The sequence below is a fragment of the Streptomyces sp. SID5464 genome, from assembly GCF_009862985.1.
Classification (GTDB): domain Bacteria; phylum Actinomycetota; class Actinomycetes; order Streptomycetales; family Streptomycetaceae; genus Streptomyces; species Streptomyces chartreusis_D.
On the sequence record NZ_WWIQ01000072.1, the window covers coordinates 1 to 53,326 of the forward strand.

Sequence of the window (53,326 nt, forward strand, 5' to 3'; positions counted from 1 at the left end):
TCCAGCACTGGCTGGGCACGGAGGGCATGCAGCGGCGGATCCCCGACTACCTGGCGGTGGAGGGCCTGACGACGCTGAACACGGTGTCGACGATCAGCTCGTTCCTGCTCGGCATGTCGATGCTGCCGTTCTTCTACAACGTCTGGAAGACGGCCAAGTACGGCGAGCGGGTCACGGCCGACGACCCGTGGGGCTACGGCCGCTCCCTGGAGTGGGCGACCTCCTGCCCGCCGCCCCGCCACAACTTCGTCGCCCTCCCCCGGATCCGTAGTGAGTCCCCGGCGTTCGACCTGCACCGTGCGGACGTCGCGGCGGCGGAGCGGGAGCTGATGCACCGATGAGCGCCATGGAAGGGCTGCCCGTTGACATGCGGGCGTTCCACAACGAGGTCGAGGGCCATCTGCTGGCCGCTGCCGCACGCGAGGAGGCCCGTGCGGCCGCCGCGTGCTTCGCCGCCCGGCTCGACCGGCTGCCGGAAGCCCAACGGGAGGAGGTGGAGCGGCTGTTCGCCGCGGAGCACCTCGCTCTCGCCCGGGCCTCGTGGCAGCGAACAGCGCGGCGCGGGCAGGAACTGCGGGGCGAGTACGAGGCGGTGTACCGCAGGCTCCGCGCACGGCTGCCGGCCGGTCTGCTGCTGGGATGCGCACTGCTGGTGGCAGCGGATCTCGTGGTGCTGGTGTCGATCCAGGGCTGTCAGGCCTCGTTGCCGGCGGGATTCCTCAGGACCTCGATCAGGCTGGCGTAACTGTCCTGTCCGTGTCCGGCGGCGCCGGCCTTCTGCATGGCGGCCTTCAGGAGCTCGGGCAGCGCGTTGTCGATGCCCCGGGCCGCCGCCGCGTGGATGAGGTGGTCGATGGCCGCGATCTGCACGTCGACGGTGGCGTCGTCGCCCGGGTAACGGCCGGCGTCCACCTGCGGCGCGTACGTGGTGAGGAAGCCCGCCACCGTGTTCAGCCAGCGGATCGCGACCGGGGTGAAGGCGGTGGCGGACATCCCCTCGGCGCCGACCAGCGCGGTGCCGTGCAGCCAGCCGGTCATGGTGGCCCACATCAGGCCGAGCAGCGCGGCGTCGTAGAGGGAGGCGAGGCCGAGGTCGGTGCCCAGGTGGAGGGGGTCGCCGAGGGTCGCCAGGGTGGAGCGATGGGTTTCGAAGACCTCCCGGGAGCCGCTGTAGAGGAACATCACGGCGGGGTCGCCGACGCCGGGCGGGGTGGTCATGATGGCGCCGTCGAGGTACCCGGCTCCGTGCGAGTGGGCCCACTTGACGGCCTCCTGGGCCTGCTCAGGGGATCCGGAGGTGAGGTTGACGAGGGTTCTGCCCGCCAGCTCGGCCGCCGCCGGGTCGAGGACGGTGTACAGCGCCTCGTAGTCCAGCACGCAGGCGATGGTCAGGGGCGAGGCGGCGATCGCCTCCTGGGGGGTGCCGGCCAGGTGGGCGCCGCGCTCGACGAGGGGGCGGGCCTTGTCCGGGGAACGGTTCCACACGGTGGTCGGGTGGCCCCGGTCCAGCAGCGCGGCGGCCAGTGCCGATCCCATCGAGCCCAGTCCGACGACGGTGACCGGCCGGCGGTGTCCTGCGTTCATGCCCAACTCCTCGTGGTGGTCCAGTAGATGACGTGTGATCACGTACGGCCACGTTCGCAGGGCACGAAGATCGGGAACAGTGACAGCAGTGACGGCCTTCACCAAATTCCTGCCATAGGCTGCGGAGCATGAGTGCCGGTTCTGTCGCCGTGGTCGTGACCGAGGAGATCGGGGTCCCCTCGTGGGATCTGTACGAACTGAGCATCCCGTGCACCGTGTTCGGCAAGCCGCAGCCCGATCTGGCCGATCCCTGGTACGACCTGCGACTGTGCGGGACCGGGGCCGAGCCGGCGGCGGGGGACGGTCACGGCCTGAGCCTGCGCACCCGCTACGGGCTGGACGACCTGGTCGGTGCCGACACGGTGATCGTGCCTTCGGTGCCCGACCCGTGCGTCGAGGAGGGCAGGCCGCTGCCGCGGGAGCTGATCGCCGCCCTGCGCCGGGCTCATGACGCGGGCGCCCGCATGGTCTCCCTGTGCACGGGTGCCTTCGCGCTCGCCGAGGCGGGGCTGCTCGACGGACGGCGCGCCACCGCCCACTGGATGCACACCCCACAGCTGGCCGCGCGTTACCCGAAGGTGCACGTCGACGCGTCGGTGCTGTACGTGGACGACGGTGACGTGCTCACCAGCGCCGGACTGACCGCAGGTCTCGACCTGTGTCTGCATCTGGTGCGGCGGGATCTCGGCGCGCACGTCGCCAACCAGCTGGCGCGCCGCATGGTGGTGCCCGCCCACCGGCCGGGCGGGCAGGCGCAGTTCATCGAGTTGCCCGTGCCGGCCGGCGACGACGACGGGCTGGCGCCCGTCCTGGCATGGGCGCGGGCCCACCTGGACCGGCCGCTGACCGTGGCCGACCTGGCGCGCCGGGCCGCGATGAGCCCGCGTACGTTCTACCGGCGGCTTCAGGCCGCCACCGGGACGACACCGCTCCAGTGGCTCCTCGACCAACGGCTCGGGCGCGCCCGGTCACTGCTGGAGTCGACGGACCTGCCCATCGAGAAGGTCGGGGAGCTGAGCGGCCTCGGCACGGCCAACAATCTCCGCCACCACTTCCTCAAGCACCTCGGGGTGTCGCCCGGCGACTACCGGAGGGCGTTTCCCGGAGCCCGGGCGAACGGATCGGGAGGTACGCGGGCCTGAGTCACCCCCGTGGGGTCCAGCCCGGGGGCCGCAGGATCCCCAGCAGTTGCCGGACCAGTTCCTCGACGACCTCGTCCAGCGTCGCGTCGACCCAGCCGGCGCTCCAGTCGTGCAGCAGGCCGTTGACGCTGCCGATGAAACCCGTCGCCGCGAGGCGGTAGTCGCGGGGCGCCGCCTCCCCGCGCGCGGCGGCCGCCTGGGCCTCGGCGCAGATGAGGTCGACCCAGCCGGCCCGGCGGGCGAGCCGCTGCTCCTCCAGGCGCGGGCTGACGCCGATGATCTCGACGAAGGTGATGCGGATCCGGCGCGGATCGGCGGCGACGTTCCCGGCGTAGGCGCGGAAGATGGCGGTCGCCCGCTCGACGAGCGGCAGGTCCGCCGCACCGGCCGCAGCCTCCAGCACCGCCGCCTCGGCCCAGTCGTTGACCTGGAGGTGCAGCGCCGCGAGCACGTCCTCCAGGGTGCGGAACTCCTCGTAGAACTGACGGGTGGACAGCCCGGCCGCCTCGCTGAGCGCCGCGACGGTGGTGGCGCGGAAGCCGGGGGTGTCGCCGAAGAGTTGGAGCGCGGCGTCCAGGAACCGCCGGCGCCGCTCGGCCTGCCGCTCCTCGGCGGTCTTCCCGCCGTAGCGGCCGGTCGGCGCTCTGAGTCTGCCCGGCACCGGCTCTCCCCCTGTCGCTCGAACACCCGTCTTCGCCCGCACACGATTTTGTCGTGGACGCGGTCTTGTGGAGAAGGCCACCCCTTCCTTACTTTGCAGTAAGTTGACTCTGAAAGTACGTGTGTTCAGATTCCTCACCCCACCCGCAGAGGAGGGATCAGCCATGCCCGTCTTCCGACGACGGCACCTGTGCTCCCTGACCGCCGCCCTCGCCCTGAGCGCCACCGTTCCCGCGACCGCCGCCCGCGCGGACACGCCCGACGCCTCCGCCGCACTGCGTCAGGTGCTGTTCGTGGGCAACAACTGGGAGGGCACCGCCGATGTCATCAAGTCCACCGGCGACTTCGCGAAGATAGGCCGGATCAACGTCGTTCCCGACAAGGACGAGCGGATGGCGGAGATCAACGCCGATCCGATCAGGTGGATCGCCTTCATGACGATCCGCAACACCGTCGGCGAGGGACACGACCAGTTCGTCGACGACATGTACTCCACCCCGGACGGGAAGTCGGTGGTCGTCTCCCGGCCCAGCTTCGCCGACGTCGTCTCGATCGACCTCGCCTCCGGGCGGATCAACTGGCGCTTCCCGGTGTCCGGTTTCCGCGCCGACCACATGGCCGTCTCCCCCGACGGCACACGGGTCGCCGTGTCGGCGTCCACCGGCAACACCGTGCACGTGCTGGACATCGTGACCGGCAAGCAGCTCGGCAAGGCACCCACCGGTGACAAGCCGCACGAGAACATCTTCACCAAGGACGGCAAGTACATCTACAACATGTCGATCGGCGACGTGAACACGCAGACCGACGCGCCCTGGCTGGACTGGACGAAGGGCGACCGCCGCATCACGGTCATCGACGCGACCACGTATCAGCAGGTCAAGGTCATCGACATGCGCCCGCGCCTGGACGCCGTCGGGCTGAAGGACTTCTCCGACGCGGTCCGGCCTGCGGTGTTCTCGCCGGACGAGTCGAAGCTGTACTTCCAGGTGTCGTTCTTCAACGGGTTCTTCGAGTACGACCTGGCCGGCGACAAGATCACCCGCACGAAGACCCTGCCGAAGAACCCGGCGACCAGCGACGACCGCACCACCTTCGTCAACGACTCACGCCACCACGGCCTTTCGATGAGCCCGGACGGCAGCAAGCTGTGCGTGGCGGGGACCATGGACGACTACGCCACGGTCGTCGACCGCAGCACCCTCCAGGAGGGTCCGCTCGTCACCGCCGCCAAGCCCTACTGGGCCACGGTCAGCGGTGACGGCAAGAGCTGCGTCGTCTCCGAGAGCGGCTCCGACCAGGTCACGGCCATCGACTTCGCCACCGGGAAGAAGACCGTGTCCGTGCCGGTCGGGGACCACCCGCAGCGCGTCCGGCTCGGTCATGTGCAGGCCGGCTGGACGAGCCCGTCCGCTAGTTGACCTCCTTCGCGGCCCACGTCCTCAGCTCGGAGCGGGCCGCGTTCAGCAGTTCCGCCGAGGGAGCCGCCGCCCCGTTGGTCACCAGCGCGTAGTGCAGGACGCCCGAGTCCGGCGCGGTGAGCAGCAGGCGGCGGCTTCCCGTGCCGCCGGGCTCCTGGGCCACGCCGACCGGGGTCGTCGAGGTGTACGCGGGCGGGGCGTGGACCGTGCCCAGGTCGGAGACGACCGTGGTGGAGGCGTTCGGGAAGCTCGCCGGCAGGTGCAGTTCGGTGGGCGCCGTGCTGCCGTTCGAGCGCCACAGCAGCAGCCCGTACTGTCCGGAACCCACCAGCTGCCGCACGTTCGGCAGCGAGTCCGGCACCGGGTTCCAGGTCAGGGTCGCGGAGCCGTCGCGGGAGCGGTCCTCGTAGGTGAAGCCGACGGTCGTGCCGGCCGTGGCGCTCGGGTAGAGGCGGTCCAGGAGCCGGGCGTCCTGGCGCAGCACCGGCTTGCCCGAGTCGTCGAGGCGTACGGCGGACAGGTCCTCGTCGTTCCAGGCGTCACCGGCGGTGAGCACCTTGTCGGGGTTGCCGTTCATCAGCTCGCGGTGGCGGCCGTTGTAGATGTCCCACTGCCACTGCGTCCCGGAGAGCACCGGCCCCGAGGCCGCCGGGTCGGACCACCAGTCGGACCCCTTCCGGGGTGAGTCGAGGGCCTGGTACATCGCCTTGAGGACGGTCGGCGCCTTGTCGGAGACCGTGCCCGTGAGCGGGTGCCCGAACTCGCTGATCACGGCGGCCGTCCGGGCGGCGGCGGCCCGGTCGCGGACCGTCCGGAAGTCGTTCACGTACTGGCCGTCGGCCGCCTTTCCCCACATGAAGACGCCGGAGATGGCCTTCTGGTCGTAGAAGTGGGTGTTGAACACATAGCGCGGTCCGAGCTTTCCGGCGTCGAGCAGGCCGCCCTCCTGCTTCTGGAAGTCGAGGTTGGCGTTCCAGAACAGGTTCGGTTCCACGAAGGCGGGCTTGTCCCGCCAGCCGGCCGCGTCCATGCGGGCCCGGAACTTCTCGAAGAACGGCCACAGCACGTCCTTCTCCCAGGCGCGGCTGGTCTGCCCGGAGTCGTAGACGCCCGCGTGCGGCTCGTTGTAGGGGTCGAAGCCGACGACACCCCTGAACTGGTCGGCGCTCAGGTGCTGTTCGACGTACGCCATGGTCTTCTCGGCGGTGGCGAGGAAGGCGTCCTGCACACCGTGGGCGTTGTGCCAGAAGTCGTAGGACGCCCGCTTCACGGCCTCGTTCTGGGTGATGTTCTGCCCCCAGAAGAGGCAGATCCCGCAGGACTCGTCCGGGTAGTTCCCGGCGTCCACCGCCCACTTGGGCGCGCCGTCGCCGGTGTACCAGCTGTCGGTGTCGAAGAGGTGCCGGGAGTAGAGGTCCTGGTGGAAGTCGGGGTAGACGCGGATGCCGGCGTCGAGGAACGCCTCCATCTGGTCGGTGGCGGCCGCCAGGTAGGCGGTGTCCACCTTGCCGCGCTCGGGCTCGGCGTACGCCCAGGAGAGCAGGAAGCGGACGGTGTTGCCGCCGCCGAGGGCGCGCAGGGCGGTCGCCGACTTGCGCGCGTCGGCGACGGAGGCGAAGGGCAGACCGCCGTTCTCCGCCAGCTTGGTCTCGCCGGAGACGTTGTAGCCGCGCAGTACGACCTCTCGGCCGGAGTCGTCGGTGAAGCGGCCGTTTCGCACGGTCACCGTCGGGTCGTCGAACCAGAGGGAGCCGGGAGGAGGCGCGGCGGTGGCCGGCGGGACGCCCGCCACCGACACGGAGCCGAAGAGGACGGCCAGGACAACCAGCAGACGTACTCGGATAGTCGGCATGTCCACTACAGTCCGGTGATATCAGGACACCGTCAACACCCCTGACTCTGGAGTAAGTTCCCTCTCGGACAGCTCGCACACCTCAACCGCCCACCCTTCGTGTCACGTTCAACAAGTACTCCTTCCTGTTCAGCGGGTTGTGGTCGGTGCGCGGACGCTCGGGAATCGTGCCGTGCATGACTGGCGCATAGTGGTCGAAGGCGCTCTCCAGTTCTCCCTCCCCGCGGGTCATCCCCGGAAGCAGGTGTCCGAGGGCGTGCACCCGCGCCGCCGGCACGGTGCCTTCGAGGACGCACAGGTCGCCCCGGGTCCGCGTCGTCTCCGGTACGGCCGCGAGCCCGGCCAGGGCCGGCAGCAGGGCACCGAGGGTGTCGGCCGGGGCCTCGATGCGGAAGCGGTGCATCGGCTCGTGGACCCGGGTGCCGGCCCGCCGCAGCGCCTCGACGAGCACCAGCGGTGTGACGCCGCGGAAGTCGGCCCCGGTGCTCGACATGCTCTTGTCGAAGCCCTGGTGGGCGTGGCTCTGGCGGGGTGAGTAGCCGCTGTGGGTCATGGTGACCGTGCAGTCGGTGACCTGCCAGCCGTGCAGCCCCTGGCCGAGGGTCTCGCGGACGGTGTCCTCGACGGCCTTGAAGAAGGCGTACGGCATGGAGCCGAGCTCCACCTCCAGCCGGAAGCCGACGCCCGAGCCGACCGGCGCGGGATCGACGCGCAGGCCGACCGTCGCGAGGAACGGGTTCGGGTCCTTCTTGTTGAACTCCACGGCATGCCCGGTGCCGACGAGCCGCTCGACGCACAGCGGGGTGGTCTCGCGGAAGGTGACGTGGAGACCGTACTCGTCGGCCAGGGTGGCCTGGATGACCTCCTTCTGCACCTCGCCGTAGAGGGAGACGGAGGTCTCCTGCCGGTGTTCGTCGTGACGCAGGCCGATCAGCGGGTCCTGTTCCGCGAGCTGGGTGAGCGCGAGGTGGAGCGCGCCTCTGTTCACACCGGGGCCGGGGACGACGACCGTCTCCAGGGTGGGCGGGGCGAAGAAGTGCTCGTACGCCTTGCGGGGGTCGCCGATCGCGTCGCCGATCCTGATGTCGGCGAGACCCCACAGCCGGGCGATCTGTCCGGCGTGGACCGCGTCGGCGCGGGTGTCCGTGCCACGGCCGAAGACGCTGATTCCGGTGATCCTGCCTTCGGCGCCGTCCGCTCCGCAGGGGATCCGGTCGCGGGTGCGCAGGGTGCCGGAGAACATCCGGGCGTAGGCGACCTTCTCCCCCGCCGGGCCCCGCTCGACCTTGAACACGCTGCCGGAGACCGGCCCGTCCGGGTCCCCGTCGGCGGCCGGCAGCAGTTCCTCGATGCCGGTCAGGAGCGCCTCCACGCCCGCGCCGGTGGCTGCGGAGCCGAAGAAGACCGGGTGGACCAGGGCCTCACGGGTCCGCGCGACGAGGGACCCGCGCAGGAGGGCGTCGGTGACGGTGTCCTCGACGTACGCGGACAGCAGGGCGTCGTCGTACTCGGTCAGGACGTCGAGGGCGGCGGCCGGGCCGGGCCCCGGGGTGAAGCGGGCCGCGCGCGTGCCGAGGCCGGTGACTGTTCCCATGGGCACGATCGCGGGTGTCAGGCGGGCCGAGACCGAGCGCAGCACCTCCGCCTCCCGCGCCCCACGCCGGTCGATCTTGTTGACGAAGAGCAGGGTCGGGATGCGCAGCCGCTGGAGGGTCCGCATCAGCACCCGCGTCTGGGCCTGCACCCCTTCGACGGCGGAGATCACGAGGACGGCGCCGTCCAGCACACCGAGCACACGCTCCACCTCGGCGATGAAGTCCGGGTGACCGGGTGTGTCGATGAGGTTGACCGTCACACCGTCGAGCGGGAACGAGACGACGGCGGACTTGATGGTGATGCCACGCTGCCGCTCCAGCGCGAGGGTGTCGGTACGGGTGTTGCCGTCGTCGACGCGGCCGACCTCGTCGATCACCCCGGCCGCGTGCAGCAGCCGCTCGGTCAGACTGGTCTTACCTGCGTCGACATGGGCGAGAATGCCGAGGTTGAGCAAGTGCACGAAGCGTCATGTCCTTCGGAGAGAGAGCCGTTCCTGTCTGGGGGGACATGGACGCAGTGCGCATCTGAGGCTCCTCGGGACTCGGTGACGTCGTCGACCCGTGCAGTGCAGCAGACCGGCCCGGTGGGCCACAACGGATTTTCCGCCGGCGGGGAACCCGGTGGGCTGCGTGGAAGGAGCTGGTCGTGCGTGACATCCTCCCGGTGCTCGGCCGCTGGTACGCCGCCGGGCTCCCGTTCGGCCTGGCGACGGTCGTCGAGGTCAGCCGCAGTGCGCCGCGCGACCCGGGCGCGGCGATGGCGGTGGGTCCGGACGAGGAGGTCGTGGGCAGTGTGTCCGGGGGCTGCGTCGAGGGCGCGGTTTTCGGACTGGCGCAGGAGGTCGTGGCGAGCGGCGAGGCCCGGCTGGAGACCTTCGGCTACAGCGACGAGGACGCCTTCGCCGTCGGCCTGACCTGCGGCGGCGAGATCACGCTGCTCGTGCGGCCCGTCACGCCTGAGCTGGATCCCGCCTTCGGCACGGTCGTGGACCGCGTCGCGGAAGGAAAGCCGGTGACCGTGGCGACGGTGACCGACGGCCCGGCACCGCGCGGGGCGGCGCTCGCCGTCCGGCCGGACCGGGTGTCGGGCACGCTGGGCGGGAGCGGCCTGGACGCGGCCGTCACCGCCGACGCGCGCGGCGAGCTCGCTCTCGGCGCCACCGGCCTGCGGCACTACGGGCCTCAGGGGCAGCGCCGCGAGGACTCCGTCACCGTGTTCCTCCAGTCCTTCGCACCCCCACCGCGGATGCTGGTCTTCGGCGCGATCGACTACGCGGCGGCCGTCGCCCGCATCGGGGACTTCCTCGGCTACCGGGTCACCGTCTGTGACGCCCGCCCCGTCTTCGCCACGCCCCGGCGCTTCCCCCAGGGTGTCGAGGTGGTCGCCGAGTGGCCGCACCGCTATCTGCGGGACACGGACACCGACGAGCGCACGGTCGTCTGCGTCCTCACGCACGACCCCAAGTTCGACGTGCCGCTGCTCCAGGAGGCACTGCGCCGGCCCGCCGCCTACATCGGGGCGATGGGCAGCCGCCGTACCCACGCCGACCGGGCGGAGCGGCTGGCCGAGGCCGGGCTCACCGAGCGGGAGCTGTCCCGGCTGCGCTCACCGGTCGGGCTCGACCTCGGGGCCCGTACGCCCGAGGAGGTGGCGGTGTCCGTCGCCGCGGAGATCATCGCGTTGCGCTGGGGCGGCAGCGGGGCGCCGCTCACCGCCACTCAGGGAGCGGTGCATCGCCCCGCCCCCGGTGAGTCAGGACCGCGAGCCGTCGTCGACGGGCCGTCGGCCCCAGGCCGAGATCATCGGTGAGGTCGCGAGGTCGAGGCGCCCCGCCTCGACACTGGCGAGGTGCCGCTCGATCTCCTCGTCCGTGGCGAGGCCCTCGGCGACGAGCTGGTCCCGCACCTGCCGGACCGTGGCCGCCTCCAGGACGTCGCAGGCGGGCGAGGTGATCGGGAAGTAGGCGTCGGCCTCGACCTCGGCGAGGCCGGCCTCGCGCAGCAGTCGCGGCAGCCTGCGGCCGTAGGCCAGGTCGGCACCACGCTGCCGCAGCAGCCGGCGGAAGCCGCTGCGGAGCCGGTTGGCCAGCTCCTGCTCGGGGCCGTACTCGTCGGGGCAGATCAGCGGCTGGAGCGCGGGGTCGGCGTCCTCGACCAGCAGCACGCCACCGGGGCGCAACGACTGGACCAGCGTGCGCAGCGCGGCGTCGCGCCCGGTCACGTGGACCAGGACGAGGCGGGCGTGGATCAGGTCGAAGGGCCCGGCCGGGGGTTCGTCGCGGCCGACGTCGTGGCGGAGCACCTCGACACCCTCGGTGGCGGCAGCCTCCGTCCAGGACACGTCGATGTCCGTGGCGAGCACGCGCCCGCCCGGTCCGACGCGCTCGCGGAGCCACGCGGCGACACTCGGTCCGCCGGCCCCGACCTCCCAGCAGTGCCACCCCTCGGCGACGCCGACCTGCTCGAAGTGGCGGAACGTCGAGGCGTCGAAGAGAGCGGCCAGCGCGTCGAAGCGGGTCCCGGCCTCGGCCTGCCGGTTGTCCAGGAGGTATCCCTTGTCCTGCGCCATGGGCCGATCATGTCACGGCGGTTCCCCGGGCGGCCGGGCCCGGCCGGAGTCAGCGGGGTGTGCGGGGCGGCAGCCGGTGCAGTTCCACGTCGGTGAGCCGGCCGTCGGCGACGGTGGCGGTCAGGTACGTGCAGTGGGGCTGGCGGCGGCGGTCCGTCGGCGAACCCGGGTTGAGCAGGCGCAGGCCGGTCGGGGCCGTGGTGTCCCAGGGGATGTGGCTGTGGCCGAAGACCAGCACGTCGAGGTCGGGGAAGCGGGCGGCGCAGCGCTTCTCCCGGCCCTGGGCGGGGCCGGTCTCGTGGATCACGCCGAAGCGCAGCCCGCCCAGTTCCGCGTACGCCACCTCGGGCAGCCGGGCCCGCAGGTCCGGCCCGTCGTTGTTGCCGTACACGCCGACGAGCCTGCGGCAGCGGTCCTCCAGCAGGTCGAGGGTGGCCGTGTCGACCCAGTCGCCGGCGTGGAACACGACGTCGGCGTGCGGGAGTTCGGCCAGCAGGGGGGCGGGCAGGACCTTGGCCCGCTTGGGCAGGTGAGTATCCGACATGAAAAGCAGGCGCACATCCTCACCCTAGAGGCGTTCCACCGCCCCGTCCGGGAACCCGGTCGACCTTGAAACAGACGGACTGGGCAGCTCAGTTGCTCCGGCGGCGGAGATGATCACGGCCCGGTCTCGAAAGGTGAGGCTGCGTCGCCGACCGGGTTAGCATCGGGCAACGCGCAGTACAACAGGACGTCTACGGCAAGCGACCCGAAGGGGCCCGGAAACCCGATGCCGGTCAAGGTCAGCGTCATCGTCCCCGTGTACAACCCGGGGATCTACATCGAGGACTGCATCGCCTCGCTCCAGAGGCAGTCGCTGCCTCCCGACGAGTACGAGGTGATCTTCGTCGACGACGGCTCGACCGACGAGACGCCGGCCCGGCTCGACGCGCTCGCCGCCGAGGACCCCCGGGTGAAGGTCATCCACCAGGAGAACTCCGGCTGGTCGGGCAAGCCCCGCAACGTGGGCATCGAGGCCTCCCGCGGCGAGTTCGTCATGTTCGTCGACAACGACGACTACCTGGGCGACGAGGCCCTGGAGCGGATGTACGACTACGGCGTGGCCCACGGCGCCGATGTCGTCGTGGGCAAGATGGCCGGCAAGGGCCGCGGGGTGCCGGTGGAGCTGTTCCGCCGCAACCATCCGCGCGCCACCGTCGAGAACGCACCGCTCATCGACAGCCTCACCCCGCACAAGATGTTCCGCCGTGCCTTCCTGGACCGCATCGGCCTGCGCTTCCCGGAGGGCAGACGGCGCCTGGAGGACCACGTCTTCATCGCCGAGGCGTATCTGCGCGCGGAGAACGTCTCCGTGCTCAGCGACTACGTCTGCTACTACCACCTCCGGCGGGACGACGGCTCCAACGCCGGTTTCGAGCGCTTCGATCCGGTCGGCTACTTCAAGAACCTCCGTGAGGCCCTCGACGTCGTCGAGCGGTACACCGAGCCCGGGCCGGTGCGCGACAAGCTCTTCCGGCGCTGGCTGCGCGTGGAGATGGTCGAGCGGCTGCGGGCCCGGCGGTTCCTGAAGCTGCCGGACGACTACCGCAGGGAGCTGTTCGCCGAGATCCACGAGGTCGTCGTGGAGCGGTTCGGTCCCGGCGTCGCGGCCGGGCTCCAGCCCACGCAGCAGGTCGTCGCCGCGCTGACCGCGGCCGACCGGTACGACGACGTCGTGTCCTTCGCCGAGTGGGAGGCCGGTGTCGCTCCCAAGGCGGCCCCCGGACACGTGGAGTGGCGGGACGGCTCCCTCAGCATCGGCTTCACGGCGGAGTACACCTCCGGCGGCGAGCCGATGACCTTCCCGGCCGACGCCGAGGCGACACCGCTGGACGACGCGCCCAAGGACGTCACGGAGGCGGTGGAGTGGGTGGCCTCGCAGACCGCCGCGCGCTTCGGTCAGGCCACCGCCGACCTGCTGCTGCGGGAGCGGTCCAGTGCCGCGCAGTACTTCCAGCCCGTGCGGTTCACCCGCGAGACCGTGCCCGTCGAGGACGGCGAGGGAGTCCGGTTCGTGCTGCGGGCGACCGCCACCGTCGATCCGGCCGACCTGCCGAAGGACGGCGTCTGGGACGCGCTCGTCCGGGTCAAGCTGGGCGGCTGGACCAAGGAATGCCGGCTGGGTCCGGCGCCGATGGCGAGCCGGCCCACACCGGATGCCGGGGTCGTCGGGGGGCGTCCGGCGCTGCCGTACTGGACGGAGCCGCACGGCAACCTCTCCCTGGAGCTCGGCACGCGGGGCAAGCGGCTCGGGCTGGGCCGCGTGCAGCAGTCCGCCGTCACCGTCACCGATGACCAGGTGCGTGTACGGCTTCCGCTGTACGTCCCCGGCGACACCGAGGTGCGGCTGCGGCTCGTCTCCCCCCAGCAGATGATCGAGACGCCCGGCACGCTCTCCCCCGCCACGGACGGGACGGGGGCGGTGCTGGCGGCGGCCCTGCCCGCGCAGGGCATCTCGCGCGGCGTCTGGCGGGTGGCCCTGTGCCTGGCCCCGGACACGGCCCGGCCGCCGTACACCGGGCTGCCGTTCGCGCTGCGCGCGTCGGGCGGCCGGGTGCGGGTGGCGCCCGTGCCGCAGCCCGGTGTCGCGCTGCGGGTGGCGCGGCGTGCGCGGCGGGTGCTCGGTGCCGCGCGCCGGAAGGTTTCCCGTCTCAGGATCGGAGGGCAGTGACAGCATGCGACCACTGGGGATAGAGGGCGCCTGGGTTCTGGAGCCCAAGGTCTTCCCGGACGACCGGGGCAGCTTCCACGAGTGGTACCGGGGTGCGGAGTTCCGTGAGGCCACGGGCTACGACCTGTCCCTGGCCCAGGCCAACTGCTCGGTCTCCCGGCGGGGCGTGCTGCGGGGTGTGCACTTCGCGGATGTGCCGCCCAGCCAGGCCAAGTACGTCACGTGTGTGCGCGGTGCCGTCCTGGACGTGGTGATCGACATCCGCGTGGGCTCCCCCACCTACCGCCGGTGGGAGGCCGTACGGCTCGACGAGGACACCCGGCACGCGGTGTTCCTCGCGGAGGGGCTGGGCCACGCGTTCATGGCCCTGACGGACGACGCGACGGTGGTGTACCTGTGCTCGGCCGGCTACGCCCCGGAACGCGAACACGGCATCCACCCGCTCGACCCGGCCCTGGGCATCGAGTGGCCCGACGGAATCGAGCCGCTCCTCTCCCCGAAGGACGACCAGGCCCCGACCCTGGCCGAGGCGGAACGCCAGGGCTTGTTGCCGTCGTACGAGGCCTGCCTGGCGTACTACGAGGAGCTGCGGGGCGGGCGGCGGGACGGCTGACGTCGGCTTCCGCTTCGGCACGCGGGGCGTTGCGGGCCCGGACGGGGCGCGCATCGCCCGGGGCCGGTCCAGAGGGGTCTGACGGGGTCGTGCCGGGCTCGGGACGATCGAGGTCGGGCAGGCGCGGGCCGGTGCGGCGGTGCAGCATCCGTGCGAGCACGAGGTTCCCGGCCTGGCGTGCGCGGGCCACGCGCCCCGGCCCTGCGAACGCCGCCGCACGAGGTGCGGGGCGGCCTCGCCGGCCCGCACCTCGTGCGGCGCGCAGTGCTTGAGGCCGGCGCCCGCCGTGGCACGGAGAGGCTCACTTCCTCGACACGCCGCAGGTCCGGTCCGCGCGGCGCCCACGACACGCCGTACGACCGGCTGCCCAACGCCCCGCGCGGCGCACGCGACGCACGCCGTACGGCCAGGCCGCCCGGCGCACACATCACGGGGATCGAGGCCCGTGCAACGCCCCGACACCCGCAGGCCCGTCCGCGCAGCGCAGGCGACACGCCGGAGGCTGCGAGGGCGCGGAGCCCGGCGCGGCAGCCGGTCGGCAGAGGGCTGACTCGGGAGACTCACCTCGGCGCGCAGGGCGTCAAGCAGTCGGCGCCGGCCGCCGCCGGGCAGCGGCCGGTGCCGGAGGGCTCAGCGGCTGACGCCCACCTGTTCCAGGGCCTTGCGCAGGGGCTCCCAGCCGACGGAGCGGGGCAGGCCGCGGTTGCGGGCGTGGGTGAGGGGGCGCCAGAAGCCGGCTTCCAGGAGGGTCTCGGGGCGTACCGCACCGGCCCGCTCCAGGATCGCCTCGGGGACCTTCTGGGGGTCGGGGACCTTGTACTCGGCCATGATCTCGTCGTACTTGTCGTGCAGGACCCGGTTGTTCGGGTCCGCGCCGAAGACGACGAGCTGGCCGGTGGGGGCGGTGTCCACCTGCACCGTGACCAGGTCGGGGCGGTAGCGCGCCAGCACCTCGGTGATCTTGTAGACGTCACCGGTCCAGGCGTTGGTGTGCCGGTCCCGGGCCGCCTCGTCGATGCTGCGCGGCAGCATGTCGTCGAGGACGATCACGCTGGCCCAGTCCGAGTACTTCTCGACGTTCATGAAGTCGCGCAGCGCGAACTCGAACAGGTGCATGCCGTCGATGAACGACAGGTCCAGCGTCGTGCGGCGCCAGTAGCCGATCGGGCTGCGGCCGCGGCGCAGGTTGCGCAGCGGGTGACGGCCGCCCTTGAGGTGCTGGAGCGGATTGTCACGCGCGAAGAAGTCGTCGCTGGTGGCCTTCACCAGGTGGACGTCGCACCTCAGCTCCGAGACCACCTTGAAGGCGGGGTCGATCGCGATGCTGGGGACGCGGGACAGCGTCAGGCTGCGCCCGTCGTTGACGCCGATCTCCAGGTAGTTGCGATTGGCGCTGACCTTGTGCAGTTCCCGGAGGAACTCATGGCGTTTCACGAGGGAGACCTTCCTTGCGGATGCGGGGCAGTGCTTCGTGCAGGGCGGAGCGCCAGTCGCGCGGCAGCGGCAGGCCGATCTCCTGCCACCGGCGGTGCGCGAGGGCGCTGTACGCCGGGCGGGGCGCGGGCCGGGGGAAAGCCGCGCTGGTGGTGGGGCGCACCCGGTCCGGGTCGGCGCCGACGAGGGCGAACACCTCGCGGGCCAGCTCGTACCAGGTGGCCTCGCCGGAATTGGTGGCGTGGAAGACGCCGTGCGCGTCCGGGCCGAGCCGTACGCCGAGGTCGGCGATCCGCTCGGCGACGTCCGCGCTCCACGTGGGCTGCCCGCGCTGGTCGTCGACGACGTCGAGGGTGTCGCGGCGGGCTTCCAGACCGATCATGGTCCGCACGAAGTTAGCGCCGTGGACCCCGTAGAGCCAAGCCGTGCGCACGACCGCGCTCGCCCCGGGCAGTTCCTCCAGCACGGCGCGCTCCCCGGCCAGCTTGGTGCGGCCGTAGGCGGTGCGCGGGCCCGTCGGATGATCCTCCGGATAGGGGGTCGTTCGGGCCTCGCCGGAGAAGACGTAATCCGTGGAGACGTGGATCATGCGGGCGCCGTGCGCGGCACAGGCCCGGGCCAGCAGTCGCGGTCCGTCGCCGTTGATCTCCAGGGCGCGGGCCTCGTCGCTCTCGGCGTCGTCGACGGCCGTGTAGGCGGCACAGTTCACGACCAGGTCGGGCCGGTGGTCGCGCACAGCCGTCTCGACGGTGCCGGGCCGGGTGATGTCCAGGGCCGCCCGGTCCAGGCCCACCACCTCCTCGCCGCGCCGCGTGAGCTCCTCGACCACGTCGTGGCCGAGCATTCCGCCCGCCCCGGTGATCAGCCACCTCATGCCCGCTCCTGGGCGACGCGCTGCTTCAGGGGCTCCCACCAGGCACGGTTGTCGCGGTACCAGGCGACGGTCTCGGCGAGGCCGGTGGTGAAGTCGTGGCGGGGACGGTAGCCGAGTTCGTCGCGGGCCTTGGACCAGTCGACGGAGTAGCGCAGGTCGTGGCCCTTGCGGTCCTCCACGTACTCCACCCGGTCCCAGTCCGCGCCGCAGGCGTCGAGGAGCAGCCCGGTGAGCTCCTTGTTGGTGAGCTCGGTGCCGCCGCCGATGTTGTAGACCTCGCCGGGCCGGCCCTTGGTACGGACGAGGTCGATGCCCAGGCAGTGGTCGTCCACGTGCAGCCAGTCGCGGACGTTGCGGCCCTCGCCGTACAGCGGCACCTTGTGGCCGTCGAGGAGGTTGGTGACGAACAGCGGGACGATCTTCTCGGGGAACTGGTGCGGGCCGTAGTTGTTGGAGCACCGTGTGACACGCACGTCCAGGCCGTGGGTGCGGTGGTAGGCCAGGGCGAGCAGGTCGGAGGAGGCCTTGGAGGCCGAGTACGGGGAGTTCGGTTGCAGCGGGTGGTCCTCCGGCCACGAGCCGGTGTCGATGGAGCCGTAGACCTCGTCGGTGGAGACGTGCACGAAGGGGCCCACGCCGTGGCGCAGGGCGGCGTCCAGCAGGGTCTGGGTGCCCAGCACGTTGGTGCGGACGAAGTCGGCCGCGCCGGTGATCGAGCGGTCCACGTGGGACTCGGCGGCGAAGTGCACGACCTGGTCCGCGTCGGCCATGAGCTTGTCGACCAGTTCGGCGTCGCAGATGTCGCCCTGCACGAACTCCAGCCGGGGATGGGTCAGTTCGAGGTTGTCGAGGGTGCCGGCGTAGGTGAGCTTGTCCAGCACGGTGATGCGCGGCGCGGCGGGTGCGTCCTGGGCGAGAGCTGCGCGGACGTAGCGGGAGCCGATGAACCCGGCGGCGCCGGTGACGAGGAGGTTCATGAAGTGATCTGCACCTTGCTGTGATCTCCGAGGACGAGGCGGTGGGCGCTGGGGACGCTGGGGGCCGGCGTCACCTCGACGTGCCGGCCGATCAGCGAGGACTCGATCCGGCCCACGCCCTGGATCGAGGAGTCCCGCAGCACGATGGAGAACTCGACTTCACTGTCGGTGACCCGGCAGTTCTCCGCGATGGAGGTGAAGGGACCCACGTAGGAGTTGCGGATGACCGTTCCGGAACCGATGACGGCGGGGCCGACGATGCGCGAGTCGATGATCCGCGCGCCCTCCTCCACCACCACGCGCCCGATGGTCTCCGACGCCGCGTCCACCTCGCCGTCGATCCGCCGGTCCATGCCCTCCAGAACCATGCGGTTCACCTCGAGCATGTCGCCGACGTTGCCGGTGTCCTTCCAGTAGCCCGTGATGACCGTGCAGCGCACGTCGGCGCGCGAGTCGATCAGGTGCTGGATGGCGTGGGTGATCTCCAGTTCGCCGCGCCAGGACGGTTCGATGGCGCGTACCGCGTCGTGGATCAGGGGGGTGAACAGGTAGACGCCGACCAGGGCGAGATCGCTCTTGGGCCGGTCGGGCTTCTCCTCCAGGCCGATGACCTGGCCGGAGGGGTCGAGTTCGGCGACACCGAAGGCGCGTGGGTCGGCCACGCGGGTGAGCAGGATCTGGGCGTCGGGCCGGTTGCTGCGGAACTCGTCGACGAGTCCGGTGATGCCGCCGACGATGAAGTTGTCGCCGAGGTACATCACGAAGTCGTCGTCACCGAGGTAGTCCCGGGCGATCAGCACCGCGTGGGCCAGCCCCAGGGGCCGCTCCTGGGGTATGTAGGTGACCTTGAGGCCGAACTGCGACCCGTCACCCACCGCTTCCTCGATCTCCGCGGCCGTGTCCCCGACGATCATGCCCACGTCGGTGATGCCGGCCTCGGCGATCGACTCCAACCCGTAGAAGAGCACAGCCTTGTTGGCCACTGGCACCAGTTGCTTGGCCGACGTGTGCGTGATCGGCCTCAGTCTTGTTCCTGCGCCGCCGGACAGCACGAGAGCCTTCATTCGGCTCACCTTAGTCGTGATCCGGCGGATGTGAACATCACTTCTTTTGGTTGCCGACGCGCGGAGTTACGCGCATCGTCACCGCGCGGCCTCCTGGGGAGCGGTCAGTCCTCGCCCCTGACGATGTTCCAGTCCGGCTCGGAGCGCGCGGTCCGGGTGGTGGCCCGGTCCTCCACGGCGGGGAGGCAGGTCCGCAGCGCGGCCTTTCCGCGCAGGCGGCGTGCCTTCAACCAGCCGGTCTCGGGCCGACGGACGAGGGGCTTGTCACTGGTCTCCATGGTCGTCACGACTCATCATCTTCCTTCTGCATCCGCTGCTGTTCGAGTCCCCATGAACAAACCGAACAAACCCGGGTCGTGACGTCTCGGCCGGTCTCTGAAGTCCCGCGCGCCTCGGGACTGTTGTGCGCACCGTACGACGGTCCCGCGCACCGTGCGTGCGCGGGACCGTCCGCTCGGGTGCTGTCGTCAGGTGTTGGGACGCGCGGCGCTGATGTCGCCCAGCGCCGAGTCCGGGTCGCGCTCCATGGCCATGTCGCCCAGGGAGACGATGCCCACGGGGTGGCCGTGGTCGACGACCGGGATACGGCGCACGGAGTGCTCACGCATGAGCTCCACCGCGTGACCGAGGTCCTCGTCGGGGCTGACGGTGACCAGGTCGTCACTGCACGCGTCGGCCACGCTGGTCCGCTCCGGGTCGCCGCCCCGGCTGATCGACCGGACCACCAGGTCACGGTCGGTGACCACACCGCGCAGATTGTCGCCGTCCGTCACCAGGACGACGCCGAGGTCCTCGTCGCGCATGATGCGGGCCACCTCTGCGACGGAGGTCTGCGGCTCGACCGTGGCCGGATCGCTGGTCATGATGTCGCGGACATGCTGAGCCATGACGTTCCTCTTCCTTCGGCTCGTTGCGGGTTCTCCGTCCTGCCCGCTCCGGGTACCCCACGGGAACACCTGATCACCCGGGCCGGCGGCCTGTCCCGCGGCGGCACACTGTCGACGCACGCGAGATGGTTTCCGCGAATCTCTTCCAAATGAAGGGCGCCCAGAGGATGTCCAGGAAAACGACACCAGCGAAGCAGACAGCTCAGCAACGGGAAAGCGTCGTCAGACGCATCGCGGGCGCGGCTCTCCCCCTCTACCTGACGATGATCGCCTCGTCCGCGGGAGCGCTCGTGGACACGGCGGTGCTCGGGCAGCACACCACGTCGTCGCTCGCCGCCTTCACCGTCGCCATGGCCGTGTTCACGCCGTCCACCGCGGCGGTGAACGGCGTGATGCGTGGTGTCATGCCGTTCGTCGCCGCCCATGACGACGACCCGGACGCGCTGTTGCCGACCGTGAGGAACGGAACGTGGCTCGCGATGGTGGTGGGCGCCGTCGCGGCCGTCGCGGTGCTCGGTGTTCCGTTGCTGGGCGCGTGGACAGGAGTGCCCCGCGAGGTGCTCGACGAGCTGGGCTGGTTCCCGGCGCTCCTGGCGTGCAGCCTGGTGTGCACCGCGCTCGCCTCGTCCGCCACCTCGGTTCTCGTGGGTCTCGGACGCGGGAAGCTCGTGATGCGGGCGGGGCTGTGGGGCACGGGCACGGCGGTGCTGCTGTCGCTGCTGCTCGTACCGGGTGCCGGTCCGCTTCCCTCGCTCGGGCTCGTCGGAGCGGGGGTGGCCATCCTCGCCTCCAACATCATCACCGCGGGGGTCGCCCAGTTGTCGCTGCACCGCTCGACGGTGCTGGCGGGCCACTCGCTGAACCCGGGCAGGCCGGTGCCCCGGGAGATGCTGGCGCTCGCCAAGGTGGGTGTTCCCCTCGCCGGGACGGTGCTGATCAAGTTCGCCGTACTGGGAGTTCTGGGGTTCGCCGCCGCGCGGCTCGGCGCGGAGACGGCGGCGGTGCACAGCATCTGCATCTCCCTCGCCAACCTCGTCTTCACCGCCGCCGTGGCGATAGGACAGGCGACGGTCCCCACGGTCGCCGGCCATGTGCGCGACGGCGACGTCCAGGGGGTCCGGCGTGGAGTCATGGCGGGACTACAGGTGGCCGTGGTGGCGATCGGCACCCTGGGGGCCGTGATCGCCGTGCTCCACGACCTGATCATCCCCGTCTTCACCGACGACCAGCGGTTGCAGGAACGGGTGGCGGGCATGCTGGCGATCCTGCTCGTCGTCGTCATGGCCGACGCGGTGCAGGCGGTGTGCGGTTTCGGGCTCATCAGCATCCGGCGCACGATGCCGAGTCTGGTGACGTTCGCGGTGTGCTACGGCGTGCTCTCGCTGGTCTCCGTCCCCACCGCTGACGTCGGAGGGCTGACGGGTCTGTGGCTCGCCCTCGCGGGCGCCAACCTGTTGCTGATCCTGGGTCAGGCCCTGTCCTTCCAACGGCACAGCGGGCGGCTGCGGCCCGCTTCCGCAACGCCGGCCGGGTAGCCCCTGCTTCTGACGGCTCATCGCCCGAGTGCGACCTCCGCCCACACCTGCTTGCCGCCGCTGACCGGCAGAGTCCCCCACGTCGCCGACAGGGCCTCGACGAGGAGGATGCCCCGGCCGCCCGTGGCCTCCCAGCCGATGCTGGTCGGCCGGACCGGGCTGCGCGGGGAGGCGTCGGCGATGGCGACGCGCAGGCGGTTGTTGATGAGCGTGAGGTCCATGCGGACCCGGCCGTCGGTGTGGACGAGGGCGTTGGTGACGAGTTCGGAGACGACGAGGAGGACGGCGTCGATGTCCTCGGTGACGCCCCAGGTGCGCAGGGTGCGCCGGGCGAAGCGGCGGGCGTGCCCGACGGCCTGCGGGACGCGCCACACCGTCCAGCTCTCCCGCAGCGGGCGCAGGTCCATGCCGTCGTAGCGCATGAGGAGCAGGGCGACGTCGTCACTGCGCGGGGCGTTGCCGAGGAGGGCGTCGGCGACGAACCCCAGGTCGGCGGGGGCGGCTCCGGCCAGCCGGCCGGCGAGGCGGTCCATGCCCTCGTCGATGTCGGTGCCGGGCGTCTCGACGAGGCCGTCCGTGGCCAGGGCGATCACGGTGCCGGGCGGGAGGCGCAGCGGGCTCATGGGGAAGTCGGCCTGGGTGATCACCCCGAGGGGCGGGCCGCCCTCGGCCTCCGCGATCTCGGTCCGGCCGTCCGGGTACCGCAGCACCGGCGGCAGGTGCCCGGCGCGCACGCACCAGGCGGAGCCCTCCTCCAGGTCGACGTCGACGTAGGCGCAGGTGGCGAAGAGGTCGCTCTCCATGTCCATGAGCAGCCGGTTGGCGTGCCCCACCACCACGTCGGGCGGGTGCCCCTCGACGGCGTAGGCGCGCAGGGCGGTGCGCATCTGGCCCATGAGGGTGGCGGCGCCCGCGCTGTGCCCCTGGACGTCGCCGATGACCAGGGCGACGTGGTGGTCGGGCAGCGGGATGACGTCGTACCAGTCGCCGCCGAGTTCGAGCCCTGCCGTGCTGGGCAGGTAGCGGGCGACGGCCACCGCGCCGGGCAGCCGGGGCAGGCGGCGCGGCAGCAGCTGGCGCTGGAGCATGCCGACGAGTTCGTGTTCGGCGTCGAAGGCCCGGGCCCGCACCAGCGCCTGTCCGGCCAGGCCGGCGCAGGCGGTGAGCAGGGCGCGTTCGTCGGTGCCGAAGTCGTGCGGGGCGTCCCAGCCGATCAGGCAGGCCCCCGCCATGCGGTTCCCGGCGGGCAGCGGCAGGACGGCGAGGCCGCCGGGGCCGACCTCGGCCAGGGCGCGTTCCAGGGTACTGCCGGCGGGCCAGATCCGGGCCCGGCCCTCGCGCAGGGCAGCGGAGAGGGTGGGCATGGCGCGCACGGGCGCGTCGGGCCACTCGCTGCGCCACTCCCTGCGCCACAGCTCGGGCCAGGCCTCGGGTTCGGGCGGGTCGAGGACGGTGACGACGAGCCGGTCGCTCTCCAGCTCGGCGAGGGCGATCCGGTCGGCCCTGAGCGGCCTGCGCAGGGCGGCGACCACGGCGTTTCCGACGTCGCGGACGGTGACGGCGGTGGCCAGCGCGGTGGCCAGGCGCTGGACGCGGGCCACGTCGGTGACGTCGGAGCGCAGCGTGGAGGCGTCGGCGACGGTTCCCACGAGCCGCGCCGGGTGGCCCTCGCCACCGGGCAGGAGACGCCCGGTCAGCCGGAGCCACTTCGGCGGCCCGGTGGGCTGGAGCACGCGGAACTCCAGCTCCCGGTCGCCGATGGACATGTGGTCCGCCTCCACGACGGACATCAGCGAGGGCAGGTCCTCGGGCACGGTCAGGCCGAGCAGGGTCTCGACGCGGCCGTCGAACTCCACGGGGTCCAGGCCGAAGAGGTCCAGCAGATCGTCGCCGACCCGGACGCGGCCGGTGTCCATGGCGAGGCTGAAGGCGCCCGGCGGCAGCTCACCGCCCTCGGCCGGAGCGGCCGGGGCGGTGAAGGCGACCGCCTCGGAGACGAGTTCCAGGCACTTGCGGTCGTCGGTGTCGAACCCGGCGGGGCGCTCGCTCACGGCCAGCAGGCAGCCGCCGCCGTTGCCGTGCACGGGCAGGGCCACCAGATGGAAGTCCCGGGACGGCACACGCCGCGCCTGGGCGTGCTCGGCGAGTTCCGCCGGGCTCAGCGACACCGGCCGTCCGCCGCGGTGGGCCTCGGCGGCCGGGGAGCGCCCGGCGCGCGGGTAACTGTCGCGCAGCCCGTACAGCGTCCTGGGTGCGCCGGCCGACTCGACGAGGGAGAGCAGTTCGCCGTCCTGACTGGGCGTGTACACGGCGACGAACGCGGCACCGGCGAAGACGAGTGCCTGTTCGAGAGCACGGTGCACCCGTTCGGGTGACTCCTGATCGACCGCGATCGCTTTGAGGGCACCTTCGGCACGCAGCGTTCGCGTTCCGCGCTCTTCGGCGCCCTCACTGACCACGTTGGCCATTACAGCGCTTATGAGACACCTGCGCAGCCCCTGTGAGCGTTCCGTGGAGCCGAGCCGGAACGGGCGCTCGAAAGCCACCGAACATGTCTTTACCCATGCGTTCCGCACGGTGTTCTCGTGACAGGCGTGACTGTCCGGGCCCGTGGCGTGGCTGGAAGGCTCGGTGCCCGTCACGGAGGGGGACGCATGGACAAGCGGTACGAGGTGTACGCGCTCGCCGACCGGCACTTCTACGAGACGCCGGACCGGCTGGCGCACAGCGGGCAGGATGCCGCGCAGGGGACGGCGGCCCACCTCTACGAGACGGCCCGCCGGCCGGTGCCCGAGGGCTGGGAGGCGGCACGGATCGGCGACTGGCTGACGATGACGCCGCTCGGTCCGGACGGCGAGCCGGCGCAGGGCCCGGCGCAGGGCTGGAAGATCCACGCCTCGGCGACCCGGGCGAACGCGGAGCGGATCGCCGGGATCGTGTGGGACTACTGCGTCGAGCGGCGGATCCCCTTCAAGTTCGTGCCGGGCCCGCACCTGCTGCACCTGCGCAACACCAAGTACGCGCCGCGCGACGGCAGCGGCAAGTTCGTCACCGTCTATCCGGCCGGCGAGGAGCAGCTGCACGAGGTGCTGCGCGAGCTGGGGGCGCTGCTGGAGGGGTTCGAGGGGCCGTACATCCTGACCGACCTGCGGTGGGGCGAGGGTCCGCTGTACGTCCGGTACGGCGCCTTCGCGCGCTCCTTCGTCGTGGACGAGCGGGGCGCGCTGGTGCCGGCCGTGCGGGACGGTGCGGGGCGGCTGGTGCCGGACCGGCGGACGCCGTCCTTCCAGGTGCCGGACTGGGTGACGCTGCCGGAGTTCCTCAAGCCCCATCTGGACGCGCGCAACAACACGACGACGGGCGACCTGCCCTACCGCATCGAGAAGGCGCTGCACTTCTCCAACGGCGGCGGTGTGTACGCGGGCACCGACACGCGCGACGGGCGCAGGGTCGTGCTGAAGGAGGGCCGGCCGCACGCTGGGCTCGCCTCGGACGGCGCCGACGCGATCGCCCGGCTGGAGCGGGAGAAGCGGGCGCTGGAGCAGGTCGCGGGCACGGGCGTGGTGCCGGAGGTGCGCGACTGGTTCGAGCTCGGCGGCCACCGATTCCTGGTGATGGACTTCCTCGAGGGCCGCCCGCTCAATTCCTTCTTCGCCGAGCGGCATCCGCTGCTCGCCCAGGATCCCGAGCCGGAGGCCGTCGCCGCGTACACGGCGTGGGCGCTGCGCATCCACCGCAAGGTGGAGGAGGCCGTGGCGGCGGTGCACGCGCGCGGCATCGTCTTCAACGACCTGCACGTCTTCAACATCATGGTCGCGCCGGACGAGGAGACGGTCTTCCTCCTCGACTTCGAGGCCGCGGCCCCGGCCGGGGAGAACGGCCGCCAGGTCGTCGCCCACCCGGGCTTCTTCGCGCCGCCGGACCGCCGGGGCGCCGACGTCGACCGCTATGCGCTGGCCTGTCTGCGGCTGGCCCTGTTCCTGCCCGTGACCACGCTGTTCGTGGTCGACCGCGGCAAGGCGGCACATCTGGCCGAGGTGATCGCGGAGGAGTTCCCGGACGTGCCGCGGGAGTTTCTCGACGAGGCGGTCACGGAGATCACGCGGGAGGTGTCCGGCCGTACGGTGGCCGCTCCGTCCTCTCCGGTGGACCCGGGCGACTGGCCGTACAGCCGCGACTCCATGGTCAAGGCGATCCTCGCCTCGGCCACCCCGGAGCGCGACGACCGGCTCTTCCCGGGCGATGTCGCCCAGTTCTCCGACGGCGGCGGGCTGGGGATCGCCCACGGCGCGGCCGGGGTGCTGTACGCGCTGGACGCGATCGGCGCCGAGCGGTACGAGGAGGGCGAGCGCTGGCTGCTGGCCCGGACGGCGCCGGCCCCGGTCGGCACGCCGCTCGGCCTGTACGACGGTCTCGCGGGCGTCGCCCTGGTCCTGGACCGGCTCGGGCACCGGCAGCGGGCGCTGGACCTGGTCGAGGGCATCCTCGCGGAGCGCTGGCAGAACCTCTCCTCCGACCTGCACGGCGGACTGGCCGGACTGGGCCTCGTCCTGGGCCACCTGGCGCACACCACCGGGGAAGCGGTGCTGCGCGAGCGGGCCGACGAGGCCGCCCGGATCCTGCTGCGACGGCTCGCCGAGCCGCTCCCCGCCACGCCCCGGCCGCGCGCCGGACTGCTGCGGGGCGCGACCGGCCCCGCACTGCTCATGCTGCGGCAGTACGAGTGGACCGGCCGGGCCGAATGGCTGGAGGCGGCGGCCGTGGCGCTGCGCCGGGACCTGGAGTCCTGTGCGACCCGCGAGGGCGGTGCGCTGGAGGTCGACGAGGGCTGGCGGACCCTGCCCTACCTCGGCGACGGCAGCGCGGGAATCGGCATGGTCCTCGACGACCTCGTGGGCCACGCCCCGCACCTGGCCGGGGAGTTCGGGCCGGCCCGCTCCGGTGTGCTCACGGCGGCCACCTCACGCTTCTACGCGCAGCCCGGGTTGTTCCAGGGCCGCGCCGGAATGATCCTGCACCTCAGCCGCACGACCACGCCGGGCGCGACCGCGGACCGGCTGGCCGGGCAGATCGCCGGACTGGGCTGGTTCGCGATGGCCTACGAGGGCCAACTCGCCTTCCCCGGCCACCAGATGATGCGGCTGTCCATGGACCTCGCCACCGGAACGGCAGGGTGCCTGCTGGCGCTCGGCGCGGCCCTCGACCCGGCGACCGACACCCACCTGCCGTTCCTCCCGCCGCCGCACCGGCGGCCCCCCCTATACGCGGCTCCGCGATCCGGCGGAGTCGTGACACCACCCCGTCCCCACGGATGACCACGGACGGACACTCAACGGAAGGACACACCATGGCACTTCTCGACCTCCAGACGATCGAGTCCGAGGAGCGGACGGACGGCGGCGGCGCCAGCACGGTCAGCCTGCTCTCGTGCATCAGCGCGGCGAGCGTCCTGCTCTGCCTCTGACCGGCGTCCGCGTCACGGCTCCGGGCGGTCTTCTCCCTTCGGGGAGGGGCCGCCCGGGGTCCGTCCCGTCCCGCGAAAGGCCCGTATGACCCCGCGTGGTGACGACGACCCGGCGACCGGACACGCCCGCACGCTGCTGCGTACGGCCACCCGGTGCAGCGGGGCCCGCTGTGCGGCGCTGTGCCTGGTGAGCACGGCCGCGACCGGTGCCGGACTGCTGCTGCCGACCGTGCTGGGCCGGGCGCTCGATCTGCTGCTGGCGCGGGACCCGGCGACCCGCTGGGTGCTGTACTGCGCCGGCCTCGTGCTGCTGCTCGCCCTGCTGGACGCGGCCCAGACCGTCCTGACCGGCACCGTCGACGCCCGCAGCACCGCGTGGCTGCGCCGCCGGCTGACCGGGCACGTGCTGGGCGTCGGCCCGCGGGCCGCCGACCGCTTCGGATCCGGTGACCTCGTCGCGCGCCTGGTGGGCAACGCCGCCGAGGCGGGGACCACTCCGGCGGCCCGTGCGGCGCTGCTCGCCGCCCTCGCCGGTCCCGTCGGTGGTGTGGTCGCGCTCGGCCTGATCGACTGGCGGCTCGCGGCGGTCTTCCTCGCCGGGGCGCCCGTTCTGACGTTCCTGCTGCGTGCGGTGGCCCGGGACACCACGGAGAGCGCTACGCGTTACCAGCGGGCCCAGGGCCGGATCGCCGCCGCGCTGGCCGAGGCCGTCGAGGGCTTCCGTACCGTCCGGGCGGCGGGTACGGAGGGCCGGGAGACGGCCCGTGTGCTGCGGCCGCTGCCCGGCCTGTCCGAGGCCGGGCACCGCATGTGGCGGGTGCAGGGGCGCGCCGCCGCACAGGCCGTCGCGGTGGCCCCGCTGCTCCAGCTCGCGGTCGTCGCCGTGGCCGGTGTGCTGCTGACCCGGGACCGGCTGTCGGTGGGCGAGGTGCTCGCGGCCTCGCGGTACGCGGTGCTCGCGACGGGCGTCGGCGTCCTGGTCGGCCGGCTCGCGGGCCTGGCCCGGGCCCGGGCGGCGGCCCGGCGCCTCGGCGAGATCCTCGCCGAGCCGGCCACCGGGTTCGGCGCACGGCGACTGCCCGAGGGGCCCGGGCGGCTGGAGCTGCGCGGCGTGACGGCCCGGCGCGGCGGACGCACCGTGCTCGACGGAGTGGACCTCGTCGTACCGGGCGGCACGACCCTGGCCGTGGTGGGCCGGTCGGGCGCGGGCAAGTCGCTGCTGGCCGCGCTCGCCGGGCGGCTGGCCGACCCGGACGCGGGCGAGGTGCTCCTCGACGGGGTGCCGTTGCGCGAACTGCCGCACGACGACCTGCGGTGCGCCGTCGGATACGCCTTCGCCCGCCCGGCCCTCCTCGGCGGCACGGTCGAGCAGGCGATCGGACTCGGCCTGGCGTCCCCCTCCCCCGACCGCATCCGCGAGGCGGCCCGCGCCGCCCTCGCCGACGACTTCGTCCGCCGCCTCCCCGACGGATACGACACGGCCGTCGCCGACGCCCCCCGCTCCGGCGGCGAGTCCCAACGGCTGGGTCTCGCCCGGGCGTTCGCGCACGGCGGCCGGCTGCTGATCCTCGACGACGCCCTCTCCAGCCTGGACACGGTGACGGAACGCCACATCACCGACGCCCTGCTCGGCGACGGCCCGGGCACCACGCGGCTCCTGGTCGCCCACCGCGGCGCCACGGCCGCGTGCGCCGACGCGGTGGCCTGGCTCGACGGAGGGCGGGTGCGGGCGGTGGGGCGGCACGAGGAGCTGTGGCGGCTCGCGGAGTACCGGGCGGTGTTCGGGGAGGGGGCCGAACCGGCGCAGGCCGGGGCCGGAAGCGAGGCAGAGGCATGACGGACGGCCCCGTACACACCGACGGTGGCACGCCCCCGCCCGTTGCGGGCGGACTGCCCGCGCGGGGCCTGCGGTTCCTGCTGGCCCGGTGGCGGGTCCTGCTGCGGCTCGCTGCCTGGTCGGTACTGGAGACCGGGCAGACCTTCCTCATCGGGTACGGGCCCGCCCGCGCCCTGGACGAGGGGTTCCTGCGGGGGCGGCCGGGTGTCGGGCTGGCCTGGCTGGCGGTGGCCGGGCTCGGTGTCCTGGTCGGGGCGTACGGGACCGCGCGCGTGTACGCCGCCGTCGCCCAGCTGGTCGAACCGTTCCGGGACCGGCTCGTGGAGCGGGTGGTGTCCCGAGGGGTGCGGACGGGTGACGCGGGCTCCCTGTCCGGGCTCACCCAGCAGGTGGAGATCGCGCGGGACACCTTCGCCGGGCTGGTCATGGTCTCCCGTTCCTTCGTGTTCACCGCCGCCGGTGCCCTGGCCGGGCTCTTCGCGCTCGCCCCGCCGCTCCTGCTCGTCGTCGGGCCGCCCCTGGCCGCAGGGGTGGCGCTGTTCGCGGCGACACTGCGGCCGCTCGCCCGGCGGCAGGAGGCGTTCCTCGTCGCCGACGAGGCCCTCGCGGGACACCTGGGCACCGTCTGCCCGGGCCTGCGGGACATCACGGCGACCGGCGCCGAGGCGCACATCGCCGCCGGCACCGGCGAACGGGTCGAGGCGGAACTGCGGGCGGCGCGTGCCCTGGCCCACTGGGGCGTGCCCCGTGTGGCGTCCCTGGCGCTCGGCGGCCAGCTGCCGATCGTGCTGCTGCTCGCCACCGCCCCGTGGCTCCTGGCCCACGGCGTCACCCCGGGCGCCCTGGTCGGCGCCCTCGCCTACGTCACCCAGTCCCTGCTGCCCGCCCTGCGCAACCTGATCCACGGCCTGGGCACCAGCGGCTCCCGCCTGACGGTGGTGCTGCGCAGGCTGACCTCGGCGGACCCCGCCGAGACCGAGGGCACGGGCGGCGGCGGAACGCGGCCGAAGGCGGACCGGCGGCCCGGGGACACGACGGAGCGGCGCACGGGCCCCCGCCCCGCTCCCGGCCTCTGCGCCGACGGGCCCCGCGGCGCGCTCCCGGGAGCGGTACGGGCCGCCGGCGGCACACCCCCCTCGCGCGCCGCCGACGACAGCGGCACACCCCGTACACCCCACACGCCCCCTGCCCCCGACGACAACGGCACACCCCGCACGCCCCCCGCAGCGGCCCGGACCCACCCCGTCGGCCACTCACCGACCCCCACTCCCCCCGCCCTGTCCCTCTCGTGCGTCACCTTCTCCTACGGCCCCGCCGGTACCCCCGTCGTCGACGGGCTCGACCTCACTCTCCCGGCCGGCTCGCACCTGGCCGTCGTCGGGCCCAGTGGGGCCGGCAAGTCCACGCTCACCGCGCTCGTGGCCGGGCTCCTCACGCCGGACCGGGGCACCATCACTGTGGGCGGACATCCCGTGCCCGGGCCGGAGGCGGCCGCCGGGCGGGTGCTCATCCCGCAGGAGGCCTACGTCTTCGGCGGCACCCTGGCCGAGAACCTCGTGTACCTGCGTCCGGACCCGGTGCCCGAGGAGGAACTGCGGGCCGCCGCCGAGGCGGTCGGGCTCGCCCCGCTGGCCGACCGGCTCGGCGGCCTCGGCGCCCGGGTCGATCCGGCCGCCCTGTCGGCCGGCGAACGGCAGCTGGTCGCGCTGGCCCGCGCCTACCTGTCGTACGCCCCGCTCGCCCTGCTCGACGAGGCGACCTGCCATCTGGACGCCGAGACGGAGGAGCGCGCCGAGCAGGCCTTCGCCGCGCGGCCGGGCGGGACCCTGGTGGTCGTCGCCCACCGCATCAGCTCGGCCCGCCGCGCCGGACGCGTACTCGTCATGGACGGCCGGAGCACGGCCTGCGGCGGTCACGAGGAGCTGATGCGGTCCTCGGCGCTGTACCGGGACCTCGTCGGGGGCTGGACGCCCGTGCCCGCCCGGTGGTCAGAGCCAGCCCTGTCCCTGCGAGATGCGGATCGCGTCGATGCGGTTGCGGGCCCCGGTCTTGCGGGTGATGGCCGCCATGTAGTTCCGCACGGTCCCGTGGGACAGGTGCAGGCTCCCGGCGATCTCCGCGATGGAGGCTCCCTCGGCCGCGAGGGATAACACGCTCAGCTCTCTTCGGGTCAGCGGCATCTCGGCCGCCTTGAGGAAACCGAAGCCCAGTGAGTCGTTGACGAAACGTTCCCCCTCGGCGACCCGGCGGATCCCGCGCAGCAGGTTCTGCGGCGAACCCTCCTTGTCGACGTAGCCGAGCGCCCCCGCCTCGACCGCCCGTTTCAGCAGTCCGGGTCTGTTCGCAGTGGCGAGCACCAGCAAGCGCGGGCGCGTCCGGTCCGGGCCCGGGCGGCACAGTTCGCCCAGCGGAGGGATGCCGTAGGAGTTCGCGCACTCCAGGTCCGCGGCGCACACGTCCGGTCGCACGGACGGCAGCACTCCGGGCGCGCCGCGCCACGATGTGTCGTACACCGCGAGATCGGGCTCGCCCCGCAGCCACTCCGCCAGCACCGATCGCACCAGACACTCGTCGTGCACCAGAAGCACCCGGATCACTGCCACCCCCTCGGCTCGCCGTACGCCACGTCGTCGTGTTGAGCGCGTGCCCCATTGTTCGCGACCGTGACCCTGCGTGGGCGCGAAGAACCGGCCATCAGGGTGCGTGGGGGCGCACGTGCGGCGCCCGTACCCCCGGCCGCGCTTCGACTTCGGCGGCATGGGCCACGGCGGTCGGGGTATGCGGGCGCCGTCAGACGGGCCGCGCGCCTGTGACCGACGGTAACCAGGACCGTCCCCCGTGCCGCTCGTCGTGCGCGACGGCCCGCCAGGGAGGACATTTGTTCCTGAGTCCGGTCGCGCGGCCGTGCGAGGAGGTGGTCGGCGTGTCCGACGGGCAGTCGTCCGCGCAGGCGCCGGCAGCCGCCAGGACGCCGGTCGGCCGTCCCCTGCTGTCCCTGGCGCTGGCCTCGATGATGGACGAGGTGCACGCCCACTCCGGCGCGGTCTACCTGCTGGCGCAGGACCAGCCGGTGCTGGAGATGGCGGTGATGGCGGGGCTGCCCCGGGCGTTCGCGGCGCCCTGGGAGCGGGTGGGGCTGAGCGCGCCGATCCCCGTCGCCGACGCGGCGCGCGAGCGGCGGCTGGTGTGGGTCGGCGGCGAGGAGGAGATGGCCCGCCGCTATCCGCGGATCGCCATGGTGCTGCCCTATCCGTTCGCCCTGGCCGCGGTGCCGGTGGCCACCGAGTCCACCGTGTACGGCGCGGTGTTCGTGACCTGGCCGGGCGGGCATCCCCAGGAGCTCTCCGACCGGGAACGCGAGCATCTGACCGCGGCCTGCGGACGGCTGGCGGTCCGGCTGGAGCGGGCCGCCGAGCACAGCATCCCGCCGCACCCCGAGACGGATCTGGTCGCCTCCCCCCTGGTGGGCGGGATGGCCGGCACGCTCGGCACGGTCGAGGCGGCCCGGATGGTGAGCCGGCTGCCGTACGGGCTGGTCTCGCTGGATCTGCACGGGCGGATCGGCTTCGTCAACGCGGCGGCGGCCGAGCTGCTGAACGTCCCGGTCAGCCGGCTGCTCGGCACGCAGCTGTGGGCGTCGGTGCCGTGGCTCAACGACCCGGTGTACGAGGACCGTTACCGGGCGGCGCTGATGAGCCAGCACACCGCCTCGTTCGTGGCACTGCGCCCGCCCGGCGAGTGGCTGTCGTTCCGGCTGTATCCGAGCACGACGGGCCTCAGCGTCCGGATCACCAGGGCCCGCGCCGTGGCGGAGATGAACCGGACCGCGCCGCCGCCCGACGGGACGCCGACCCGGCTGGTCACCATCACGCAGGTGCTGAACCTGGCCAGTGCGCTCACCGAGGCGGTGGGGGTGCAGGACGTGGTGCAGCTGGTCGCGGACGAGATCGCCCCGGCGGTGGGCAGCCAGGCCCTGGTGCTGCTGGGTTCGCGGGCCAACCGGCTGCGGGTGCTCGGGCATCGCGGATACCGGGACGCGGCCGTGGTGGAGCGGTTCGACGGGATGCCGCTGACCGAACCGACCCCGGGCACACAGGTGCTGCGGACGGGCGTGCCCGCCTTCTTCGAGTCGCAGGAACAGCTGGAGCGCCTCTACCCGGCGCGGGGCGCGACGCCCGACGGGTTCGCGGCCTGGGCGTATCTGCCGCTGATCGCCCAGAGCCGGCCGGTGGGGACGTGCGTGCTCTCCTACACCGAGCCGCACCCCTTCCCGACGGAGGAACGGGCGGTGATGACCAGTCTGGCCGGGCTGATCGCCCAGGCGCTGGAGCGGGCGCTGCTGTACGACGCCAAGCACCGGCTCGCGCACGGCCTCCAGGAGGCGCTGCTGCCGCACTCCCTGCCGTCGCTGCCCGGCATCGAGGCGGCCGCCCGCTATGTGCCGGCCACGCAGGGCATGGACATCGGCGGCGACTTCTACGACCTGGTGCGCACCCAGGGCATGGCGGCGGCGGTGATCGGGGACGTGCAGGGCCACAACGTCACGGCGGCCGGTCTGATGGGGCAGGTCCGCACCGCGGTGCGCGCGTACACGGCCGTGGGCCAGGCGCCCGAGGAGGTCATGCGCAGCACCAACCGGCTGCTGCTGGACCTGGGGGCCGACCTGTTCGCCAGCTGTCTGTACCTGCGGCTCGACCCCGCGCACGGCCGGGCCGTGATGTCCCGGGCGGGTCATCCGCCTCCGCTGCTGAGACGCCCGGACGGGCGGGTGCGCGTGCTCGACCTGGCCGGCGGCCCGCTGCTGGGCATCGACGCCTCCGCGGTGTACCCGACGACGGAGGTCGCCCTCGCCCCCGGCTCGCTGCTCGTTCTCTACACCGACGGGCTGGTCGAGTCCCCCGGCACCGACTTCGAGGAGGCCCTCGCGGGCCTGGGCCGTCGCCTGGCCGACGCCGGGGACCAGCCGTTGGACGAACTGGCCGACAGCCTCGTCCGCCCGGAGCACCACCGCGGGGACGGGGAGGAACGGCTCGACGACATCGCCCTGTTGCTGCTCCGCGCCGTCGGATAGGGGCCCGACGGGGCGGTACGGGGCGACCCACCCGGTCGGGCCCCGCTGACACGCGGACGGGCCGGCCCTCCCGCCGGAGGGCCGGCCCGGTCCACCGCCGACCGGAACCGCACGACCGCGGCTCGGGCCGGCCGGTGGCTGGGAACGCCGGTGGGCCGGCCCGGTCCCGCCAGGAAGGGGGCGGAACCGGGCCGGCAGCGTCGGACCGGCTGCCGACGTCCTGGGGTCAGCGGGACTCGGTCAGACCGGAGTCGTCCTCGACCCCCTGGCCCGTGTCCTGACCGGCGCCCGCACCTGCTCCGGCGCCCGCTTCCTCGCCGCCGGCCTGCTCACCGGCACCGGCACCCGCGCCGGCCTCTTCACCGGCACCGGCTTCCTGGCCCGCACCCGCGCCGGCCTCGCCGCCGGCTCCGGCCTCCTCACCGGCGCCCGCTTCCTCACCGGCACCGGCACCGGCGTCCTGGCCCGCACCGGCGTCCTCGCCGGCACCGGCCCCTTCACCCGCGCCGCCGCCCGCGCCGAGGGTCGCGCCGACCGCCTCCAGGGCGGTGGTCACCGGCTGGAAGAACGTCTCGCCGCCGACCGTGCAGTCGCCGCTGCCGCCCGAGGTCAGGCCGATCGCGAGACCGTCCTGGGTGAACAGCGAGCCGCCGCTGTCGCCGGGCTCGGCACAGACGTTGGTCTGGATGAGGCCCGTGACCGTGCCCTCCGGGTAGTTCACCGTGGCGTCGAGGCCGAGGACCTGGCCGTCGTTGAGCCCGGTGGTGCTGCCCATCCGGAAGACCTCCTGGCCGACGGTCGCCTCCGCGGCCTCGGTGATCTGGACGGTCTGGTCTCCGGTGTTGACCTCGCTGGGCGCCTCGGTCGCCGGGTCGTCGTACTTCACGAGCGCGAAGTCGCCGTCGCCGGGGAAGGTCGACTGGTCGACGGTGGCGATCGGCTGGCCGCCCTGCGTGTCCGACCACTCGTTGCCGCCGAGGGTGCAGTGACCGGCCGTCAGGAAGGCCGGCGAGCCGTCGCCCGCGGTGACGTTGAAGCCGAGGGAGCAGCGCGAGCCGCCCGCGAAGATGGCGTCACCGCCCGAGACGAACGGCTTGAAGGTGCCCGCGGACTTCTTGATGGTCGCCATGCCGGAGCCGAGGCTCTGCACGGTGGACTCCAGTCTGTCCCACTTGGCACCGGTCACGGTGCTGTCGGCCGTCACCAGGAGCTTGTTGGTGACCGGGTCGATCGACCACGAGGTGCCCGCGATGGTCGCGTCCGACTTCAGGGTCTGCGCCCCGCTCTGGAGCTCCGACCAGCTGTTGTCGACCTCGCGGACCTTCGCGCCCGCCGCCTTCGCCTGCACGATCACGTTGTTGTTGTCGCCCGGTACGACGTTGACCACGAGCTGCTGGCTGTCGCTGTCGTAATAGGAGCCGCCGAACGCTTCACCGAGTAGCCCGGAGAGCTGCGAGGCGAGATCCGAGGCGTCGCCCGCCTTCAGGGTCTTCGGCGCGGCCGCCGCGTCGTCGGACGAACCGTCCTGCGAGGCGTTGGCGTTGGGGAGCAGGATCGCGGCCGCGCCGAGCGCCACCACGCTGCCCGCCGCTATCGCGGCCTTGCGCTTCGGAATTCGCTTGTGACTCAAACTTCTCTCCTCCTGGGGGACGGAGTAGGTGCCGCCGTCCGGCAGCTTTGGGGGGCGCCTGGATGGCTGTTGGTACGCACGGGCCGTCCGGGGCGTTCAATTCCGTTTGCAAGTGATCCGTTCGCATCGCGGAATCAGCCAACTCCCGCCGACCGAGCACCGGCCGCACGGTCTGCGACCGTCCTGGTCACAGCGGCACGCCGGAACAGGTGACGTGCGTCGGCCCCCGGCCGCCCATGGCCGGATGACGGCGTGTCAGCCACAGGGTTCATGACGACTCGCCGAACCAACACGATCCGTATCCGACTGGAAACGATCTGTTGTGATCGTCGAGTCGAATCCCACCTTCAGCGAATCTGCACACCGAATGCTCAACCCGGTCACCGAGTCGAGGATTGACCACGCGCCCGCCGCGTCGGTCACGCCTTTGGGGCGGGAGTGCCGGATTCGCCGCTCCACGGGACAAGGGGTCGGATGAGCCGATGCCGTGCCGCATGTGAAGAACTCGCCACCAAGGCGTGCACATACCTGCACGCTTCGGTGCGGCGGGGGCGCAAGTTGCCTGGTGAGACGGCTGGTTGATTGGAAGCGCGCGCCCGCAGCGTGCTTTGATCCATCGCACCGCGGGGGCCGCACAGGGCACTCGGAAACGAGAGTCCGGCACTCGCGGTCGCGGCCGTCATCTGTCCCCAGAGGGGGCCGCTCCCCCCTTGTGAGATATCCATACGAAGGGAAGTTCCACCATGAACTCCACCCCCCAGGTTGAGACCGTCGAGATCGCCGACGCCGAGCTCGACGCCGTTTCCGGCGGCCTGTCCGTGAACGCCGTGAACACCGTCACCGACACGGTCGACAGCATCGCCCCGGTCTCCGGCCTGGTGAACACCGCTGTCGGCACCGTCGAGGGTGTCACCGGCCTGAACACGGCCCCGGTCACCAACCTGGTCTCCGGCCTCTGATCGAGCCCCAGTGCCGTTGACTCCCGGAGCCGCAGCCGGCGGTTCCGGGATCTTCGGGTGCCGTAACAGCCTCTGCTGCGGCCGTAAGAACCTCTTCTACGGGTGAGGGAAGTTCCTTGCAGTTCCGCCAACAGGCCCTCGCCAAGCTTCAGTCACCGGAGGAACTCGACCTTCCGGTGCGTTTCGCCCGCCCGCAGGGCTGGCTCGTGCTCTCGGTGACGGTCGTCGCGATGGCGGCCGCCTCGGTGTGGGCGGTGACCGGCTCGGTGACCTCCACCGTCAGCGCACCCGCCATCCTCACGCACGGGCAGGGCAGTTATCTCCTCCAGAGCCCCGTCGCGGGCCAGGTCACCGCGGTGCTCGCGAAGCAGGGCGAGACGTTGCCGGCCGACTCCCCCGTTCTCAAGGTCCGTACGCCCAAGGGCGAAGCCGTCGTCCGCACGCTCGACGCGGGCCGTGTCTCCGCGCTCGCCGCGACCGTCGGGCAGATCATCCAGACCGGCGCGAACGTCGCCGCCGTCGAGAAGGTCGCCCACACCAAGGACCCGCTGTACGCGACGGTCTACGTCCCCGCCGAGAACGCCGCCTCGATCCCCGACGACGCCGCCGTCGACCTGACCGTGCAGTCGGTGCCGACGCAGGAGTACGGCGTGCTGCGCGGCCATGTGAAGTCGGTGGACCGCTCGGCCCAGTCGCCGCAGCAGATCGCCGCGTTCCTCGGGGACAGCCAGCTGGGCGAGCAGTTCACGAAGAAGGGCAGGCCGGTGGCCGTGACGGTCCGGCTGGACAAGTCGTCCGCCACGAAGAGCGGGTACAAGTGGTCGTCCGCGGACGGGCCGCCGTTCAAGCTGACCTCCATGACGCTGGCCTCGGGGTCGATCCGGCTGGCCGACCAGCGTCCCGTCGACTGGCTGCTGCCGTGACCGCGACCGCACCGGACACCCGGGGCCGGCGCCGCGCCGCCCCGCCCAAGCGCAAGGTGCCCAAGGCCGGGGCGAAGACCGTCCGCACGCCCACCGTGCTCCAGATGGAGGCCGTGGAGTGCGGCGCCGCCTCCCTGGCGATGGTGCTCGGCCACTACGGCAAGCACGTCCCGCTGGAGGAGTTGCGTATCGCCTGCGGCGTCTCCCGCGACGGCTCGCGCGCCAGCAATCTCCTCAAGGCGGCCCGCAGTTACGGCCTGACGGCCAAGGGCATGCAGATGGACCTGGCCGCCCTCGCCGAGGTGAAGTCGCCGGCCATCCTGTTCTGGGAGTTCAACCACTACGTCGTCTACGACGGCATGGGCCGCCGGTTCGGCCGCCGTGGCGTCTACATCAACGACCCCGGCAAGGGCCGCCGCTTCGTCCCCATGGAGGACTTCGACGGCAGCTTCACCGGTGTCGTGCTGGTCATGGAACCCGGCGAGGACTTCGCCCGGGGCGGCCGCAAGCCGGGCGTCCTGGGCGCGATGCCCGCCCGGCTGCGCGGGACCGCGGGCACGATGCCCGCCGCCGTCCTGGCGAGCCTGTTGCTGGTGGCGGTCGGCGCGGCGGTGCCCGCGCTCAGCCGCACCTACATCGACGAGTTCCTGATCGGGAACCAGACCTCGCTGCTGGGCGTGCTGTTCGCGTCGATGGCGGCGTGCGTGCTGCTCACGGTCGTGCTCACCTGGCTCCAGCAGGCCAACCTGCTGCGCGGCCGCATCATCTCCTCGACCCTCTCCAGCGCCCGCTTCCTGCGCCATCTGCTGCGGCTGCCGGTGACGTTCTTCTCCCAGCGCAGCCCCGCCGACCTGGTGCAGCGGCTGCAGTCCAACGACGCGGTCGCCGAGACCCTGTCCCGCGACCTCGCGGCGGCGGGCGTGGACGCGGTCGTCGTCGTCCTGTACGCGGTGCTGCTGTACACCTACGACCCGCAGCTGACGTTCGTCGGCATCGGCGTGGCGCTGCTGAACATCGTGGCCATGCGGGTCGTCATCCGGCTGCGCGCCACGCGCACGGCGAAGCTGCGCGCCGACACGGCCCGGCTCACCAACACCGCCTACACCGGCCTTCAGCTGATCGAGACGATGAAGGCGACCGGCGGCGAGGACGGCTACTTCCGCAAGTGGGCCGGGCAGCACGCCACCACGCTGGAGGAGCAGCAACGACTCGGCGTGCCGAGCGCCTGGCTGGGCGTGGTCGCGCCGACGCTGGCCACCCTCAACAGCGCGCTGATCCTCTGGATCGGCGGCATGCGGGCGGTCGAGGGCCACATCTCGGTCGGTCTGCTGGTCGCCTTCCAGGCCCTGGTCACCCGCTTCACGGCCCCGCTGACCCGGCTCAACGGCGTCGCGGGCCGCATCCAGGACTTCGCGGCCGACGTGGCGCGGCTGAAGGACGTGGAGAACTTCAAGGCCGATCCGCTCTACGGCCGCCCCGAGTCCGGCGAGTCGACGCGCCGCCTCCAGGGCCATGTCGAGCTGGAGAACATCACCTTCGGCTACAGCCCGCTCGACAAGCCCCTGCTCACCGGCTTCGACCTGACGGTCGGCCCCGGGCGGCAGGTCGCGCTGGTCGGCGGGTCCGGCAGCGGCAAGTCCACGGTGTCCCGGCTGATCTCCGGCCTGTACGCGCCGTGGGAGGGCGTGATCCGCATCGACGGACAGCGCATCGAGGACATCCCGCGCGGGGCGCTGGCCGCCTCCGTCTCCTTCGTCGACCAGGACGTGTTCCTCTTCGAGGGCACGGTCCGCGACAACGTGGCGCTGTGGGACCCGTCGATCCCGGACGAGGCGGTGGAGGACGCGCTGCGCGACGCCGCCCTGTACGACGTGATCACGCGGCGTCCGGGCGGCATCCACAGCAAGGTCGAGCAGGACGGGCGCAACTTCTCCGGCGGGCAGCGCCAGCGCCTGGAGATCGCGCGGGCGCTGGTGCGCCGGCCGAGCATCCTGGTGCTCGACGAGGTGACCAGCGCGCTGGACGCGGAGACCGAGCTGGTCGTGATGGACAACCTGCGCAGGCGCGGCTGTGCCTGTGTGGTGATCGCGCACCGGCTCAGCACCGTCCGCGACAGCGACGAGATCGTCGTCCTCCAGCACGGCACGATCGTGGAGCGGGGACGGCACGAGGAACTGGTGGCGCGCGGCGGAGCGTACGCGGCACTGGTCAGGGAGCGGTGAGATGACGGCCGTTCAGGGACACGAGGGCGACCTCGTCCTCAACGCCTTCGGGCAGATGGGCTCGCGCATCGACTGCGCCGGGTTCAACCGCCTCGATCTGGAGGGTCCGCAGGTGCTGTGGCTGGTCGCGGCGGGTGCCGTCGACCTGTTCGCGGTGGACGCCGGCCAGCAGGGCCACTGGCACCACCTCGGCCGGCTGGAGGCGGGCTCACTGGTGCTCGGCCCGGTCCCGGGCCCGCAGCACACCCTGGTGGCCCGCCCGCTGCGGGACTGCGTGGTGCACCGCATCGGCCTGCGCGAGCTGTACCAGCCCGCCAACACCGCGACCTGGTCGTACGACGAGTACGGCAACCCGCAGTACGTGCCGCCGACGACGAGCCCGCTGGAATACGCCCTCGCCCTGGGGGTCGGCCGCAGCCAGTCCATCCTCTTCCAGGCGCCGATGGCGAACGAGCGGGCCGCCGTCCCCACGGACGACGACGTGTTCTGGATGCAGGTGCCGCCGGGCAGCGTCCAGTACGGCTCGCTGTACGGCGCGGAGGCCGCGGCCGACCTGCTGATGGACCCGGCGCTGTGGCAGTCCATGGTCGACCAGCAGTACCGGCTGCTGACCACGCTGGACCGCTGGATCGAACAGCTGGAGCGCACCCACGAGTCGCGCACGGCCGAGGGCATCAAGGCCGGTGAGGCGGTGCGCGCCCAGGCCGACCGGACGCTGCTCGCCTCCATCGGCAAGCGGTCGTCCAAGCGGACCACCGCGGCCGACGCCGACGCCACGTACGCGGCGTGCAAGCTCGTCGCGCAGGCGGCCGGGATCAGCCTCACCGAGCCCACCCAGAAGGGCACGGGCGGTGACCGCCTCGACCCGGTCGAGCAGGTGGCCCTGGCCTCCCGCGTCCGTACCCGGGCCGTGCGCCTGGACGGCCGCTGGTGGCGGGACAACGTCGGGCCGCTGGTCGGTCACCGGGCGCTGTCCGGTGCGCCGGTGGCGCTGCTGTGGCGGCGTGGCGGATATGTGGCGGTCCATCCGTCCACCGGCCGTGAGACGCCGGTCGAGAAGGCCAACGCCGACGAGTTCGAGCCGCGCGCGGTGATGTTCTACCGCCCGCTGCCCGAGCGGGGACTGAGCCCCCTGAGGCTGCTGCGGTTCTGTATGCGGGGCACCCGGGGCGACCTGACGGGACTGCTGCTCAGCGGACTGGTCACGGTGGCGATCGGCGCACTGGTGCCCATCGCGACCGGCAAGGTGCTCGGTGAGTTCGTGCCGAAGGCGCAGACGGACCTCATCGTGCAGGTGTGTCTGGCGGTGATGCTCACCAGCGTGGTGTCGGCGGCCTTCATGCTGTTGCAGAACCTGACCATCCTGCGGCTGGAAGGCCGGGTCGAGGCCACGCTCCAGCCGGCCGTGTGGGACCGGCTGCTCAGGCTGCCCACGAGGTTCTTCACCGAGCGCTCCACCGGCGAACTGGCCAGCGCGGCCATGGGCATCAGCTCGATCCGCAGGCTGCTGGCGGGAGTCGGGCCGACGGTCGCCCAGTCGGTGACGGTCGGGGCGATGAACCTGGGGCTGCTGCTGTGGTTCAGCGTGCCGATGGCGATGGCGGCGATCGGCATGCTCGTCGTCATCGCGGCCGTGTTCCTGGGGCTCGGGCTGTGGCAGGTGCGGTGGCAGCGGCGGCTGGTCGTGCTCTCCAACAAGCTGAACAACCAGGCCTTCCAGACGCTGCGCGGCCTGCCCAAGCTGCGGGTGGCCGCCGCCGAGAACTACGCGTACGCCGCGTGGGCGTCCCAGTTCGCGCGCAGCCGTGAGCTCCAGCAGAAGGTCGGCCGCATCAAGAACCTCACGTCGGTGCTGGGCGCGGTGTATCTGCCGCTGTGCACGCTGCTGATGTTCATGCTGCTGGCGGGTCCGGCCCGGGGCTCGATGTCGGCGGCCGCGTTCCTCACCTTCAACACCTCGGTGACGATGGTGCTGACCTCGGTGACCCAGCTGACGAGCTCGTTCGTCTCCGCCGTGGCCGCGCTGCCGCTGTTCGAGGAGATCAAGCCGGTGCTGGACGCGACACCCGAGGTGCGCACGGCGAGCACGCGGCCGGGCCCGCTGTCCGGGGCGCTCGAGGCGCGGCGGCTGTCCTTCCGCTACTCGGACGACGGTCCGCTGGTGCTGGACGACGTGTCGTTCGAGGTACGGCCGGGCGAGTTCGTCGCGGTCGTCGGCCCCAGCGGCTGCGGCAAGTCGACGCTGCTGCGCCTGCTGATCGGCTTCGACCGCCCGGTGTCGGGCAGCGTCCTCTACGACGGTCAGGACCTGGCCGCGCTCGACCAGTCGGCGGTGCGCCGCCAGTGCGGTGTGGTGCTCCAGCACGCGCAGCCGTTCACCGGCTCGATCCTGGACGTCATCTGCGGTACCGAGCCGTACACGCCGGAGGAGGCGATGGCGGCGGCCGAGATGGCCGGTCTCGCCGAGGACATCAAGCGGATGCCGATGGGCCTGCACACCATCGTCTCGGGCAGCGGCGCCGTCTCCGGCGGCCAGCGCCAACGGCTGATGATCGCCCAGGCGCTGATCCGCCGACCGCGCATCCTCTTCTTCGACGAGGCGACCAGCGCCCTCGACAACGAGACCCAGCGCACGGTCATCGAGAGCACCAAGGCCCTCAACGCCACCCGGATCGTCATCGCCCACCGGCTGTCGACCGTGATGGACGCCGACCGGGTCGTGGTGATGGAGGACGGCAAGGTCGTCCAGCAGGGCCCGCCCGCCCAGCTGCTCGCCGACACGAGCGGCCGGCTGCACGAGCTGGTACGGCGCCAGATGACGTGACGATCCCCGGCCCGCCCGGTGGCGTGTCTTCGCCGTACTCCGGGGCCCTGACCGTTGGGCTCACCCAGAAGTGGGTACCCACGGCCCATGCGAATCAGCGTGGTGGACGTGGGATCGAACACGGTCAGACTGGTGGTCGCGGACGCGGACGGTGGCGTACCGCTTCCGGTGCACACCGCCAAGTGGCGGCTCAGGCTGTCCGAGCAGGTCACACCGGGGGGACCCATCCCGGAGCCGGCCGTGGAACAACTGGTGCACGCGGTCGCCGAGGCGAGCCGGACCGCCACCCGGTGGGGGGCGGCCGGTCCGCTGGCGTTCGCGACCGCCGTGGTGCGCGGCGCGTCGAACCGGCACGAGGTGCTCCACGCCGTCCGGTCCCGCACCGGCGTGGACCTGTGCACCCTGCCGGGCGAGGTCGAGGCGGAACTGACGTTTCTCGGGGCCCGGCGCTGGATGGGCTGGCGGTCGGGTCCGCTCGCCCTGCTCGACATCGGCGGCGGCTCGCTCGAAGTCGCCTTCGGGCGCGGCCGGTTGCCCGACTTCGTGGCGTCGCTGCCGCTGGGCGCGGGGCGGCTCACCCACGAGTTCTTCCAGGACGAGGACCCGCCGTCGCCGGAGCGGGTGCGGGCGCTGCGCCGCAAGGTCCGCCACCAGTTGAGGGACGTCGCGGCGCGGATCCGCTGGGAGGGCCCGCGCACCGCGGTCGCCACCTCCCGTACGTTCCAGCAGCTGGGACGGCTGTGCGGTACGGCGCCCGGACGCCACGGCCCGTTCGTGGACCGGCAGTTGCACCGCGCGGCGCTGCGGGAGGCGATCCCGCGGCTGGCCGCCCTGCCCGCCGCCGAACGCGCCGAGCTGCCCGGCATCTCCGCGCCGCGGGCCGCGCAGAGCCTGGCCGGGGCGGTGGTCGGGCACACCGCGATGAAACTGACCGGCCTCAGGTCCGTCACGGTCTGCCCCTGGGCGATCCGCGAGGGCGTGCTGCTGCGGCACATCGAGGACGGACCGGCGTGGTGGGCGGAGGTCACCCGCCGCACCGAGGAGGCGGCCCCTCCCGACCCGGTGCCGCTGCGCATCGCCACCGCCTCCAGCTGAAGCCCCGCAGACGAGAACGAACGCACCGAACGCAGGAAGGAGACCCCCGTGTCCCAGGACGACAACCACGACGGCTCCGACAAGAAGCCCGAGACGGCGCTGGAGGAGGTCCTGCGCGAGATCGAGGAGGCCGAGAACCGCACGCAGGACTCCGCCGAGCAGCGACGCCACCGGGGCGAGGCCGCAGAGGCCATCACCCCGAACACGCGCGCCCAGGAGGAGTCCCAGGGGGACTGAGAGGAGGGGCCGGGTCGGTCCGGCCCCTTCACGACGTGCCGGAGTCCCTTTCCGCGCGGGTGCTACGCGGGTAGGTGACTCCGGTCGCCGGCCGGGTACCCGGCGCGCATGGAGCACGACCGTGGAGAACCAGGACTGCCCACCCCGCGCGGCCCGCTGAGCAGGGGCGTCGAGGCCTACCTGCGGGGCGCGGGCCGGCTGCCCCGGCTGGAGGACGTCGCCCGTGCCGCGGTGTACGGCGAGGACCTCCAGCTTGCCCTGTACCTGTGCTACGAGCTGCACTACCGCGGGTTCGCGGGGGTGTCCCCCGACCGCGAGTGGGACCCCGACCTGCTGCGCACCCGGGCTGCCCTGGAGCACCGCTTCCTGTCCGCCCTGCGCTCCGACGCCCGGGTCCACGACGGCGTGGACGAGGCGCTGGCGGACCTCCTGGTCGAGCCCGTCGACGGCTCGGGCGTCAGCCACTTCCTGCGCGACGAAGGCGAGCTGTGGCACCTGCGCGAGTACGCGGCCCAGCGCTCCCTCTACCACCTGAAGGAAGCGGACCCGCACGCCTGGGTGCTGCCGCGGCTGTGGGGCCGGGCGAAGGCGGGGATGGCGGCGGTGGAGTTCGACGAGTGGGGCGGCGGCCGAGCCGACCGCGTGCACGCCCGGCTGTTCGCCGACCTGATGAAGGATCTGGGCCTGGACACCAGGTACGGCCGCTATCTCGACGCGGCGTCCGCCGAGGCCCTGGTCACGGTGAACCTCATGTCCCTCTTCGGCCTGCACCGGTCCCTCAGGGGCGCCCTGGTCGGCCACTTCGCGACGGTCGAGATCACCTCGTCGCCCGGTTCGCGGCGGCTCGCCGAGGCGATGCGCCGGGCCGGCGCCGGGCGGGCGGCCGAGCACTTCTACGACGAGCACGTCGAGGCCGACGCGGTCCACGAGCAGGTCGTGCGCCACGAGGTCATCGGCGGCCTGCTGGAGGTGGAGCCGCACCTCGCCCCGGATGTCGCGTTCGGGATCGACGCCACCGGATTCGTCGAGGACCGCTTCGGCGCCCGGCTGCTCGCCGACTGGCGTGCGTCACGTTCGTCACTGCGTGCACCGCTTGCCCCTGAAGCCGCCCATATCTCCTGAACAGCCGGGTACTCGAACCCCGTGAACCCACTGGTACCCCCGGGCGTGTACGCCCCGCAGGAGGACACCGAGCTGCTGGCCGGTGCCCTGTCCGACGAGCCGCTGCCGCAGGGCGCGGAGGTCCTGGACGTCGGCACGGGCACCGGTGCCCTGGCTCTGGAGGCCGCGCGCCGAGGCTTGCGTGTGACCGCCGTGGACGTGTCGCGGAGGGCGGTGTGGGCCGCGCGACTGAACGCTGTGCGGGCGGGGCTCCCGGTCCGCATCCGGCACGGGAATCTCTTCGACCCGGTGCGCGGCGAGTCGTTCGACCTGATCCTGGCCAACCCGCCGTACGTGCCGGCGCCGGACGGCTCCGGACGGCCGCCGCATGGCGCGGCCCGCGCCTGGGACGCGGGCGACGACGGACGGCTGGTCGTGGACCGGATCTGCCGGGAGGCGCCCGACCTGCTGCGTCCGGGCGGGGTGCTGCTGCTGGTGCAGTCCGCGCTCAGCGGCCCGGACCTGACCGTCCGCTGTCTGCGCTCGTCGGGCCTGAAGGCCGCGGTGACGCGCCGGCGACGGATCCCGTTCGGCCCGGTGCTGCGTGGCCGGGAACGCTGGCTGCGGGAGCGGGGGCTGCTGCCCGCCGCCGAGGACAAGGAAGAGCTGGTGGTCGTCCGTGCCGAACTCCCCGTCTGACCGGTCCGCGGCGCCGCGCCGCGTCACGGTCCAGCGCAAGGGTCCACTGCTGATGGAAGGCCCGGTGGAGGTGGAGCTGGAGGACGGTTCCGTCGTCACCTCGGACCGCTTCCGCGTGGCCCTGTGCACCTGCCGCCGCAGCCGCCGCTATCCGTGGTGCGACACGAGCCACCGCGACCGGGCCTGAGCCCGGTGCGCGGTGGCCGGTGAGCCCAGGGGCCGGCGGGCGGCCCCACTCCGCCCGCCGGCCCCCTTGTACGAGATCGCAGGTCCCCGCGACAGCGGCCCGGCTCCCCAGCCTCGAACCGCTGCACCTCACGGGAACAGCGCGATCCCGGTCTCTCAGAACGCGAAGACGCCGGAACCGTAGGCGTTCTTCACGCACTCGTTGGAGAACGTGCGCTCGTACGAGACCCTCTGGCCCTGCCAGACACCGTCGACGGTGACGACCACCGGGTCGTACTGCTTGGTGCACATCACGCCGCCCCTCGCGGTCAGGGCGTGGATGTCGCCGCCGACGCCGCGCAGTTCCGCGCAGGCGGAGCCGGCGACCGGGTGCGTGCCGGAGGCTGTCGGGGCACAGGTCAGGGTGACCGCGCGTTCCGGAGTCGCGGCGGCCGCGCTCTCACCGTGGCCCACCGTGAGGACGAGGGCCGACGGGGCGTAGAGCGCGGTGGGGGCCTGACCCGGAGAGGCGAGCGCGGCCCCGGTGAGGGGTCCGCAGACGGCGGTGGCCGTCAGGCCGAGGGTCATGGCCCAGCGCGCGGTGTTCCGCATTGTGTGCATCCTTCCGCTCGATTACAGGGTGTGCCGGCCCGTGCCCGGTCGGTGCCCGGGGCGGCGAGCGCGAGTCTGCCGAGTCCGCCGCGGAAACACACATCGACCCCACGGGTTTCAGTAACATTGCGTATTGAATCAGTGGCGCGAAGTTACGGAATCCGGCTGCGTGAAGCCCGTAACCGCACGGCGCCCGGAGATACGAAGCGGCCAGATGGCCGATTCCCGCACGCTCGTTAATAGGCCTGAAACATTCCGATTCCGCTCTCGGCCGACTGCTTCGTTGCCCCTTGTGTTCATGCTCTGGCCGAGTAATCGTCATTACATGATTACTAATGAGCAGCGGGAGAAACTGCGCGGCTGGTTCGCCGGCCGCCTTCCCGACGACCTCTTCGAGGAGCTGACCGAGATCACGGTCGACCGCGAGGAGATCACCGTGATCGGCCGCATCCCCGAGCCCCGCCTGGCGGAGGACGCCCCGGCCGCCGAGCGGGAAGCGGCCCTGGAGAGCCGTGTGCAGGAGTTCCGGGAACGCACGCGTGAGGACCGGATGGCCGTGGCCCGGGAGGCCGAGCACCGGTTCCGCCGGAAGGTGTCCTGGGGCGTGGAGTGCGGCGGGCAGCGGGCGCTCTTCACGCACGTGGCCGCGCCCGTCATGACGCGGCTGCGCCAGCCGGAGCGCCAGGTCCTCGACACCCTGATCGCCGGCGGCGTCGCCCGCAGCCGCAGTGACGCGCTGGCCTGGTGCGTGCGCCTGGTCCAGCGCCACACCGACGACTGGCTCACGGAGTTGCGCGACTCCCTCGAACACGTGCAGCGGGTACGCGCCCAGGGTCCGGACGCGGAGCCGGACCACGGTCCGCACACCGGGGCCGCCGACGACGCCCACGATGCCGACGACGAGGAGTGACTGCGAAGTGGAGGATTCGTCCACTGGCAGCACCGGGATTGGATGAACCGTCCTCTGGTGTCGTTCGCCTCCGGCGCCCTACCGTCGGCAGCACCCCAGAGGACGGGATCCGCACGCCGTCGCACACCCACGCGCCGGCGAGCGGCCGTCCGCCATGCCGCCGCGCCACCCCGCGCTCCACCGCCCCGTCCCCGCTGGAGCCCACTTGTCCTCGCCGGCCGAACGTCCCCCGGGCGCCGAACCCCCCTCCCCCGCCGCGTCTCCCCCGTCCCTGACGGAGGTCGAGACCCACGGTGTCGACCGCATCCCCGACGCCGAGCGCACCGCCACCGCGCTGGACCTGTTCCGGCTCGCCTTCGGCGGCGCCAACACCTTCTCCACCTGCGTCCTCGGCGCCTTCCCGATCCTGTTCGGCCTCTCCTTCTGGCAGGGTCTCGCGGCCACGCTCCTCGGGGTCGTCGCGGGCGCGCTGATCCTGTGCCCGATGGCGGTGTTCGGCCCGGTCAACGGCACCAACAACGCCGTGTCGTCCTCGGCACACCTGGGCGTGCACGGCCGTGTGGTCGGCTCGTTCCTCTCCCTGCTGACGGCCGTCGCGTTCTTCTCCATCTCGGTGTGGAGCTCCGGCGACGCCCTGGTCGGCGGCGCCCACCGGCTGTTCGACCTCGACCGGGGCGACGTCTCCTACGCCGTCGCGTACGCGCTGTTCGCGGTGCTGGTCCTCGCCGTGTGCGTCTACGGCTTCCGGTTCATGCTGTTCGTCAACAAGATCGCGGTGACCTCGGCGAGCGCGCTGTTCCTGATCGGCGCCGTGGCGTTCGCGGGGGACTTCGACCCCTCGTACGCGGGCGTCTTCACCGACTCGGCGGACGCGGCGACGACGGCCCTGTTCTGGCCGTCGTTCATCGGGGCGGCGCTGATCGTGCTGTCGAACCCGGTGTCGTTCGGGGCGTTCCTCGGCGACTGGTCGCGCTACATCCCGGCGAGCACGTCGCGCCGGAAGGTGATGGGGGCCGCGTTCCTGTCACAGCTCGCGACGCTGCTGCCGTTCCTGTTCGGTCTGACGACGGCGAGCATCATCGCGCACAAGGCACCGCGGTACGTCGACCCGGCGGCCCCTGACTACGTGGGCGGACTGCTCGCGATCTCGCCCGGCTGGTTCTTCCTGCCGGTCTGCCTGCTCGCGCTGATCGGCGGCATGGCGACGGGCACGACGGCGCTGTACGGGACCGGGCTCGACTTCTCGTCGGTGTTCCCGAGACTGTCCCGGGTCCGGGCGACACTGCTGGTCGGCGCCTTGTCGATCGGGTTCATCTTCGCGGGCCGGTTCGGGCTCGACCTCGTGCGGTCCATCTCCACCTTCGCCACGGTGATCATCACCTGCACCACGCCGTGGATGGTCGTGATGATGCTGGGCTACTGGACCCGGCGCGGCTGGTACGACCCGGAGGCGCTCCAGGTCTTCAACCGCCGTCAGCGCGGCGGTCGTTACTGGTTCGCGCACGGCTGGAACTGGCGGGGCATGACCGCCTGGTGGGTGTCGGCGCTGCTCGGTGTCCTCTTCACCAACATCCCCGGGCAGTTCGTCGGGCCGCTGGGCGATCTCGCGGGCGGCGTCGACATCAGTCTGCCGCTGTCGCTGGTCGTGGCGGCGGTGCTGTTCCTGACGCTGCTGCGGCTGTTCCCCGAACCCCGGGCGGTGTACGGGCCCGAGGGCGCGCGGCTGGCCCGGACCGTCGAGGTACCGGTGCCGCCGATCACCGGGCCCGGCGCCGAGGGGGCGCTGTCAGACCCTTCGGCTACGTTGCCGGCATGACCAACTTCGTACTGGTGGCAGGGACATGGCTCGGGGCGTGGGCGTGGGACGAGGTGGCCGCTCAGCTGCGCGCCGCCGGGCATGACGTCCACCCGCTGACGCTGTCGGGGCTCGCCGAGAAACAGGGCGCGGCGGCCGGGCTGGAGACGCACGTGCGGGACGTCGTCGACGAGGTGGACCGCCTCGGCCGGCGTGATGTCGTCCTCGTGGGGCACAGCTACGCGGGCATACCGGTGGGGCAGGCCGCGGAGCGGATCGGTGACCGGTTGCGGCGCGTGGTGTTCGTCGACGCGAACGTGCCGGTGGACGGCGAGTCCTTCCTGTCGGGCTGGCCGAGCGACCACGTACGGCAGTCGATCGCCGACCACGACGGGTTCTGGCCTCCGCTCGGCGCGCCGGACTACGCGGGGCAGGGGTTGACGGACGAGCAGATCGCCCGGATCGTCGACGGTTCGACCCCGCATCCGGGCGCCACGCTCACCGAACCGGCCGTGCTCGCCGGCGCCTCGGGCGACCTCCCGGCGACGTATGTGAAGTGCCTCCTCGACGGGGACGAGCCGATGCCGGCGGTGGCCGGGCTGCTCAAGAGCGACCAGTGGGAGCTGGTGGAGATGGCCACGGGCCACTGGCCGATGTTCTCGCAGCCGCGCGAGCTGGCCCGTGTCCTGCGCGCGTCGGTAGCGGCCACGTGACCAGCGGTCGGTGCCGGCGGCCGGCCGGGCTGATGGCGGAGCCGGGCTGAGACACCGGCGACGGCCGGGGCCCGGCGATCCCCTCCGGGAGGGGACCGGCCGCAGGCCCCGGCTCCACTCCCGCTCAGACCTCCGGGCTCGCGTTCACCTGGCTCATCCGGTCGGCACCTTCACCTGTCGTGCCACCGGGCCCTCCTCCTCCGCGATCGACAGGGAACCGGCCGTCGTCGGCACGGGCTCCGGCTGCCAGCGCTGTTCGTCGGAGCGGTCGCGGACCTTGACGACGATGTCGGCACCGGGGTCGTCGTTGGTGGAGGCGAGGGCGAGCTGCTCGTCCCAGCGGGGCAGCAACTGCCCTTGCACGGTGAGGTCGTAGCGCACGTCGTCGGCCCGTTCGGCGTCGTCCTCGGCGCAGGTGCCGAGGACGACGACGCCGGCGTCCTTGTGCGAGTCCAGGCACAGGCCGGGATCGGCGACGCTGCGCAGCAGCCCGTCGTCCTCGTACGTCCACTGCTGGGTCCACGCCGTCGAGCACTCCGCCAGCTGGGTCCCCGACCCCTCCTTCGGCAGGTCGCGGACGTCCAGACAGAGGTCGGCGCCGGCGTTGCGCAGCCGCGTCACTCCCGGTGCCGTCGGAAGCCCGGCCGTGTCGGGCGGGGTCACGGACCCGGCGCCGTTGCCGCCGGCGGCGCTGTTGGAGCCGGCCGGGTCGGCCTGCCCGCCGTCGTGGGACGACGCGCTGATGATGAGCACGGTCGCCAGCACCCCGGCCGACACCGCGCCGACGCCCGAGAGCAGCGCCCGTGAGGAGCGCGACGCGTCCGGGACGCGCACGCCCTGGACCCGGCGGACCCGCACGGGGATGCGGGACAGCAGGCGGTGACGTCCGCTCCCGGGCCGTCCGTCGCCCCGCCCTCCGCCACGCCGGCCCGCGCGGCCGCCCCGCGTCCCGTGCGAGGACCGGCCCGGGCGCGAGTCGAGGTAGCGGCGGACGCCCCAGCCGAGCACCGCTTCGGCGATCAGCGGCCCCAGTCCGCCCTCGAAATGGCTCAGTTGTTCGGCCGCGTTCCGGCAGTAGCGGCACTCCGCCAGATGCTCCTGGACGTCGGGCAGCAGGGCGCCGCCCCTGCGGATGGGAACGTCGAGGAGGCGGTTGTAGAAGCGGCAATCCTGGGTCGGCGCGAGTTCACGGTGGGCATGTACACAACCCTCGCGGAATGTGTCACGCGCTTGTTCGATTGCGGCCGACGCGATGTCGGTATCCATGCCCAGCAGACCTGCCGGGACGCTTAAAGGATCGGCCTCCACCTCGACGTGCCAGAGCAAACAGCGCGCGGCTGCGGGAAGTGCCTGAAATGCCCGCTCCGCGAGGACGCGATTTTCGGGCGTCATGGACGTCGCCGCGCGCAGTCCGCGTCCTCCGGCCGGTTTCTGCAGCGCCGGCAGTACGGCGGATATTCGATCGTCACCGGACCACTCCCGGACCGTGTCGCGCACGGTCACCAGGAGCGCCGGGCGCAGCGCGACGGCCGACTCGCCGAAGGCGAGGCGGTTCAGGGTCCGGTGGAAGGCGGTTCCCGTGACCATCTCGGCGACCCGCGCCGACGAGGCGAGACAGATGACCGCGTACTCGTACACCGGCTGCCAGTGCCGCGCCATCAGCAGCGCGACGGAATGGGCGGCGACCCCGCCCTCCGGACTGCCTCTCAGCGGGGCGGCGAGAGATTCATCGGATTCCCCGGGATCCCCGCCGGGCGGGGGATACGGGGGACGAGGGGGGTGGGGGGTGGGCACTGAGATGGTTCCTTCCCACGCGCATGTGACACACAGAAGTCCTGCCGCCGAAAAAGGAGCCCGGTTGGTGCGTACCTTTTTGGCGCGGCGCGGGAGGTGCGAATTCACCGACGGCGAATCGGACCCGGTCTACAAAACGCGTGCGACACCCGGCCATTCCCCCCGCACGTGTGTTTCACTCTTGCACAACCCCCACACGACCAACAAGGCGCCTGTGCAACATCAAGCCCATTGACAGAAAGTCAGAAACGGGAACACATACGCGCCGGTCGCACCGGTTTTCGACATTTTCAGATCTGCCAGGACCGCAGCCGGTCCGCCGCACCGTAGACGTCGGTCGTGCCGGACATCAGATCGCGGGCGAGGTCGACGAGGGCTCCGTAGGGCGGGTCGATGCCGACGCCGCTGACGAACATGTACGCCACGGCCGTCGCACACGCGAAGCGGGCGTTGGCCGAGGGCAGCGGCCGGAGCAGCGTGATGGTGTGCAGCAGCGCGGCGGCCCGCCAGGCCGGGTCGGAGTTCACGCCGAGGCGGGGCGGGTCGACACGGTGCCGGGCAACCGCGGCCACCAACGCGGAGAAGTCATTGATGGTGGGCTGGTCCGGCAGGACCTCTTCATGGCGCTGGAGCAGCCAGGGCACATCGATATGGAGGACGGGTGCCATCGGTCAGGCAGCCCGCCCCTCGCCCTTGGCGCGCGGTTCGTCGTCCGGGAAGGCGGCGGCGAACTCGTCGGCGTGGGTCGCGAAGAACCTGCGGAAGGCCTCCGCGCCCTCCTGGAGCGCCCGGTGGCGGGCTATGTCGGCGGCGGCCGCCTCCCGCACGAGCGCCTTCATGGACGTACCGCGCTCCTTGGCGATCTGCCGCAGGTCCTCAAGTTCGCGGTCGCTGAACTCCACGTTGAGAGCTGGCATGCCTTCACGGTACCGCTCGGGTACTGACTCGTAAATACCCCCTGGTCAGAGGGCAGGGGCGACGGTACCGAAGGAGCTGCCCCCTTCGTCATCCTCTGAGATCTGCATCACATCACACCGCGCGATGTCACATTCCGGGGCCCGGCACGGCTCGCAGTAGTGAGCGCGTCTCTGGGAGGACCACGCATGACCGAGATCCCCGTACCGGGCACCGCCGCCCCGCTCGACGAGGCGACCGGGGTGTTCGTCGACCATCGCGAGCTGCTGTTCGGCGTCGTCTACAACATGCTGGGGAGTGTCGCCGACACCGAGGACGTCCTGCAGGAGACATGGCTGTCCTGGACCGCCCGTGGCGGGGGCGCTCCCCTGGCCGGCGTCGACAACCCCCGGGCCTATCTCGTCCGGGTGGCCGTCAACCACGCGCTGCGGCGCCGCGCCGTGATCAGCCGCAGGCAGGAGACGTACGTGGGCTCCTGGCTGCCCGAGCCCCTGGTCGCCGACGAGGGCGCCGACACCGCCGACGGCCCCGCCCTGCGCTCCGAGTCGGTGTCACTGGCGATGCTGGTGGTCCTGGAGTCGCTGACCCCACTGGAGCGGGCCGTGTTCGTCCTGGGCGAGGTGTTCGGCTACCCGCACGCCGAGATAGCCGAGATCATCGACCGCTCCCCCGCCGCCGTACGGCAGTTGGCACACCGGGCCCGGGACCATGTGAACGCGCGGCGGCCTCGCTACGAGGCGCATCCGCGGGTGCGGCGGGAGGCGACCGAGCGGTTCGTTCGGGCGGCGCTCGGCGGGGACATCGCCGCGCTGATGGAGGTGCTCGCGCCGGACGTCACGGCGTGGACGGACGCCGGCGGCAAGCGCAGGCCGGCGAGTCTGCGCCCGGTGCACGGCCGGGACAAGGTGGCCCGCCTGCTCACCTCCGGACGGGGCGGCCCGAGCAACCCCGTGTTCCGCTACCGGCGCGTCAACGGCGACGACGCGGCGGTGCTGTTCGACGGCGACGCCCCCTACGCCGTCCTGGTCCTGGACCTCACCCCGGAGGGCGACCGGGTGCGCGGCATCTACGTCGTCGCCAACCCGGACAAGCTCGCCCACCTGCCGAAGGAGGCGGCGTGACCGCAGTCGGGCGGCCCGGGAAGGGCGAGCGCCTCGCCGACTGGTTCGACGGCCGGCTCGGCATCCACACGCTCGGCCGGAAGTACCTGCGCAAGGTGTTCCCCGACCACTGGTCCTTCCTGCTCGGCGAGATCTGCCTGTACAGCTTCGTCGTGCTGGTCCTCACCGGCGTCTATCTGACGCTGTTCTTCCACCCGTCGATGAACGAGGTGACGTACCAAGGGAGTTACACACCGCTGAACGGCGTGCGCATGTCCGAGGCGTACGCGTCCACGCTGGACATCAGCTTCGACGTGCGCGGCGGGCTGCTGATCCGGCAGCT

The 53,326-nt window shown here is 72.4% G+C and carries 43 protein-coding genes and 3 pseudogenes; 27 read left to right on the forward strand and 19 right to left on the reverse strand.

Annotated elements, in window-relative coordinates:
* Window positions 1-341: pseudogene (locus tag GTY47_RS33820) on the forward strand (cytochrome ubiquinol oxidase subunit I); the annotation flags it as partial.
* Window positions 338-745, forward strand: coding sequence for a hypothetical protein (locus GTY47_RS33825; RefSeq protein ID WP_102514931.1), 408 nt, complete (start codon window positions 338-340; stop codon window positions 743-745). The pseudogene GTY47_RS33820 and the gene GTY47_RS33825, both read left to right, overlap by 4 nt.
* Here GTY47_RS33825 and GTY47_RS33830 read toward each other — a convergent pair.
* On the reverse strand, window positions 694-1,584 hold the full coding sequence (locus tag GTY47_RS33830) for an NAD(P)-binding domain-containing protein (protein WP_010040463.1): 891 nt from the start codon (window positions 1,582-1,584) through the stop codon (window positions 694-696). The two genes, GTY47_RS33825 and GTY47_RS33830, sit on opposite strands and share 52 nt — an antisense overlap.
* A 128-nt stretch (window positions 1,585-1,712) precedes the next feature.
* On the opposite strand from GTY47_RS33830, the gene GTY47_RS33835 reads away from it, so the two are divergent.
* Window positions 1,713-2,726 carry a helix-turn-helix domain-containing protein gene (locus GTY47_RS33835; protein WP_029181213.1) on the forward strand — a complete coding sequence of 338 codons (1,014 nt, stop codon included), beginning with the start codon at window positions 1,713-1,715 and terminating at the stop codon, window positions 2,724-2,726.
* 1 nt (window position 2,727) lies between these two features.
* On the opposite strand, the gene GTY47_RS33840 is transcribed toward GTY47_RS33835, so the two are convergent.
* Complete coding sequence (locus GTY47_RS33840) at window positions 2,728-3,387, reverse strand: TetR/AcrR family transcriptional regulator (protein WP_010040467.1); 660 nt, start codon at window positions 3,385-3,387, stop codon at window positions 2,728-2,730.
* Between the two features lie 163 nt (window positions 3,388-3,550).
* On the opposite strand from GTY47_RS33840, the gene GTY47_RS33845 reads away from it, so the two are divergent.
* Window positions 3,551-4,807 (forward strand): YncE family protein, encoded by a 1,257-nt coding sequence (locus tag GTY47_RS33845; protein WP_010040469.1) that lies wholly within the window; start codon window positions 3,551-3,553, stop codon window positions 4,805-4,807.
* On the opposite strand, the gene GTY47_RS33850 is transcribed toward GTY47_RS33845, so the two are convergent.
* Window positions 4,800-6,659: a cellulase family glycosylhydrolase gene (locus GTY47_RS33850; protein WP_010040470.1), complete on the reverse strand. Its 1,860-nt coding sequence runs from the start codon at window positions 6,657-6,659 to the stop codon at window positions 4,800-4,802. The two genes, GTY47_RS33845 and GTY47_RS33850, sit on opposite strands and share 8 nt — an antisense overlap.
* 82 nt (window positions 6,660-6,741) lie before the next feature.
* A complete protein-coding gene (locus tag GTY47_RS33855) occupies window positions 6,742-8,715 on the reverse strand; it encodes a TetM/TetW/TetO/TetS family tetracycline resistance ribosomal protection protein (protein ID WP_010040474.1) in 1,974 nt (657 codons plus the stop codon).
* Between the two features lie 185 nt (window positions 8,716-8,900).
* Here GTY47_RS33855 and GTY47_RS33860 point away from each other — a divergent pair, with 185 nt between their 5' ends.
* Window positions 8,901-10,064: an XdhC family protein gene (locus tag GTY47_RS33860; RefSeq protein WP_010040477.1), complete on the forward strand. Its 1,164-nt coding sequence runs from the start codon at window positions 8,901-8,903 to the stop codon at window positions 10,062-10,064.
* On the opposite strand, the gene GTY47_RS33865 is transcribed toward GTY47_RS33860, so the two are convergent.
* Complete coding sequence (locus GTY47_RS33865) at window positions 10,008-10,823, reverse strand: methyltransferase domain-containing protein (protein WP_010040479.1); 816 nt, start codon at window positions 10,821-10,823, stop codon at window positions 10,008-10,010. The two genes, GTY47_RS33860 and GTY47_RS33865, sit on opposite strands and share 57 nt — an antisense overlap.
* Before the next feature lie 49 nt (window positions 10,824-10,872).
* Complete coding sequence (locus GTY47_RS33870) at window positions 10,873-11,382, reverse strand: metallophosphoesterase (protein WP_010040481.1); 510 nt, start codon at window positions 11,380-11,382, stop codon at window positions 10,873-10,875.
* Window positions 11,383-11,592: 210 nt separating this feature from the next.
* On the opposite strand from GTY47_RS33870, the gene GTY47_RS33875 reads away from it, so the two are divergent.
* Both GTY47_RS33875 and rfbC read left to right on the forward strand, forming a co-directional pair.
* Complete coding sequence (locus GTY47_RS33875; RefSeq protein ID WP_010040483.1) at window positions 11,593-13,533, forward strand: glycosyltransferase family 2 protein; 1,941 nt, start codon at window positions 11,593-11,595, stop codon at window positions 13,531-13,533.
* Between the two features lie 4 nt (window positions 13,534-13,537).
* Window positions 13,538-14,146, forward strand: a complete 609-nt coding sequence (rfbC, locus tag GTY47_RS33880; protein ID WP_010040485.1) for a dTDP-4-dehydrorhamnose 3,5-epimerase — start codon at window positions 13,538-13,540, stop codon at window positions 14,144-14,146.
* Window positions 14,147-14,776: 630 nt separating this feature from the next.
* Here the strand turns inward: rfbC and GTY47_RS33885 are convergent.
* The 6 genes from GTY47_RS33885 to GTY47_RS33905 all read right to left on the reverse strand — a co-directional run bounded on the left by GTY47_RS33885 (window position 14,777) and on the right by GTY47_RS33905 (window position 19,382).
* Window positions 14,777-15,580 (reverse strand): methyltransferase type 11, encoded by an 804-nt coding sequence (locus GTY47_RS33885; RefSeq protein WP_010040487.1) that lies wholly within the window; start codon window positions 15,578-15,580, stop codon window positions 14,777-14,779.
* Window positions 15,567-16,454: a dTDP-4-dehydrorhamnose reductase gene (rfbD, locus tag GTY47_RS33890; protein ID WP_010040489.1), complete on the reverse strand. Its 888-nt coding sequence runs from the start codon at window positions 16,452-16,454 to the stop codon at window positions 15,567-15,569. The genes GTY47_RS33885 and rfbD overlap by 14 nt, the downstream gene beginning before the upstream one ends.
* On the reverse strand, window positions 16,451-17,431 hold the full coding sequence (rfbB, locus tag GTY47_RS33895; protein WP_010040492.1) for a dTDP-glucose 4,6-dehydratase: 981 nt from the start codon (window positions 17,429-17,431) through the stop codon (window positions 16,451-16,453). The genes rfbD and rfbB overlap by 4 nt, the downstream gene beginning before the upstream one ends.
* A complete protein-coding gene (locus GTY47_RS33900; protein WP_010040494.1) occupies window positions 17,428-18,495 on the reverse strand; it encodes a glucose-1-phosphate thymidylyltransferase in 1,068 nt (355 codons plus the stop codon). Before GTY47_RS33900 ends, rfbB begins: the two co-directional genes overlap by 4 nt.
* 104 nt (window positions 18,496-18,599) lie before the next feature.
* Entirely contained in the window at window positions 18,600-18,782 is a 183-nt protein-coding gene (locus GTY47_RS40510; RefSeq protein WP_010040496.1) for a hypothetical protein, read from the reverse strand.
* A 180-nt stretch (window positions 18,783-18,962) separates the two neighbouring features.
* Complete coding sequence (locus GTY47_RS33905; protein ID WP_010040498.1) at window positions 18,963-19,382, reverse strand: CBS domain-containing protein; 420 nt, start codon at window positions 19,380-19,382, stop codon at window positions 18,963-18,965.
* Window positions 19,383-19,549: 167 nt separating this feature from the next.
* Here GTY47_RS33905 and GTY47_RS33910 point away from each other — a divergent pair, with 167 nt between their 5' ends.
* Window positions 19,550-20,917: an MATE family efflux transporter gene (locus GTY47_RS33910; protein ID WP_102514930.1), complete on the forward strand. Its 1,368-nt coding sequence runs from the start codon at window positions 19,550-19,552 to the stop codon at window positions 20,915-20,917.
* Between the two features lie 17 nt (window positions 20,918-20,934).
* On the opposite strand, the gene GTY47_RS33915 is transcribed toward GTY47_RS33910, so the two are convergent.
* Window positions 20,935-23,385 (reverse strand): SpoIIE family protein phosphatase, encoded by a 2,451-nt coding sequence (locus GTY47_RS33915; protein ID WP_010040502.1) that lies wholly within the window; start codon window positions 23,383-23,385, stop codon window positions 20,935-20,937.
* 186 nt (window positions 23,386-23,571) lie between these two features.
* Between GTY47_RS33915 and lanKC the strand changes: the two genes are divergently transcribed.
* From lanKC to GTY47_RS33935, 4 genes are all read left to right on the forward strand, one after another.
* Window positions 23,572-26,232, forward strand: coding sequence for a class III lanthionine synthetase LanKC (lanKC, locus tag GTY47_RS33920; RefSeq protein ID WP_010040503.1), 2,661 nt, complete (start codon window positions 23,572-23,574; stop codon window positions 26,230-26,232).
* A 32-nt stretch (window positions 26,233-26,264) separates the two neighbouring features.
* Window positions 26,265-26,381 carry a SapB/AmfS family lanthipeptide gene (locus GTY47_RS33925; RefSeq protein WP_010040504.1) on the forward strand — a complete coding sequence of 39 codons (117 nt, stop codon included), beginning with the start codon at window positions 26,265-26,267 and terminating at the stop codon, window positions 26,379-26,381.
* Between the two features lie 85 nt (window positions 26,382-26,466).
* Window positions 26,467-28,218: an ABC transporter ATP-binding protein gene (locus GTY47_RS33930; RefSeq protein ID WP_010040505.1), complete on the forward strand. Its 1,752-nt coding sequence runs from the start codon at window positions 26,467-26,469 to the stop codon at window positions 28,216-28,218.
* The gene (locus tag GTY47_RS33935) at window positions 28,215-30,368 is read left to right on the forward strand and encodes an ATP-binding cassette domain-containing protein (RefSeq protein WP_010040507.1); all 2,154 of its coding nucleotides are present in this window, start codon (window positions 28,215-28,217) and stop codon (window positions 30,366-30,368) included. The genes GTY47_RS33930 and GTY47_RS33935 overlap by 4 nt, the downstream gene beginning before the upstream one ends.
* Here the strand turns inward: GTY47_RS33935 and GTY47_RS33940 are convergent.
* Window positions 30,291-30,977 (reverse strand): annotated as a pseudogene (locus GTY47_RS33940) (response regulator transcription factor); the annotation flags it as partial. The gene GTY47_RS33935 and the pseudogene GTY47_RS33940 sit on opposite strands and share 78 nt — an antisense overlap.
* A gap of 164 nt (window positions 30,978-31,141) precedes the next feature.
* Between GTY47_RS33940 and GTY47_RS33945 the strand changes: the two are divergent.
* Window positions 31,142-33,289 carry a SpoIIE family protein phosphatase gene (locus GTY47_RS33945; RefSeq protein WP_029181215.1) on the forward strand — a complete coding sequence of 716 codons (2,148 nt, stop codon included), beginning with the start codon at window positions 31,142-31,144 and terminating at the stop codon, window positions 33,287-33,289.
* A 226-nt stretch (window positions 33,290-33,515) separates the two neighbouring features.
* Here GTY47_RS33945 and GTY47_RS33950 read toward each other — a convergent pair whose 3' ends face one another.
* Complete coding sequence (locus GTY47_RS33950) at window positions 33,516-34,919, reverse strand: S1 family peptidase (RefSeq protein WP_029181216.1); 1,404 nt, start codon at window positions 34,917-34,919, stop codon at window positions 33,516-33,518.
* A 743-nt stretch (window positions 34,920-35,662) separates the two neighbouring features.
* Between GTY47_RS33950 and GTY47_RS33955 the strand changes: the two genes are divergently transcribed.
* The 9 genes from GTY47_RS33955 to GTY47_RS33995 all read left to right on the forward strand — a co-directional run bounded on the left by GTY47_RS33955 (window position 35,663) and on the right by GTY47_RS33995 (window position 45,166).
* Entirely contained in the window at window positions 35,663-35,878 is a 216-nt protein-coding gene (locus tag GTY47_RS33955; protein ID WP_010040515.1) for a hypothetical protein, read from the forward strand.
* Window positions 35,879-35,994: 116 nt separating this feature from the next.
* On the forward strand, window positions 35,995-36,801 hold the full coding sequence (locus GTY47_RS33960) for an HlyD family efflux transporter periplasmic adaptor subunit (protein ID WP_010040517.1): 807 nt from the start codon (window positions 35,995-35,997) through the stop codon (window positions 36,799-36,801).
* Complete coding sequence (locus GTY47_RS33965; RefSeq protein ID WP_010040519.1) at window positions 36,798-39,023, forward strand: NHLP family bacteriocin export ABC transporter peptidase/permease/ATPase subunit; 2,226 nt, start codon at window positions 36,798-36,800, stop codon at window positions 39,021-39,023. Before GTY47_RS33960 ends, GTY47_RS33965 begins: the two co-directional genes overlap by 4 nt.
* Window position 39,024: 1 nt before the next feature.
* A complete protein-coding gene (locus GTY47_RS33970) occupies window positions 39,025-41,847 on the forward strand; it encodes an NHLP bacteriocin export ABC transporter permease/ATPase subunit (protein ID WP_010040522.1) in 2,823 nt (940 codons plus the stop codon).
* An 87-nt stretch (window positions 41,848-41,934) separates the two neighbouring features.
* Window positions 41,935-42,942: a hypothetical protein gene (locus tag GTY47_RS33975; protein WP_010040524.1), complete on the forward strand. Its 1,008-nt coding sequence runs from the start codon at window positions 41,935-41,937 to the stop codon at window positions 42,940-42,942.
* A gap of 48 nt (window positions 42,943-42,990) precedes the next feature.
* Window positions 42,991-43,179 (forward strand): hypothetical protein, encoded by a 189-nt coding sequence (locus GTY47_RS33980; RefSeq protein ID WP_010040526.1) that lies wholly within the window; start codon window positions 42,991-42,993, stop codon window positions 43,177-43,179.
* Window positions 43,180-43,287: 108 nt separating this feature from the next.
* Window positions 43,288-44,301, forward strand: coding sequence for an iron-containing redox enzyme family protein (locus GTY47_RS33985; RefSeq protein WP_010040527.1), 1,014 nt, complete (start codon window positions 43,288-43,290; stop codon window positions 44,299-44,301).
* A 21-nt stretch (window positions 44,302-44,322) separates the two neighbouring features.
* A complete protein-coding gene (locus GTY47_RS33990; RefSeq protein WP_040903302.1) occupies window positions 44,323-44,979 on the forward strand; it encodes a HemK2/MTQ2 family protein methyltransferase in 657 nt (218 codons plus the stop codon).
* The gene (locus tag GTY47_RS33995) at window positions 44,960-45,166 is read left to right on the forward strand and encodes a CDGSH iron-sulfur domain-containing protein (protein ID WP_010040530.1); all 207 of its coding nucleotides are present in this window, start codon (window positions 44,960-44,962) and stop codon (window positions 45,164-45,166) included. The genes GTY47_RS33990 and GTY47_RS33995 overlap by 20 nt, the downstream gene beginning before the upstream one ends.
* 155 nt (window positions 45,167-45,321) lie before the next feature.
* Here GTY47_RS33995 and GTY47_RS34000 read toward each other — a convergent pair whose 3' ends face one another.
* Window positions 45,322-45,756, reverse strand: coding sequence for a protease inhibitor (locus GTY47_RS34000; protein ID WP_010040531.1), 435 nt, complete (start codon window positions 45,754-45,756; stop codon window positions 45,322-45,324).
* Window positions 45,757-46,081: 325 nt separating this feature from the next.
* On the opposite strand from GTY47_RS34000, the gene GTY47_RS34005 reads away from it, so the two are divergent.
* The 3 genes from GTY47_RS34005 (at window position 46,082) to GTY47_RS34015 (ending at window position 49,174) form a co-directional block, all read left to right on the forward strand.
* A complete protein-coding gene (locus tag GTY47_RS34005; RefSeq protein WP_010040532.1) occupies window positions 46,082-46,666 on the forward strand; it encodes a hypothetical protein in 585 nt (194 codons plus the stop codon).
* 205 nt (window positions 46,667-46,871) lie between these two features.
* Window positions 46,872-48,482, forward strand: a complete 1,611-nt coding sequence (locus GTY47_RS34010) for a cytosine permease (protein WP_010040534.1) — start codon at window positions 46,872-46,874, stop codon at window positions 48,480-48,482.
* Complete coding sequence (locus tag GTY47_RS34015; protein ID WP_010040537.1) at window positions 48,479-49,174, forward strand: alpha/beta hydrolase; 696 nt, start codon at window positions 48,479-48,481, stop codon at window positions 49,172-49,174. The genes GTY47_RS34010 and GTY47_RS34015 overlap by 4 nt, the downstream gene beginning before the upstream one ends.
* A 153-nt stretch (window positions 49,175-49,327) precedes the next feature.
* Here the strand turns inward: GTY47_RS34015 and GTY47_RS34020 are convergent, their stop codons facing one another.
* The 3 genes from GTY47_RS34020 to GTY47_RS34030 form a co-directional block, all read right to left on the reverse strand.
* Window positions 49,328-50,968 carry an RICIN domain-containing protein gene (locus GTY47_RS34020; protein ID WP_029181217.1) on the reverse strand — a complete coding sequence of 547 codons (1,641 nt, stop codon included), beginning with the start codon at window positions 50,966-50,968 and terminating at the stop codon, window positions 49,328-49,330.
* Between the two features lie 290 nt (window positions 50,969-51,258).
* Window positions 51,259-51,636: a hypothetical protein gene (locus tag GTY47_RS34025; protein ID WP_029181218.1), complete on the reverse strand. Its 378-nt coding sequence runs from the start codon at window positions 51,634-51,636 to the stop codon at window positions 51,259-51,261.
* A gap of 3 nt (window positions 51,637-51,639) precedes the next feature.
* Window positions 51,640-51,885 (reverse strand): hypothetical protein, encoded by a 246-nt coding sequence (locus tag GTY47_RS34030; RefSeq protein ID WP_029181219.1) that lies wholly within the window; start codon window positions 51,883-51,885, stop codon window positions 51,640-51,642.
* A 186-nt stretch (window positions 51,886-52,071) separates the two neighbouring features.
* Here GTY47_RS34030 and GTY47_RS34035 point away from each other — a divergent pair, with 186 nt between their 5' ends.
* The gene (locus GTY47_RS34035; RefSeq protein ID WP_010040544.1) at window positions 52,072-53,004 is read left to right on the forward strand and encodes a sigma-70 family RNA polymerase sigma factor; all 933 of its coding nucleotides are present in this window, start codon (window positions 52,072-52,074) and stop codon (window positions 53,002-53,004) included.
* Window positions 53,001-53,326, forward strand: a pseudogene (locus GTY47_RS34040) (ubiquinol-cytochrome c reductase cytochrome b subunit); the annotation flags it as partial. The gene GTY47_RS34035 and the pseudogene GTY47_RS34040, both read left to right, overlap by 4 nt.

Excerpts from the sequence above, each read along its gene's own strand:
- GTY47_RS33825 (WP_102514931.1), top strand. The coding sequence starts at position 338 with ATGAGCGCCATGGAAGGGCTGCCCGTTGACATGCGGGCGTTCCACAAC.
- GTY47_RS33830 (WP_010040463.1), bottom strand. The coding sequence starts at position 1,584 with ATGAACGCAGGACACCGCCGGCCGGTCACCGTCGTCGGACTGGGCTCG.
- GTY47_RS33835 (WP_029181213.1), top strand. The coding sequence starts at position 1,713 with ATGAGTGCCGGTTCTGTCGCCGTGGTCGTGACCGAGGAGATCGGGGTC.
- GTY47_RS33845 (WP_010040469.1), top strand. The coding sequence starts at position 3,551 with ATGCCCGTCTTCCGACGACGGCACCTGTGCTCCCTGACCGCCGCCCTC.
- GTY47_RS33850 (WP_010040470.1), bottom strand. The coding sequence starts at position 6,659 with ATGCCGACTATCCGAGTACGTCTGCTGGTTGTCCTGGCCGTCCTCTTC.
- GTY47_RS33865 (WP_010040479.1), bottom strand. The coding sequence starts at position 10,823 with ATGGCGCAGGACAAGGGATACCTCCTGGACAACCGGCAGGCCGAGGCC.
- GTY47_RS33875 (WP_010040483.1), top strand. The coding sequence starts at position 11,593 with ATGCCGGTCAAGGTCAGCGTCATCGTCCCCGTGTACAACCCGGGGATC.
- rfbC (WP_010040485.1), top strand. The coding sequence starts at position 13,538 with ATGCGACCACTGGGGATAGAGGGCGCCTGGGTTCTGGAGCCCAAGGTC.
- rfbD (WP_010040489.1), bottom strand. The coding sequence starts at position 16,454 with ATGAGGTGGCTGATCACCGGGGCGGGCGGAATGCTCGGCCACGACGTG.
- rfbB (WP_010040492.1), bottom strand. The coding sequence starts at position 17,431 with ATGAACCTCCTCGTCACCGGCGCCGCCGGGTTCATCGGCTCCCGCTAC.
- GTY47_RS33900 (WP_010040494.1), bottom strand. The coding sequence starts at position 18,495 with ATGAAGGCTCTCGTGCTGTCCGGCGGCGCAGGAACAAGACTGAGGCCG.
- GTY47_RS33905 (WP_010040498.1), bottom strand. The coding sequence starts at position 19,382 with ATGGCTCAGCATGTCCGCGACATCATGACCAGCGATCCGGCCACGGTC.
- GTY47_RS33910 (WP_102514930.1), top strand. The coding sequence starts at position 19,550 with ATGTCCAGGAAAACGACACCAGCGAAGCAGACAGCTCAGCAACGGGAA.
- GTY47_RS33915 (WP_010040502.1), bottom strand. The coding sequence starts at position 23,385 with ATGGCCAACGTGGTCAGTGAGGGCGCCGAAGAGCGCGGAACGCGAACG.
- lanKC (WP_010040503.1), top strand. The coding sequence starts at position 23,572 with ATGGACAAGCGGTACGAGGTGTACGCGCTCGCCGACCGGCACTTCTAC.
- GTY47_RS33925 (WP_010040504.1), top strand. The coding sequence starts at position 26,265 with ATGGCACTTCTCGACCTCCAGACGATCGAGTCCGAGGAGCGGACGGAC.
- GTY47_RS33930 (WP_010040505.1), top strand. The coding sequence starts at position 26,467 with ATGACCCCGCGTGGTGACGACGACCCGGCGACCGGACACGCCCGCACG.
- GTY47_RS33935 (WP_010040507.1), top strand. The coding sequence starts at position 28,215 with ATGACGGACGGCCCCGTACACACCGACGGTGGCACGCCCCCGCCCGTT.
- GTY47_RS33955 (WP_010040515.1), top strand. The coding sequence starts at position 35,663 with ATGAACTCCACCCCCCAGGTTGAGACCGTCGAGATCGCCGACGCCGAG.
- GTY47_RS33970 (WP_010040522.1), top strand. The coding sequence starts at position 39,025 with ATGACGGCCGTTCAGGGACACGAGGGCGACCTCGTCCTCAACGCCTTC.
- GTY47_RS33975 (WP_010040524.1), top strand. The coding sequence starts at position 41,935 with ATGCGAATCAGCGTGGTGGACGTGGGATCGAACACGGTCAGACTGGTG.
- GTY47_RS33985 (WP_010040527.1), top strand. The coding sequence starts at position 43,288 with ATGGAGCACGACCGTGGAGAACCAGGACTGCCCACCCCGCGCGGCCCG.
- GTY47_RS34000 (WP_010040531.1), bottom strand. The coding sequence starts at position 45,756 with ATGCGGAACACCGCGCGCTGGGCCATGACCCTCGGCCTGACGGCCACC.
- GTY47_RS34005 (WP_010040532.1), top strand. The coding sequence starts at position 46,082 with ATGATTACTAATGAGCAGCGGGAGAAACTGCGCGGCTGGTTCGCCGGC.
- GTY47_RS34015 (WP_010040537.1), top strand. The coding sequence starts at position 48,479 with ATGACCAACTTCGTACTGGTGGCAGGGACATGGCTCGGGGCGTGGGCG.
- GTY47_RS34025 (WP_029181218.1), bottom strand. The coding sequence starts at position 51,636 with ATGGCACCCGTCCTCCATATCGATGTGCCCTGGCTGCTCCAGCGCCAT.
- GTY47_RS34030 (WP_029181219.1), bottom strand. The coding sequence starts at position 51,885 with ATGCCAGCTCTCAACGTGGAGTTCAGCGACCGCGAACTTGAGGACCTG.
- GTY47_RS34035 (WP_010040544.1), top strand. The coding sequence starts at position 52,072 with ATGACCGAGATCCCCGTACCGGGCACCGCCGCCCCGCTCGACGAGGCG.